The 57,671-nt window shown below is 38.6% G+C and carries 44 protein-coding genes, 8 tRNA genes, 1 pseudogene and 1 CRISPR repeat array (1 of these 54 running past the window's edge); of the genes and pseudogenes, 10 read left to right on the top strand and 43 right to left on the bottom strand.

Features of this window, described 5'->3' with window-relative positions; genetic code table 11:
* The 14 genes from rplT to HU830_RS06940 all read right to left on the bottom strand — a co-directional run.
* Positions 1-284, bottom strand: the 5' portion of a protein-coding gene (rplT, locus tag HU830_RS07005; protein WP_176943060.1) for a 50S ribosomal protein L20. It extends 73 nt beyond the left edge of the window; only the first 284 of its 357 coding nucleotides appear in the window; its start codon is at positions 282-284; its stop codon lies beyond the left edge, outside the window.
* A gap of 28 nt (positions 285-312) precedes the next feature.
* The gene (rpmI, locus tag HU830_RS07000) at positions 313-513 is read right to left on the bottom strand and encodes a 50S ribosomal protein L35 (protein WP_176943059.1); all 201 of its coding nucleotides are present in this window, start codon (positions 511-513) and stop codon (positions 313-315) included.
* A 16-nt stretch (positions 514-529) separates the two neighbouring features.
* Entirely contained in the window at positions 530-1,042 is a 513-nt protein-coding gene (gene infC, locus HU830_RS06995; protein ID WP_176943058.1) for a translation initiation factor IF-3, read from the bottom strand.
* A gap of 756 nt (positions 1,043-1,798) precedes the next feature.
* Complete coding sequence (locus tag HU830_RS06990) at positions 1,799-2,263, bottom strand: AraC family ligand binding domain-containing protein (RefSeq protein WP_324196346.1); 465 nt, start codon at positions 2,261-2,263, stop codon at positions 1,799-1,801.
* A gap of 331 nt (positions 2,264-2,594) precedes the next feature.
* Entirely contained in the window at positions 2,595-4,538 is a 1,944-nt protein-coding gene (gene thrS / locus HU830_RS06985) for a threonine--tRNA ligase (RefSeq protein WP_176943056.1), read from the bottom strand.
* 426 nt (positions 4,539-4,964) lie between these two features.
* Positions 4,965-5,876, bottom strand: a complete 912-nt coding sequence (gene dnaI / locus HU830_RS06980; protein ID WP_176943055.1) for a primosomal protein DnaI — start codon at positions 5,874-5,876, stop codon at positions 4,965-4,967.
* Positions 5,877-5,885: 9 nt separating this feature from the next.
* Positions 5,886-7,205, bottom strand: coding sequence for a DnaD domain protein (locus tag HU830_RS09100; RefSeq protein ID WP_176943054.1), 1,320 nt, complete (start codon positions 7,203-7,205; stop codon positions 5,886-5,888).
* A gap of 2 nt (positions 7,206-7,207) precedes the next feature.
* On the bottom strand, positions 7,208-7,699 hold the full coding sequence (gene nrdR / locus HU830_RS06970) for a transcriptional regulator NrdR (RefSeq protein ID WP_176943053.1): 492 nt from the start codon (positions 7,697-7,699) through the stop codon (positions 7,208-7,210).
* A gap of 8 nt (positions 7,700-7,707) precedes the next feature.
* Positions 7,708-8,307: a dephospho-CoA kinase gene (gene coaE / locus HU830_RS06965; protein WP_176943052.1), complete on the bottom strand. Its 600-nt coding sequence runs from the start codon at positions 8,305-8,307 to the stop codon at positions 7,708-7,710.
* Complete coding sequence (gene mutM, locus HU830_RS06960; protein WP_176943051.1) at positions 8,307-9,137, bottom strand: bifunctional DNA-formamidopyrimidine glycosylase/DNA-(apurinic or apyrimidinic site) lyase; 831 nt, start codon at positions 9,135-9,137, stop codon at positions 8,307-8,309. The genes coaE and mutM overlap by 1 nt, the downstream gene beginning before the upstream one ends.
* A gap of 6 nt (positions 9,138-9,143) precedes the next feature.
* A complete protein-coding gene (gene polA, locus HU830_RS06955) occupies positions 9,144-11,795 on the bottom strand; it encodes a DNA polymerase I (protein ID WP_176943050.1) in 2,652 nt (883 codons plus the stop codon).
* A 94-nt stretch (positions 11,796-11,889) separates the two neighbouring features.
* Positions 11,890-13,209 carry a UDP-N-acetylmuramate--L-alanine ligase gene (gene murC / locus HU830_RS06950; protein ID WP_176943049.1) on the bottom strand — a complete coding sequence of 440 codons (1,320 nt, stop codon included), beginning with the start codon at positions 13,207-13,209 and terminating at the stop codon, positions 11,890-11,892.
* Between the two features lie 11 nt (positions 13,210-13,220).
* A complete protein-coding gene (gene ytpR, locus HU830_RS06945) occupies positions 13,221-13,859 on the bottom strand; it encodes a YtpR family tRNA-binding protein (protein WP_176943048.1) in 639 nt (212 codons plus the stop codon).
* A gap of 39 nt (positions 13,860-13,898) precedes the next feature.
* Complete coding sequence (locus tag HU830_RS06940) at positions 13,899-14,219, bottom strand: thioredoxin family protein (protein WP_176943047.1); 321 nt, start codon at positions 14,217-14,219, stop codon at positions 13,899-13,901.
* A gap of 259 nt (positions 14,220-14,478) precedes the next feature.
* Here HU830_RS06940 and HU830_RS06935 point away from each other — a divergent pair, with 259 nt between their 5' ends.
* Positions 14,479-14,793: a hypothetical protein gene (locus HU830_RS06935; protein WP_176943046.1), complete on the top strand. Its 315-nt coding sequence runs from the start codon at positions 14,479-14,481 to the stop codon at positions 14,791-14,793.
* Positions 14,794-14,858: 65 nt separating this feature from the next.
* Here the strand turns inward: HU830_RS06935 and trmB are convergent, their stop codons facing one another.
* From trmB to HU830_RS06920, 3 genes are read right to left on the bottom strand one after another with little or no spacing between them, the layout of a single operon-like run.
* Entirely contained in the window at positions 14,859-15,506 is a 648-nt protein-coding gene (gene trmB / locus HU830_RS06930) for a tRNA (guanosine(46)-N7)-methyltransferase TrmB (protein ID WP_176943045.1), read from the bottom strand.
* A gap of 11 nt (positions 15,507-15,517) precedes the next feature.
* The gene (locus HU830_RS06925; protein WP_176943044.1) at positions 15,518-16,729 is read right to left on the bottom strand and encodes an ABC transporter permease; all 1,212 of its coding nucleotides are present in this window, start codon (positions 16,727-16,729) and stop codon (positions 15,518-15,520) included.
* Positions 16,726-17,460 carry an ABC transporter ATP-binding protein gene (locus HU830_RS06920; RefSeq protein WP_176943156.1) on the bottom strand — a complete coding sequence of 245 codons (735 nt, stop codon included), beginning with the start codon at positions 17,458-17,460 and terminating at the stop codon, positions 16,726-16,728. The genes HU830_RS06925 and HU830_RS06920 overlap by 4 nt, the downstream gene beginning before the upstream one ends.
* A 91-nt stretch (positions 17,461-17,551) precedes the next feature.
* Between HU830_RS06920 and HU830_RS06915 the strand changes: the two genes are divergently transcribed.
* The 4 genes and pseudogenes from HU830_RS06915 to HU830_RS08935 form a co-directional block, all read left to right on the top strand.
* Positions 17,552-17,992 (top strand): HIT family protein, encoded by a 441-nt coding sequence (locus tag HU830_RS06915; RefSeq protein WP_176943043.1) that lies wholly within the window; start codon positions 17,552-17,554, stop codon positions 17,990-17,992.
* A gap of 2 nt (positions 17,993-17,994) precedes the next feature.
* Positions 17,995-18,267 carry a hypothetical protein gene (locus HU830_RS06910; protein WP_176943042.1) on the top strand — a complete coding sequence of 91 codons (273 nt, stop codon included), beginning with the start codon at positions 17,995-17,997 and terminating at the stop codon, positions 18,265-18,267.
* A 111-nt stretch (positions 18,268-18,378) separates the two neighbouring features.
* Positions 18,379-19,293 carry a peptidylprolyl isomerase gene (locus HU830_RS06905; RefSeq protein ID WP_176943041.1) on the top strand — a complete coding sequence of 305 codons (915 nt, stop codon included), beginning with the start codon at positions 18,379-18,381 and terminating at the stop codon, positions 19,291-19,293.
* A gap of 169 nt (positions 19,294-19,462) precedes the next feature.
* Positions 19,463-20,993, top strand: a pseudogene (locus HU830_RS08935) (transposase); the annotation flags it as partial.
* Here the strand turns inward: HU830_RS08935 and HU830_RS06895 are convergent.
* The 5 genes from HU830_RS06895 to HU830_RS06875 all read right to left on the bottom strand — a co-directional run bounded on the left by HU830_RS06895 (position 20,990) and on the right by HU830_RS06875 (position 28,228).
* On the bottom strand, positions 20,990-21,937 hold the full coding sequence (locus tag HU830_RS06895) for a 3'-5' exoribonuclease YhaM family protein (RefSeq protein WP_176943039.1): 948 nt from the start codon (positions 21,935-21,937) through the stop codon (positions 20,990-20,992). The pseudogene HU830_RS08935 and the gene HU830_RS06895 overlap by 4 nt on opposite strands.
* A complete protein-coding gene (locus HU830_RS06890; protein ID WP_176943038.1) occupies positions 21,934-24,390 on the bottom strand; it encodes an ATP-binding protein in 2,457 nt (818 codons plus the stop codon). The genes HU830_RS06895 and HU830_RS06890 overlap by 4 nt, the downstream gene beginning before the upstream one ends.
* A 1-nt stretch (position 24,391) precedes the next feature.
* Positions 24,392-25,570, bottom strand: coding sequence for a metallophosphoesterase family protein (locus tag HU830_RS06885; RefSeq protein WP_176943037.1), 1,179 nt, complete (start codon positions 25,568-25,570; stop codon positions 24,392-24,394).
* 228 nt (positions 25,571-25,798) lie between these two features.
* Entirely contained in the window at positions 25,799-26,140 is a 342-nt protein-coding gene (locus HU830_RS06880) for a YlbF family regulator (protein WP_194946743.1), read from the bottom strand.
* 15 nt (positions 26,141-26,155) lie between these two features.
* Positions 26,156-28,228, bottom strand: coding sequence for a transglycosylase domain-containing protein (locus HU830_RS06875; RefSeq protein ID WP_228765871.1), 2,073 nt, complete (start codon positions 28,226-28,228; stop codon positions 26,156-26,158).
* Between the two features lie 37 nt (positions 28,229-28,265).
* Between HU830_RS06875 and HU830_RS06870 the strand changes: the two genes are divergently transcribed.
* Positions 28,266-29,138: an RluA family pseudouridine synthase gene (locus HU830_RS06870; RefSeq protein ID WP_176943036.1), complete on the top strand. Its 873-nt coding sequence runs from the start codon at positions 28,266-28,268 to the stop codon at positions 29,136-29,138.
* A gap of 51 nt (positions 29,139-29,189) precedes the next feature.
* On the opposite strand, the gene argS is transcribed toward HU830_RS06870, so the two are convergent.
* The 8 genes from argS to HU830_RS06835 form a co-directional block, all read right to left on the bottom strand.
* Positions 29,190-30,899, bottom strand: coding sequence for an arginine--tRNA ligase (gene argS / locus HU830_RS06865; protein ID WP_176943035.1), 1,710 nt, complete (start codon positions 30,897-30,899; stop codon positions 29,190-29,192).
* Between the two features lie 272 nt (positions 30,900-31,171).
* Positions 31,172-31,300, bottom strand: a complete 129-nt coding sequence (locus tag HU830_RS09055; protein WP_267463553.1) for a hypothetical protein — start codon at positions 31,298-31,300, stop codon at positions 31,172-31,174.
* 238 nt (positions 31,301-31,538) lie between these two features.
* Positions 31,539-34,928: a type II CRISPR RNA-guided endonuclease Cas9 gene (gene cas9, locus HU830_RS06860; protein WP_176943034.1), complete on the bottom strand. Its 3,390-nt coding sequence runs from the start codon at positions 34,926-34,928 to the stop codon at positions 31,539-31,541.
* 671 nt (positions 34,929-35,599) lie between these two features.
* Positions 35,600-36,493: direct repeats of the CRISPR family, unit length 36 nt; unit sequence GTTTTACCATTACTAAATCTTTAAGAGTACAAAAAC.
* A 19-nt stretch (positions 36,494-36,512) separates the two neighbouring features.
* On the bottom strand, positions 36,513-37,538 hold the full coding sequence (csn2-St, locus tag HU830_RS06855; protein ID WP_176943033.1) for a CRISPR-associated protein Csn2-St: 1,026 nt from the start codon (positions 37,536-37,538) through the stop codon (positions 36,513-36,515).
* Positions 37,535-37,858, bottom strand: a complete 324-nt coding sequence (gene cas2, locus HU830_RS06850) for a CRISPR-associated endonuclease Cas2 (RefSeq protein WP_324196342.1) — start codon at positions 37,856-37,858, stop codon at positions 37,535-37,537. The genes csn2-St and cas2 overlap by 4 nt, the downstream gene beginning before the upstream one ends.
* 1 nt (position 37,859) lies before the next feature.
* Positions 37,860-38,771, bottom strand: coding sequence for a type II CRISPR-associated endonuclease Cas1 (gene cas1 / locus HU830_RS06845; RefSeq protein ID WP_324196341.1), 912 nt, complete (start codon positions 38,769-38,771; stop codon positions 37,860-37,862).
* Between the two features lie 632 nt (positions 38,772-39,403).
* Entirely contained in the window at positions 39,404-40,867 is a 1,464-nt protein-coding gene (locus HU830_RS06840; RefSeq protein WP_176943031.1) for a hypothetical protein, read from the bottom strand.
* A 254-nt stretch (positions 40,868-41,121) separates the two neighbouring features.
* Positions 41,122-41,192 (bottom strand) — tRNA-Gly (locus tag HU830_RS06835).
* Between the two features lie 85 nt (positions 41,193-41,277).
* Here HU830_RS06835 and HU830_RS06830 point away from each other — a divergent pair.
* On the top strand, positions 41,278-42,114 hold the full coding sequence (locus HU830_RS06830; RefSeq protein ID WP_176943030.1) for a YitT family protein: 837 nt from the start codon (positions 41,278-41,280) through the stop codon (positions 42,112-42,114).
* 335 nt (positions 42,115-42,449) lie between these two features.
* Positions 42,450-43,652, top strand: coding sequence for a glycosyltransferase family 2 protein (locus HU830_RS06825; protein ID WP_228765869.1), 1,203 nt, complete (start codon positions 42,450-42,452; stop codon positions 43,650-43,652).
* A gap of 281 nt (positions 43,653-43,933) precedes the next feature.
* Here HU830_RS06825 and HU830_RS06820 read toward each other — a convergent pair whose 3' ends face one another.
* The gene (locus HU830_RS06820) at positions 43,934-44,785 is read right to left on the bottom strand and encodes an NAD(P)H-hydrate dehydratase (protein WP_176943029.1); all 852 of its coding nucleotides are present in this window, start codon (positions 44,783-44,785) and stop codon (positions 43,934-43,936) included.
* Positions 44,786-44,845: 60 nt separating this feature from the next.
* On the opposite strand from HU830_RS06820, the gene HU830_RS06815 reads away from it, so the two are divergent.
* Positions 44,846-44,929 (top strand) — tRNA-Leu (locus HU830_RS06815).
* A gap of 1,226 nt (positions 44,930-46,155) precedes the next feature.
* On the opposite strand, the gene HU830_RS06810 is transcribed toward HU830_RS06815, so the two are convergent.
* From HU830_RS06810 to HU830_RS06785, 6 genes are all read right to left on the bottom strand, one after another.
* The gene (locus HU830_RS06810) at positions 46,156-47,817 is read right to left on the bottom strand and encodes a putative polysaccharide biosynthesis protein (RefSeq protein WP_176943028.1); all 1,662 of its coding nucleotides are present in this window, start codon (positions 47,815-47,817) and stop codon (positions 46,156-46,158) included.
* Positions 47,818-47,849: 32 nt separating this feature from the next.
* Positions 47,850-50,270 carry a leucine--tRNA ligase gene (gene leuS, locus HU830_RS06805; RefSeq protein ID WP_176943027.1) on the bottom strand — a complete coding sequence of 807 codons (2,421 nt, stop codon included), beginning with the start codon at positions 50,268-50,270 and terminating at the stop codon, positions 47,850-47,852.
* A 299-nt stretch (positions 50,271-50,569) separates the two neighbouring features.
* On the bottom strand, positions 50,570-51,835 hold the full coding sequence (locus HU830_RS06800; protein ID WP_176943026.1) for a glycoside hydrolase family 73 protein: 1,266 nt from the start codon (positions 51,833-51,835) through the stop codon (positions 50,570-50,572).
* A 441-nt stretch (positions 51,836-52,276) separates the two neighbouring features.
* A complete protein-coding gene (locus HU830_RS06795; protein ID WP_176943025.1) occupies positions 52,277-53,764 on the bottom strand; it encodes an MDR family MFS transporter in 1,488 nt (495 codons plus the stop codon).
* 9 nt (positions 53,765-53,773) lie between these two features.
* Complete coding sequence (gene metK / locus HU830_RS06790; RefSeq protein WP_176943024.1) at positions 53,774-54,970, bottom strand: methionine adenosyltransferase; 1,197 nt, start codon at positions 54,968-54,970, stop codon at positions 53,774-53,776.
* Between the two features lie 126 nt (positions 54,971-55,096).
* Positions 55,097-56,266, bottom strand: a complete 1,170-nt coding sequence (locus tag HU830_RS06785; protein ID WP_176943023.1) for an SAM-dependent methyltransferase — start codon at positions 56,264-56,266, stop codon at positions 55,097-55,099.
* 105 nt (positions 56,267-56,371) lie between these two features.
* Between HU830_RS06785 and HU830_RS06780 the strand changes: the two genes are divergently transcribed.
* Positions 56,372-57,031 (top strand): hypothetical protein, encoded by a 660-nt coding sequence (locus tag HU830_RS06780; RefSeq protein ID WP_176943022.1) that lies wholly within the window; start codon positions 56,372-56,374, stop codon positions 57,029-57,031.
* A gap of 67 nt (positions 57,032-57,098) precedes the next feature.
* Here the strand turns inward: HU830_RS06780 and HU830_RS06775 are convergent.
* The 6 genes from HU830_RS06775 to HU830_RS06750 all read right to left on the bottom strand — a co-directional run bounded on the left by HU830_RS06775 (position 57,099) and on the right by HU830_RS06750 (position 57,621).
* Positions 57,099-57,171, bottom strand: a tRNA-Val gene (locus tag HU830_RS06775).
* 6 nt (positions 57,172-57,177) lie between these two features.
* Positions 57,178-57,249 (bottom strand) — tRNA-Glu (locus tag HU830_RS06770).
* Between the two features lie 39 nt (positions 57,250-57,288).
* Positions 57,289-57,361: transfer RNA gene (locus HU830_RS06765), tRNA-Val, on the bottom strand.
* A 6-nt stretch (positions 57,362-57,367) separates the two neighbouring features.
* Positions 57,368-57,439, bottom strand: a tRNA-Glu gene (locus tag HU830_RS06760).
* Between the two features lie 10 nt (positions 57,440-57,449).
* Positions 57,450-57,539 (bottom strand) — tRNA-Ser (locus HU830_RS06755).
* Positions 57,540-57,548: 9 nt separating this feature from the next.
* Positions 57,549-57,621: transfer RNA gene (locus tag HU830_RS06750), tRNA-Asn, on the bottom strand.
* Between the last annotated feature and the right edge of the window lie 50 nt (positions 57,622-57,671).

The following is a 57,671-nucleotide window of genomic DNA, read 5'->3' as shown; positions in this document are numbered from 1 at the left end:
AACATCTTTCGATTAATATCGATTTGCGCTAACTTCAAGCCATGCATCAATTTGCTATAGCTCATATCATACATCCGAGCTCCCGCATTAATCCGAGCAATCCATAATTTCCGAAATTCGCGTTTTACTTGACGCCGATCACGGAAAGCATAGTTATAAGAATTAAATAATTGAGTCGATGCAGCTTTAAATTGAATATGCTTGGAACCGCGGTAACCCTTGGCTAATTTTAAAACTTTCTTGCGGCGCTTGCGAGTTACTGTTCCACCTTTAACACGTGGCATAAGAATTCCTCCTAAAGATTATGAAAATTTATTTGTATGTGGTTAACATCTGCTTGATACGTTTCATATCACTAGCACTAACCATCGTAGCTTTTGATAATTGCCGACGTTGCTTTTTAGTTTTTCCGTGGAAACGGTGACTGGTGTAAGCATGATCCCGTTTCAAACCACCTTTGGCGGTAAATTTAAAACGTTTTACAGAACCACGGTGTGTCTTTTGCTTAGGCATGAAAATTCCTCCTACACTAATTCTTCTTTTTATCGTTAATTGGAGCAAGCATCAAAAACATACTTCGACCATCCATTTTTGGACGTTGAATTACTGTTGCCACTTCTTGAGTTGCTTTGGCCATTTTCTCCAAAACATCCCGACCGATTTCTTTGTGAGTAATAGCCCGACCGCGGAAGCGAATGGAGACTTTAACTTTTGAACCCTTATCTAAAAATTTCAAAGCATTCTTCAACTTCGTATCAAAGTCATTTTGTTCAATCGTCGGACTCAGACGAACTTCCTTGATACTAATCGTCTTTTGCTTCTTTCGAGCTTCACGATCTTTCTTTTGCAGCTCAAAACGATACTTACCATAATCCATAATCCGGGCAACTGGTGGCTTAGCATTCGGTGAAACTAAGACCAAATCCAAATTAGCTTGATCAGCAAGCCGTAAAGCTTCAATCTTGGACTTCACTCCCAATTGTTCACCACCAACTGAGATCAAACGAACCTCGCGGGCCCGAATCTTCTCGTTTACGATCATGTTATTATTGCTACTCTTCCTAGCTATGGGTATCCACCTCCGAAAAATTAACTCACAAAAAATGCGGGCGCAGTAGCACCCGCAATATCTAATCGATCATTATCAAACCTAGGGACGTTACAGTATAGGTGAGAAGCGGGAGCCTCTGCTTGTTCAATTCACTCTTATCAGTGTACGTTCTTTAACGACAATTGTCAAGAAATATCTAAAAAACAAAAAAAATCAAGGGACAATAAAACCAGTAATTCTCTCATTTCAATAAGACTTTTCTTACTGAAACAAAAGACGAGCGTTCTTTTAAAAAACGCTCGCTAGTCCACTCGATACCCGAGTCCCTGGTATGAAATTAAAGATATCGAGTTAACTTCGTTAAAACTTATAACGGATACGCTGAAAAACATGTGCCATAAGCTGATTACCTTATGATACGCGTTCACATTAACACTTTTATCCCCAAGAAGCAACTGCTCTTTAAAAAAATTCCGGCGACTAACCAAGATAGCTAATAAAAAATCGGCATAACCCGGACTTTCTTTTTAAAAAGACTACTTCTGATCCACCAGAAAGTAATTATTTCTATAATAATCCATTTCAAAGCTTAATCAAGAACTAATTTCTCTTCCCTCTAAAACCCCACTGACATCTACTTGATCAATCTTTACTTTATGTAATAGCCGCTAAATATCTTGTACTACTTGGATAATAATCTAATTAAGGAGAGTCCATCTTGGTATTCAAACATTACTGCTCAATCAATTAAAGTAATATTTTCTCTAAAAGTGGTTTAACTCCGTATCTTAAATTGTTAAACGCCAAAAGAAATGTCAAACAGAACAGTTCTTTTAAGTAGTTTCTACCTATTTTGCGTTTTTCTTGTAGTAATTGATAAGTAGCCTTAAATAACTCACCCAGAACTGCTGCCAATGCTTTAGTATGAATTCTGAGACAGACCTGATCAGAAATTAAAGCATTCTTCCTCAATCCCGGCTCTTTAATATTTCTAATCCCTATACAATACAAGAAAGATGGATGGACACAAAAATATTCATCATGAACAAATTTACTATTAAAGATAATAAGATCGCCTTGTCTTCCAGGAAATTCCTTTTCACCAATGAAAATCCTACTTTGGCCTTCAGTAATTAAAATCAGCTCAACGCTATCATCATAAGCATGCATGGTTCTAGGATATTCACTGTCATTTAAGTCAACTTTACTGATATAAACAACTTCAGGCTTGGCGCTTAGAGATTTTTTTTAATAATAATTAGGCATAAAAAATTATTTCATCGCGATGATTTCCTTTATACAGAAGTCATGGTCAAAAAATAACTCCATAGATAAATTTTTTTACAATTTTGTACACTAATAACTTCCAATCATTTAAATAGTTAAACAGTAACGAATCAAGATTAACGAATCAAGATTAAGGTTACTAGTTTTTTGCTGAAATGAATCTTATCCTTCTCTATGTAAGAAAAACCACCATAAATTTTTTTCTTATGGCAGTTTTCTCAAATAACTAAGCGAGTTTATTGTTCACTGGCTAAGTTTAATCACTGGTCCGAGAGTAATTATTCACATCAGCTACAACACTATCGATGAACATATTACTGTCTTCTGAATTACTTTGATCTTCTCCGTATTTCCGAACAGAAACCGTAGCATTATTGATTTCCTGATCGCCAATTACGACTGTATAAGAGATCTTTTGCGTCTGCGATTCCCGAATCTTATAATTCATTTTTTCATTACGATTATCAATTTGAACCCGTAAACCTAATTTACGCATTTGTTCCTGTAATTTTTGAGCATAGTCTAAATGAAGCTCACTCTTTACGGGAATTATGTTGACTTGCACTGGAGCTAACCAAGTTGGGAAAGCACCCTTGTACATTTCAATCAGGTAGGCAATAAAACGTTCCATCGTCGAAATAATTCCCCGGTGAATCATAACTGGACGATGTTCTTGACCATCTTCACCCACATAAGTCAATTCAAAACGTTCCGGCTGCATAAAGTCTAACTGAATCGTGGATAAGGTTTCTTCATTTCCTAAAGCCGTCTTGGTTTGAACATCCAATTTAGGACCATAGAAAGCAGCTTCTCCCTCGGCTTCATAATAATCTAAGCCTAATTCATCCATCGCTGCCTTTAACATCCCTTGCGAGCGATCCCACATTTCATCATCATCAAAATACTTTTCAGTATTGGCCGGATCCCGATAGCTTAACCGGAAACTATAATCATTAATATTAAAGTCATGATAAACATCTAACATTAATTGCAAAACTTTCTTAAATTCATCTTGAATTTGATCCAAGGCGACAAAAGTATGACCATCATTGAGAGTCATTTCCCGAACTCGTTGCAGTCCAGAAAGAGCGCCTGATTTTTCATAACGGTGCATCATTCCTAATTCGGCAATTCGGATTGGTAATTCTCGATAGGAACGGATATGGTGCTTATAAATTTGAATATGGGACGGACAGTTCATAGGTCGCAGCTCTAACATTTCACCTTCGCCCATATCCATTGGTGGGAACATATCTTCGCGATAATGATCCCAGTGACCTGAAGTCTTATAAGCATTGACGTTCATCAAAATTGGTGTATAGACATGTTCATAACCGGCAGCAACTTCTTTATCAATAATATAACGTTCCAAAGTCCGTCGAATAGTAGCACCCTTGGGCATCCAGTAAGCCAGACCGGCTCCCATCTTGGGATCGACAAAGAATAAATCTAAATCCCGACCAATGGTTCGATGATCCCGTTCTTTAATTTCCGCCCGACGCTTCAAATCAGCAGCTAAGTCTGCTTCTTGTAAGAAAGCAGTTCCGTAAATCCGCTGTAACATCGGGTTACTGGATTTACCTTGCCAGTAAGCTCCAGCAACAGATAGTAAGTGGTAATGTTTCAAATCACTAGCTTTAGGAAACATTGCTGCAATGCCCCAGTCCATATAATCACCTAATTGATATACCGGAATTTGAACACTATCAACTGCTTTAATCAACGAAGACTTATAAGGATCATTCTCAAAATGAGCCAATAAATCATCTTTAGCCATCATTTTCCGTTCAATCGGAGCATTAGCCTTAATCAAACGTCCCATGATTGCTTGTAAATCTTCCAATTCAGCGGCACTAACTTGCGGAGCCTCTTTATCGGTATCTAAATAAAAACCATCATTGTTACTCTGAGCTTCCCCAAAATTAATTTTCGGGTATTTTTGCTTTAAAGCTGCCCCTAATAAAAAGATTGCGGTATTCCGAGCAACTTGCACGGCTTCATCATTTTTTTTAGTGATAATCTCTACTTTTGCATCTTGAACAATCGGTCGTTTCAAATCGACCAAAATTCCGTTCACCTTTGCGGCAACCGCCGACTTCTTCAAACTGTTACTGATCCCTGCAGCGACTGCTTCTGGAGTTACGGATTCGGAAAATTCACGTTTAGAACCGTCAGGAAAAGATAATGTAATTGCTGCCATTGCTATGACCTCCTCAAAATAAAAACGCCCCTCGGAAAAATTCCGAGGGACGTGTAATTAACTAAATTAAACGTGGTTCCACCCAAACTTAAGTTTCTCAGAAAAGAAACTTATCTCTAACGTCGATAACGGGACGAACCTCTCTTATTCAACTCGTAGGATGGTATACCAGTCTCTAATGGACAACTTACAGTCGATGATTGTCACTCCCTAATTGCGAAACTGATATTATAATTACATTAAACCACGTTAATTCTGGATTTGCAAATTTATTTAAACTGCTACTCATAAAAATCATTTTTTGGTTCTAAACCGACAATTTTGCAACTTACCGCAAAATCACTCTTGAATCCACATTCGAAGACCAACAGTCTTGGTCGCCTAAACATTATAATTTTAAATTATCGAATTTCGGAGCTGGCTATCTTAATTAAACCGCCGATCAGGGCCACTAACCACTACTTCTCGCGCCAAAAAACGAATTCGTTCCATGATTCGCGCTGCCTTAATTGGTTCTTGATCACCCCGCTGATTGACGGTTAAGTGAGCTTCAAGATCTTTCATTGAAAAATTCGATGAGAAAAAGGTTGGTAGCTTTTCTTGGAGCCGATACTGCAAAATAACCCCTAAGACCTCATCACGAACCCAAGAACTCAAGGCATCTGCTCCGATATCATCAAGCATTAAAATGGGGACAGCCTTAATCTGATCAATCTTTGTCAAAACTGAATTATCATTAATCGCATTTTTCATTTGCACCGCTAAGGTCGGAAAGTGAACTAATAGGACTTCCACTTGTTGTTGAACCAATTCTTTAGCAATTGCGCTCAATAAATAAGTCTTTCCCACTCCAAAAGGCCCTGAAAGATATAAGCCCGGTAAAAAAGTCTTCGGTGCTTTAGCATAATCTATGACAAAACGAACGGCCGCCATGTACGAAGCCTGGCGTTCGTTAACTCCGCGAGCATAATCATCCAAATCTGCCTGACGGACATCACTAGCCATGGCCAAAGTCTTAAATTTTTGCTGAAAAACAACTTTTTGTTGCCGTCTCAATTCGGCGGCATCAGGTTCATAACTAACATGAATCGCCTGATTAACCCACAGAAGCCGGGGTTGATAACCCGTTGCCAGAGTTAAAGTCTTCTTTGCTTGCACGAACTCATAAATAGCCGCACTTCCCGCTAAAACCGCGTTTTGATTATTCTGCAGTTGATGGTCTTGCAAAAATTGTTGCACTTCAGGATCTTTGAGAGCCTGCGTCAACAACTTCTGATAACGTTCATTCCAATGACGTTGCTTCATTGTCGTTGCTAATTGCGCCGCTAAATCTTTCATAATAATCACCTAAGAGCTTTGATTTTTTAATTTAGCCCACTTCCGTTGTAAAGCCGCTAATTCCTGTTGATCGACGGTGGGCGCTTGTTGTTGTTGCCAGTCAGTGGCCACTTCTTTTTTCCCCGAAAACGGTCGGGAACGATTTTGCTTTTTCTTAGTTCGGGGTTGCTGCAAATATTTTACTGCGGCCACGGCTGTCGTGATTTTCTGCTCTAACCAATCATTGGCAATGGCCTCAACCAAAGCCTGGGTTAAAGTAGCCGCTTGCTGCAAAACACAGGCAACTAAGATATTAATTACGGGCAGAGGAAATACCGCCCGAGCTTGGAGATCTCGTAAAACTCGGGTTTCTGATTTACCTACGAAACCACCCTTTTTTTGTTTCTCTTGGGCTAAAAACTCTGCCGGGCTTAACTTTTCCGCACGCCGAACTAACTGTTGCTCGGTTGCCTTTAGCCCCTGTAATTTTTCTGCGGGAACATCCTGAATTGGGGTCTCTTGCAAGGCATTATTTTTCAAATTTACCCGATCTTCATAGCGCTGCTGCGCCAAGCGTTGCAAACGGGGTAAATCAATCTGGTTAGTCTGCACATTAAGGGTATTCGTTAATAATTCCGCTAACTCAAATTCCGTCAGTCCATAAAAAGCATGTAAGTTAAACAACTCAGCTTGACATTGTTGAAGTTGCTGAGTGTCAATCTGATACTTGGCCATCAATTGGGCTAATAATTCCCAATCAAAGGTTTGTAATTGCGCAGCTGTATATTGCGGCTGCGCTTTAGTCAAGCTGGCTTTCGAAGGTGAACTTGCAGGTGCTTGAACTAAAGCTTTAGTTGATAAGTGAAAGACTTCCAGAAAACTTTTGGTGATTTCCACAGCTTGAGCGGGAATTGGCCTTGTCGAACAATACTTCTGTTCCAATTCTGTAAAATCGGCTTGACCTATTTTTTCTAATAAGAAAGTTCGTAAAATATTATCCTGAAAAAAGGTCTGGGGAGCCAAAGGTCGTTGTAATTCATACAACAAGTAATTGCCCAGAATATCCTTATGCGCGTAAGTTCGCAACAAAGCTACCGCTTCCAAACGAATTCGTGCTTTATAAAAGGCTTGAGCATCCAAATCCAAGAGATTCAAAAGTTGCGCATGAGTAGCCCTTTCTGAAACCAGGGTTCTTTGTTGCTGCCATAAAAGCTGATATAAACTTGTCGCCGCACTGCCAACTAGGGGTTGATATAAATCAACCAAGGTTGTCCAATCAACGTCACTAAAACGATCGTTGGTTAAAACAAAATATCCCCAGAGGGGATCAATTGCTGTTCTGGCTGTCACAACTAATCATCCTTTATCTGTGAATCCGAATCAGTCTTCTTTTCATTTTCCATCAGACCTTGAACTTCTTTCATCAGTCCATTAATGTCTTTAAATTGACGGTACACACTAGCAAAACGTATATAAGCAATATCATCTAGCTTGATCAATTCCTGCATAACATACTCACCGATTTGCCGGGAATTAATTTCACTTTCCCCTTGAGCTCGAACCTGAGCTTCAACACGATTAGCAACCTGATTCATACTTTCTAAAGTTACAGGACGTTTTTCCGCTGCGCGGACAACGCCCCTTAAAACTTTCTCGCGATTGAATTCTTCGCGATTACCATTTTTCTTAATAACGAGAATTGGAGTTTGTTCGATTCGTTCAAAAGTCGTGAATCGATAACCACAATTTTCGCAAACTCGCCGTCGCCGAATGACACGACCATCATCGCTGGGACGACTATCAATTACTCGGGAAGCATTTTTACTACACTGGGGACACATCATCTGACTTACTACTCCTCATCATTCAATTGATTCAAGATTTGAATAACTTGCTTAGACAGCATAGCATAGTTACCATTATTTGTAATTATATAGCTCGCCTGGGCGCGTCGTTGCGCATTTGACCACTGAGCAGCGATCTTGGCTTGTGCTGCGGTAGAAGAAAGCCGGTCACGTTGACGTAAGCGTTGTATTTGTACTGCTGGAGTTACTTCTACCACAATGATTTGATCTAAGAGTCCTTGATAAGATTGTTCAAACAAGAGTGGAATTTCTAAAAATAAAGGTTGTAAACCGCTCCGAGCTTGAACAATTATCTCCTGAATTCGCTGCCTAATTAGGGGCTGAGTAATTTCATTTAATTTCTTTAAGGCCTGCGAATTCTCAAAGACGTAAGTTCCCAGCTCAGATCGCAATAAGTTCCCCTGTGAATCAAAAAATTGCTGGCCAAAAGTTGTCCGCAATCGTTGCCAACCGACGGTCTGGGGAGCTACAACTTCCCGCGCAATCTGATCGGCACTTAAAACGGAAAATCCTTCTTGAGCAATGATTTGTGCAACCGTTGACTTGCCGCTGGCAATTCCCCCAGTAATTCCAACTGCGATTCCCATCAGCTATTCAGGGGCTGACAAACTGGACAATAATGAGTCCCCCGGCCCGCGACCTTAATTTTAGCAATCGAATTTCCACAACGGGGGCAAGCCTCACCAGTATGTTGATAAACCTGCAATTGACCTTGAAAAGTGCCTTTTTGACCGTCAGCATTTACATAACTATGGACTGTTGTCCCGCCAGCATCGATAGCCCGTTTAATTTCGGTATTAATTGCCTGGTATAAAGTCGTTAATTGCGTTGCGCTTAGATTATTAGCCGGTTCTTGGGGGTTAATCCGGCTTTGCCATAAAACTTCGTCGGCATAAATATTGCCTAGGCCAGAGACCACATGTTGATCCAGTAAGGTCGCTTTAATGCTTTTTCGACGTTCACTTAAACCTGCTCGCAGAGCTTCCGAAGTATATTCTGGGGTTAAAGGTTCAGGTCCCAAGGCAGCAATCGATTTAAGATTTAGCTCCGAACCACGGGGAACGAGCTGCATCTTACCAAATTTTCGCACATCCCGATAGGCCAAATACTGGCCATTACTTAAACTAAAAATTACATGAACATGCTTATCAAATTCACTTTTTTCAGCTCGCAGCTGATATCGGCCTTCCATTCGTAAATGACTAACCATTGTCCAGCCATTATCAAAATGAAAAAGTAAATACTTGGCTCGTCGACCAATATCCGTGATTGTTGCTCCTAGTAATCTATCTCGAAATTCCTGAACATTGCCCACGATTATTTTGAAATAGCGAATTTCGATTTCGGTGATCGTTTGACCGACAACTGACTTAGTCAAGCCTCGACGAACGGTTTCAACTTCTGGTAATTCTGGCATTTTATTCTATCCTTTAGCATCGTACCATGTAAGGCCATAGGCTGATTCAACCTTTAACGGAATATCTAGTTGAACGGCAGAGTCCATAACTTGCGGTACCAATTTTTCTAAAATTGCAATTTCAGCGGTAGGAGCTTCAAAAATCAATTCATCATGTACTTGTAATAACATTCTAGTTTTTAATTGATGTTCTTGCAATTTTTCTTGCATATTAATCATCGCAATTTTGATCACATCAGCGGCACTTCCCTGAATCGGAGTATTCATCGCCGTCCGCTCGGCAAAAGAACGAACATTATAATTATGAGCGTGAATATCTGGTAAATAACGCCGACGGTGCATAATTGTTTCTACATAACCTTGCTCACGAGCCTGCTGAACCATTTGATCCAAGTAAAGCTTAACTTTGGGATATTGGTCAAAATATGACTTAATAAATTCCGCAGCTTCGGTTCGGGAAATGCCAATATTTTGCGCTAAACCATAATCACTAATTCCGTAAACAATCCCAAAATTAGTCGCTTTGGCTTTTCGCCGCATATCGGGAGTTACCGCCTTAATGTCTTGGAGACCAAAAATCCGCATTGCTGTATGGGCATGGATATCATAGTTTTCCCGGAAAGCCTGTTGCATATTTTCGTCACCCGATAAGTGGGCCAAAATTCGCAATTCGATTTGCGAGTAATCACTGGAAAACAACTGCCAATCGGGTTCACTAGCGACAAACGATTTACGAATTTCTCGGCCTTCGGAACGAACCGGAATATTCTGGAGATTCGGATCAACCGATGACAAGCGCCCCGTTTGGGTTAAAGTTTGCTGATAACGGGTATGCACCTTGCCATCTTGAGCTAGAGAATGGAGGAGTCCCACTACATAAGTGGATTGAATCTTTGCTACTTGCCGGTAATTCAAAATGTCGGTAATAATGGGGGCTTTATTTTTTAACTTTTCCAAAACAGCCACCGAAGTTGAATAACCTCGTTTGGTCTTTTTCAAAGGTTGTAGTTTCATTTCTTCAAATAAAACCTGACTTAATTGTTGCGGAGAATTAAGGTTGAATTCATGGCCTGCCTGGCGATAGATATCTTGTTCCAACTCCGCTAAACGAACTCCCAATTTTTGTTGCATTTCTTGCAAAGTTCCCTGTTCAACCTTAATTCCAGCAATTTCCATCTGGGCCAACACCAAAGCCAAAGGCAACTCGATTTCTTCAAATAACTGATCTTGATCATGCTCTTGGAGTTGCGGTGGCAATTCTTGTGCTAAAAATTGTAAGGCAGCGACCTTATTAGCTAAATGCTGTTTCAATTCAGAAGCCGCGGGAACTTTTTTCTTAGCTCCTTGTCCATAAAACTTTCTATCTGGCTCCAGTTGGTAGTAATTATAAGACTGAGCTAATTCTCCGAGATCATTAGAATTATCATTAACATCTAAAAGATACGAAGCCAACAGAGCATCAAATTTTACTCCCTGTAATTGAATTTGGTGACGATACAAGGCAACATAAGTTCTTTTATAATCAAATACAATCTTTGGAGTTTTCGGATTTTCTAAACAAGCCTTTAATTGAGGATTAGCCAAAAGTTCGACTTGATCACTTACCCAAATTTCTTTTTCATTTCCTACAGCTAAGCCAATAATTGGCTCAGTATGATAATCATCATTTAACATCTCAATAACGACTGTTTGTTCCGTCGGAGTGGCAACCCAATCTTCCAGTTGCTCCGTAGTTAATTCGTGGTACTTAACCGGGGGAGCAGAGGTCAACTGCTCTTGGGAGATATCCAATTTGTTCAATTTTGATTGGAAATTCATTTCTTTATAAAATTCGACTAGCTCTTCAGTTTGATCACCCTGATAAGTCAAATCCGCTAGTTCAACCTTGATAGGTGCCTGACATTGAATGGTTGCTAATTGTTGTGACAAGCGAGCTTGATCTTCGTCTTCCAGCAAGTGTTCTTTTAATTTGCTAGTCTTCATCCCGTCGATTTCTGCGTAGAGATTTTCCAAACTTCCATATTGGTGCAATAACTTCAAGCCGGTCTTTTCTCCAACCTTGGTTACGCCGGGATAATTGTCCGAATTATCCCCCATTAGAGCTTTTAAATCAATTAATTGCTGCGGTTTAATACCTAGCTTTTCTTGGAAATGTTCCGGGGTGTAGTACTCTAATTCAGAGACACCTTTAATGGTCACGACCACCGTAACTTGGTCGGTGACTAACTGAGTCAAATCACGATCGCCAGTAACAACTGTTACCTGACAACCGGCAGCTTCTCCTTGGCGAGCCAAAGTCCCAATAATATCGTCGGCTTCGTAATTGGCTAATTCATAGTTTTGAATTCCTCGAGCTGCTAACAGTTGCTTAATATAAGGCAATTGTTCCTGAAATTCACCCGGAGTATGGGGACGATTTCCCTTGTAATCCCTATACATTTTTGTACGAAAGGTCACCTTACCAGCATCAAAAGCAACTAACATCTTGCTGGGCTGACTTTTTTTCAAAATTGAATCCAGCATATTATCAAAGGCAAAAATCGCATTCGTATGTAGCCCTTGGGGATTTTTGAATTTTTCTAAAACATTATGCATCGCAAAAAACGCCCGAAAAGCAATACTACTTCCATCCACTAATACTAGTTTTTCCTTTTCCATGAACCTACCTCAACCTTCTAACTGCTTCCATTCTAACAAACAAAGAAAAGGAATGGCAATTAACCATTCCTTAAAGCTTCGAAGATTAAAGTTCTTAAGCTCGCGTCACTAATTGGCGATAAGCAACTTCGTATTTCTGGATATCTCCTGCTCCCATAAAAATAATAACCGCTTTGGGATCAGCCTGAAGTGGGGTTAAGTCAGATAGTGTTAAAACCTGCCCCCCATGTTTTAGCTTAGCTCCTAAATCAGTACTGCTAATTTGACCAGCTTGTTCACGAATTGAACCAAAAATTTCAGTTAAGAAGACTTCGTCAGCTTGATCTAGACTAGATACAAAGCCATCAAACAAAGCCTTCGTTCGACTATAAGTGTGCGGTTGGAAAACAGCAACTAACTTCCGATCAGGATATTGCTGACGAGCAGCATCTAAAGTAGCCTTAATTTCAGAAGGATGGTGAGCATAGTCATCAATGATGATTTGCTGACCCAACTTTTGCTCACTATAACGCCGTTTAACTCCCGTAAAAGTTGCTAATTCGCGTTGAATCAAACTATGGTCTAATTGTTCCAAATGACTAACTCCAATAACTGCCAGAGTATTTAAAACATTATGTTCCCCAAAGAGTGGGATTTCAAAGCGTCCTAAATTCTGATCCTGATACCAAACCTCAAAACTAGATCCTTTGGTTGTCCGCTGAATCTTCGCAGCTCGTAAATCATCATCATCTTGGAGACCATAATAGTAAATTTTTACTCCAGCAGGCACCTGCAACTGCCGTAAATGCGGATCATCTCCCCAAGCGAAGATAGCCTTTTGGACTTGGTTAGCAGCCGTTTGAAAAGCCGCCTGAACATCTTGGAGATCTTTGAAATAATCAGGATGATCAAAATCAATATTGGTCATGATTAAGTAATCGGGATGATAAGCCAAGAAGTGGCGCCGATATTCATCTGCTTCAAAAACGAAAAATTGACCATCCTTAACCCCTCGACCAGTTCCATCACCAATTAAATAACTTGTGGGCGCAATCCCTTGTAAAACATGAGCCAAAAGACCGGTTGTACTGGTTTTCCCATGAGCACCGGCAACCCCAATAGAGGTATACTTTTGGACTAATTTTTCAACCATTTCCGGATACTTAACAATCGGTAGTCCTAATTTTTGCGCTTCTTGTAACTCGACATTATGCTCATCAAAGGCATTTCCCGCGATAACTGTTTGACCAGCTTGAATATTTGCCGCGACAAATTCTTGGATGGTAATTCCCGCCTGTTCGAGACCCTGTTGTGTAAAAGTAGTTTTAGCGATATCCGAACCAGTAATTGAATAGCCCAAATCATGCAATACCAAGGCTAAAGCACTCATTCCAGTTCCTTTAATCCCCACAAAATGGTAATTTGTTTTTTCCATTATTAGTCCCTTCAGAACTTAATTTTTTGAGCCAAATCAGTCAAATCTAAGGCCTGGCCGGCTTGATAATCAGAATCTAAAACTAAAATCCCTCGTTTCTGAGGTGCATTAGGTAATTGCAGTTCCCGAGCAGCACAAATCATTCCCGTGCTGGCGACTTTCCGTAATTCTCCCGGGAAAATCAACTGACCATTTGGCATCATAGCTCCAGCTTTAGCCACCACCACTTTTTGTCCACTGGCAATATTGGGAGCTCCACAGACAATTTGGACAGTTTGACCGCCATCTATCAAGACTTGGCAGACTTGAAGGTGATCAGAATTTGGGTGAGCCTTCATCTCTTGGACTTCACCGACAACAAAATTGGGTCCAGTATCTACTTCCAGCTGGGCTTCAAAGCCGACTTTTTGTAAGTGCTCATTTAAAACTGCCACTTGTTGTGCAGTCAACTGGACTTGGCCTTTAACATCAGTATTTAATTGTAATTCAGCAGCTAAACCAAAGAAATTATAGCCAATTACTTGATTTTGATCCCCTTTAATTTGAACAATCGATCCCTTTTGCTCAATGCTTTGTTGCGGAGTATCGGCTCCGACAACTACTAATAAAACATCCCCCAAAACGGTAGGATTATATGAACTAATTAACACTCTCTTTTCACCATAACTTTCTCAATCTATCGGAATATTTTAAGCCAAAGAATCTAAGAAACTTTCTACTTCGGCCTTAGTCTTTCGATCTTTGTTAACCAAACGGCCAATTTCTTGTCCATGATCATAGACAACGAAACTAGGAATACCCATAATTTTCAATTCTTTTGCTAAATCAATAAACTTATCCCGGTCAACATCAACAAACTGATATTCACCATACTCTTGCTCAATCGCCGGCATCTCCGGTTTAATAAATGTACAATCCGGGCACCATCCAGCCTGAAAGAAAAGTACATATTTTCCATCTTTAGTTAATTCAGCCACATCTGTCGTTGAATATTCGCTTAATTTTTTCATCAAATCACCTTTTCCTTTCATTTTCCGAGCTTTTTCATTACTTAATTTCCAAGTGAATTTCTCAGCCAAGAAGATTTAAGATCGCAGAGCCAGTCCTCTTTTTAGCCTTCACAGCAGCATTATATCACATTTTTTCAGACCTTCACGGTGGCTTAACTAAGTTCAACTATTGGCTAATCTCTAAAAAATATGGTTATTTAGCGCCCAGCAAGAAGTTATAATGATAATATATAAGTATCAATCAAAGGAGGTTGAATTTATGGGTTTAAAAAGTCTAATTAAATCGACTTTAATAGCTTCAACTGCCCTCGTTACCGCAGGTGCCGGAGCTTTATATTTATTACATCAAATCAGCAGTAAGCAGGTCATTGAACGAATTAAAAATAATTTAGGTTCTGATGCGGTTATCATCACTACTTGGGTTGAGCCCCTCTTTCAGAAAGTCATTATCGACGAACAACCAACTTGGGCTTTAGTCGGTGGTGTAACAACCGTCGAAGATGATGCCGAAGCTCAGTATCATTTTGTTGCTTCGGCAACCACGGGGCAGCTGTTAGACATTCAAAAAATTTAAAAATCAGTGATCATAAAGAAACTCGCCGCAAACTACAAAAGTTTGGGCGAGTTTTTTCTAGCTCTTTAAATTTCGGGGAAACTAGCTTGGAGAAAATAAATTGGCTGACCTTTTTGTGAAAACTTATCTTCATACTCAGTTGGAATATTTTCTGCAGCTAGTTCACTAGCATGTAAATCCAAAGATACCTGTTCTAAATGTAACGGAAAATTATTTAAACTACAGAGAGCATACTCAAATAATCCGCGATTATCAGTCTTAAATTCCAATTGTCCTTGAGGAACTAACAACTGCTGATACAACTTCAAAAAATTAGGGGCGACTAAGCGCCTTTTTTCATGCCGCGTTTTCGGCCAAGGATCAGAAAAGTTTAAATATAGCTTGGTCACTGATTGCGGAGCGAATAATTCTGTTAAATTTTGTGCATTAGCCTGCAACAGTTGGAGATTAGGCAATTGCGCAACAACTTGTTTTTTCAAAATCATCGCCAGTGCCGCGGTCTGTAATTCTAACGCCAAAAAATTATGTTGCGGATTTTGGCGAGCTTTTTCCATAATGAACTGACCCTTCCCCGAGCCAATTTCTAATTCTAAAGGTTGTTTACTGGGAAAACATTCCTGCCATGTACTTGGCGTGGAATTTGCAGCTATCGTAATTAATTCTGGGTGGGCAGCAATTAACTCTTGGGCCCAAGGTTTATTTCGTAATCGCATTCTTCAATTCCTTAACTATGCTTTAATTTTTGCAATTGACGGGGTAAAACCCACATCACTAGGATTATACCGACAATTCCACTAATTACCAAGGGGAGACCGATGGCACTGAGAGAATTTTGAAAAATGACCACTACTATTCCCCCTAAAAGCCACTGAACTGTCAGTAAATTCGTCAAAAGTTTCTGAAAATTAACCTTCTTTTGTCCTGAGGTCAAAGGATAGATTTGGAGGAGCGGATGATGATCGTAGTGCCGGTAAAGTGGAACCAACTGGAACTCAACTAAATACAAGAAGAGACTCATAATTAAACTTAAAAAGAGAGCATTGTGCATTGCCGCCGCTAAACAAAGCTCAATTACTAGCAGGCGAGCGTACAGATTACTATATTCGCTATTTCGCAAGAAACCGCGAGCCAGTAAATAGAGATAGGTATTTTCCGACTTCAACTTAATCGGTTTGAGACACCAGTCCAACCAAGAGCGTCGGACAACCTTACTATTTAAATCAGGAACATCAGTAAATAAGTTATAGAAACGCTTAACCCGATAACTCCGTTGATTTTCTTGGTTTAATAAGTATTGCCATTGAAGTACCTGTTGACTAGCCCGGCGCCGCCTTTTTTCACTTCCAATCAGCCACAAGATAGTGCCAACTAAGCCCAAAATTACCGAACAATAAGCACTGACCCCCAGGAAAATAACTAATCCTAACCACTTTTCAATAATTAAACCCCATGCTTGGGAACCATAACAGGCACTGATCGCATTCGTCAAAATAGCAGCTTCACAGACTAAAAGTCCGAGAGCTAAACAGACAACCTTACCAGGGGTAAACTGGCCACCTAAGGCTAAAAGAGGTGTCACAAAAAAGCAACTCAAAATTAAAGCACCGGTGGGCAAAATTAAACTATAATTACGCGCTTGCTTTAGATAAGAACGAAATTGCTTTTCTTGAGCTAATAAGAAAGTCAAATCAGCGGCTTCAATTAAAGTCACTAAACTAAAACATCCCACTACGAGGGCTAAAATCAATAAAGCTAAAGGTAAACACCACCAAGTATGGGGTTTAATTTGTTGCAGTCCTTGAGCATACCAGTAACCAATGGCGCCGATTAAAAAAATTAAAGCTAGTAAAAAGTATTCATTAAAGACTAGACGTAGATACTTACTCTGGGTACGCAAATGAGTAGTCAGTCGCTTTTGCCAAAGTTGTTTAATCACCGCGGAGCCTCCTCAGACATTTGGACATACAGATCTTCCAAGCTAGTGGCTTCTAAATTAAATTCGGCTTTTAACTGTTCCAAAGTTCCTTGCGCCCGCACTCGGCCGTGATTCAAAAGCACAAAACGATCGGCACTTTGTTCAGCATTCGCTAAAATATGTGTCGACATTAAAATTGCTGCCCCTGCTTTTTTCTTAGCCTGCACAATAGCTAATAGATCATGAACCGCCAAAGGATCTAAGCCGGTAAAGGGTTCATCAATGATGTATAGTTTGGCGCTGGTCATAAAGGCACAAACAATCATCACCTTTTGCTTCATCCCTTTAGAAAAATTAATCGGAAACCAGTCTAACTTTTTATCTAGCCGAAATAATTCCAATAATTCCTGAGCCTTAGGCCACGTTGTCTGGGGATCAAGATCGTAAGCTAACATTGTCAGAGTTAGATGTTCTTTAAGACTTAATTCGGGGTATAATACAGGTAATTCAGGGACATAGGCAATTTGTTGGCGATAAGCCGTCAAATCTTGGGCTAAAGTTAGACCATTAACTGTAATTTTTCCAGTTTGGGGCTGAAGTAAGCCCATGATATGTTTAATTGTGGTGGACTTTCCGGCACCATTCAGGCCGATTAAGCCTACGATTTCACCAGCTTGAACTGCAAAAGTAGTGTCCTTTAAAACTGGGATGGCTCCATAGCCCCCAGTTACATGCTCAACCTTTAAAGTCATGAATTTTGTCAACTCTCTCCCAATAGATTGTAATTATGATAGCATTAAAGCTGAATTTATTGGAATGTTTTTAATTAAGGAGGTCTTACTGATGGTTGAAGTTAACCATGATTGTGTTTTTTGTAAAATTGTTGCGGGGGAAATTCCTAGCTATACCGTCTATGAAGATGATCAGGTTAAAGCTTTTCTCGATATTTCACAGGTTACCCCGGGCCACGTTCTAGTCGTTCCTAAGCATCATGTGCGCGATATCTTTGTTTACGATGAAGAATTAGCGGCCACAGTTTTTGCTCGAATTCCCAAGATCGCTCGAGCCATTAAAGCTAGTGATCCCCAAATTGCGGGTCTCAATATTTGTATTAATAATGGTGAAATTGCCTACCAAACTGTCCTTCATTCCCATATTCATTTAGTTCCCCGTTATCACGAAGATGACGGTTTCCAAATGAAGTGGGCCGACAATACTGCCAACTATACTAGTGATCAATTAGCTGATTTGGCGACTAAGATTGAACACGAGGTGGCTGATTAGTTATGAAAAGTTTTGCGACCGGTTATTTTTGGGGCAGTTTAGCAATGGTTGGCGGCTGGAAATTGCGCCAAATTTTAAAAAATCCGCGTTATCAAGCTTTACGTCAACTTCCTCACGATCTTAAAGAATTGCATAAACAATGGAAAACCCAAGTTCTGCCGACTTTGCAAGAATTACAAGCGGAATTAGCCGAACATAGTCCTGAATTGCAAGCGGCTTTTTTAGAACTCCAAAAGGTCTTAGAAGAGCTTCAAGCACAAATGGCAGAAGAATAGTTTAGTTTTTGCCAATTTAAAACATTGTTATTTTAATAATAACTGAAATATGGTATCTTGGTAAGTGTTATCTTAACTAGGATCAAACAAGATTGGATGTGTAAAATAGTTATGACAAAGAAGTTTAGTAAAGTGGCTTTAGCTGTGGCTGCTGTTTTGTCTGTCACCGCTGTGACCGGATGTTCCAATAACAAAGCCGTTGTGACCATGAAAGGCGGGAAAATTACCGAAGAACAACTTTATCAAAAGATGAAGAAGTCCCAAGCTGGTCAACAAACTTTACAACAAATGGTTATTTCTCAGGCTTTGAAGTCTCAATATGGCAAAGATGTCAGCGACAAACAAGTTGACAAGGAATTCAAGAGCTATAAATCCAAATATGGTGCTCAATTTAGTTCTCTCCTCCAACAAAATGGAATGGACGAAGCTAGTTTCAAAGATACCATTCGGACCAATGCTTTAACCAAGGTTGCCGTTCGAAAAGAAACTAGTATTTCTCAAGCGGACTTGAAAAAGCAATGGAAGAAATATACACCAAAAGTTACCGTCCAACATATTTTAGTCAAAGATGAATCCAAGGCTAAAGATATTATCGATAAGCTGAACAAAGGTGAAGATTTCAGTAAATTAGCTAAGAAAGAATCAACTGATACAGGAACTAAGAACGATGGTGGTAAATTACCAGCATTTAATAATAGTGATACTTCCCTTGATTCGAATTTCAAGAAGGCCGCTTTAAAACTAAAGCAAGGCGAATATACCAAGGAACCAGTTAAATCTTCTTATGGCTATCATGTTATCAAGATGATGAAGCGCCCTGGTAAAGGTTCAATGAAGGCCCATGAAAGCACTTTGAAGAACCAAATTTACAATAATCGGATGCAAGATTCCGCTACCTTACAAAAAGTAATGTCTAAAGTCTTGAAACGTTCTGATATTTCAATTAAGGACAATGATATGAAGAATATCCTTTCAGGTTATTTAGACAATAACAAGAGTAAGTCAAGTACTTCTAGCTCCAAGTAAATCTTTTAAAATTTAAAAGCGAGCGAGATTTAATCTCCCCAAAAAGAGGCTGTGACATAAGTCTCTAAGAAAAAAAGGACCTCTAGAAGATTTTTCATTTTCTAGAGGTCCCTTTTGTTTTAAAATAAACTAAAAAACAACCGTGGGGCCAACACCCGTTCGACTGATAACCTTCGAATTGAAATACCAATACCAGTTTGGTCGGTCACGAGAGTATGACCTCGGTGCACTACTCAAATTGGTCTTATTAGCCTGTACTTACAGAATTTCTAGCAGTCAAAAAATTGAACAATTGGCTCAAGAAACAAGGTAGCGGCTTGGCTTACGCAAAGCCAAGAGCCGGCCTATCGAACTATTTGTCGCTTTCGGGTATCAGAAGAACTAACCGCTTTAACTAAGGAAAGCCTGCCGAACCTAACCCACTTTCTTCGTCAACAGGACCTGATTAAGGACCAATCTTTTATTGATGGAACCAAAATTTTAGCTGATGCCAATAAGTATAGCTTCATCTGGCGGAAGAACACGATTCGGTTTGATCGGTTGAATCAGGAAAAATTAATTCAGCTTTTAGGTGAACTGCCAGCTGCACAAGTGATTGGTGAAATTCCCCAAGGCTCTGATTTAACTTCGGAGGCTTTAGATCTCGTAATTAATCAAGTTGCAGATCGTTTAGTAGTTTTAGAAGAAGAGATTCAAAAAACTGCCCAAGTATCACCTAACCGAGCCAAACAGGAACGTTGTCACTTAAAGTCCCAGAAACATCAGTTACAATACCGACAAGAAAAAATGCGCCAATACCGATCTCAAACCGAAATCTATGGTACCCGAAATAGTTATTTGAAGACTGATCATGATGCCACTTTTATGCGCGTCAAAGAAGATCCAATGGGCAATAGCCAGCTAAAGCCGGCCTATAATCTTTAAATCGCTACTAGTCAACAATTCATTAGGAGTTATGTTTTATTTCAAAATCCCAACGATACACGAACTATACCACCTTTTTTGAAATAATTAACAGCACAGAAAGCTTTAGGCTCGACCATCGTCGCTGATGCCGGTTATGGATCGGAATGGAATTACCGTTTTTGCGAAGATGAATTAAGTTCTAAAACCGTAATTATTCCTTATAGTACGATACGAGGCTCAAAGAAAACAGGCGCAAGTGGCGCAGTGATGATCGAAAAGTAATGAATTGAGAATACCACGCCCCAGATGATTATTATAAGGAGTCCGGTTTAACTTTTATGCTTACCGTCGCCGGCATGATCAAACTGGCTTTCAAAGAGGTTTTAAAGAATACCGAGCTGAGTTGCATGATCTTAATCAAAACCCAATTCCTGGGGCTCTAACGGTTAGAGCCCGTCAAAAGAAAATTTTAATTAACGAAGATTGGGAATACTATAAAGCCCAACAGCGTCAACTACAAACCGCTGGACCGACCAAGTCAAGTTACGCACAACGCAAGATTGATTTTGAAGTTCCGTCATTTCTTGGTTCGAGGTTTAGATAAGGTAACTAAGGAAGCTGGATTGTTAGTATCAGTCTTAAACATCTTAAACTTAAGGTCCCGTTTAGAACCACTTTTAAAAACAGGAATAAAAATAAGAGTTGCCAAACTAAAAAATCATTTGGTAACTCTTATTTTTATTTTTGACTGGACTTATGTCACAGCCTCTTTTTCTGTTTTCTCTAATCTTTAATCAATATTTTGAGGGACATAAAAGCGGCGATTATCTAAGCCAAAAACTGGGGCACTGAACTCACCCAGTAAAGTTTTGGCAGTCGCCTTTGTAATCATATTGATTGCAGCATCTAATTCATCTAAATCGTGTAAAATCTCAGCCTCTAAAATTTGCGGCCGCTTAGGAGAACCATATTCATTCAAACCATGATGGGCAATAATCATATGCCGTAATAAGAGAATTTTTTCATCATTAGGATCAAACTGTAACTGTTGACAAGCAGTAATAATCTCTTCGTCGATTAAGACAATATGTCCCAGCAAGTTTCCAGCAACCGTGTATTGCGTTCCCACGGAACCAGATAATTCGGTTGTCTTTCCCAAATCATGTAAAAAAGTTCCGGCCAATAAAAGTGAGGCATTAACTTGCGGATAATGACGGCAAACATCTTGCGCTAACCGGGCAATACTTAAAGTATGAAAAGCTAATCCTCCTCGATAATCATGATGGTTTGACTTCGCCGCTGGATATTCGTAAAAGCTATCTTGATGCCGTTTTAAAAGAGCGCGGACAATCCGATTCCAATGAGGCTCAACAATTTCCAATAACAAAGATTGAACTGCTTCTTGAAGTTCAACCTTTGTTAAGGGTGCTTGGGGTGTTAATTCAGCTACCAGATGCTTAGCTTGCGGATCAAGCGTCAAACTATTAATTTTAACCTGCAAAGAACCATTGTATAACTCACATTTTCCTTTTAAGATGACCACCGTTCCCACTACAAATTTGTGAGTATCTTCTATCGTGGCATTCCAATACTTACCCGGTAACTTTCCCGAGCGATCCGAAAAAACTAAATCCAAGAAGTGACTCCCATTTTTAGCTGTTCGCCAAGTCATTTGGTCGATAAGTACCGGCATTTCAAAGCTTGAACCAGCTTTTAAAGTCGCCAATTTAGATTTCATAAAGTCTTCCCCCCTTTTAACTGTAAAACGTGTGTTGCTGGAAAATCGGCTCCACTGGTACTAGCATAAATCACTTGCGTAGTTGAGGCAATCTGCGGCAATAAACGACTAATAATCTGTCGCCGGGATTCATCAAAATCAACTAAGACATCATCTAACAATAACGGTAAAGTAGTTAAATCGGCCACTTCTAGCACAAAGGCCAGATTCAAGGCCAAGAATAATTGCACCATTGTTCCTCGGGAAAGCTCAGCTACCGCAAACCAAATCCCATCGGTGGTTAAAACCGTTAGCTGTCCCTTTCTAAATTGTAATTTTTGATAATGACCTGCTGTTAATTCTTCAAAAAAAACTTGGGCCCGAGTCAATAGATGCGGTAGCCGGTTCGAACTGGCCTGATTTAAGGTTTCCTGAATCCAATCGGCAGCTAACTGAAAACTAAGCCAATTACCAAAATCAATTTCGATCTCTGTCTTATTATTTTCAATTTTTTGTTGTAAGTCTTGATACTGGCGGTCATTAGCCAAACGTTGTTGTTGGGCAAGTAAATTGGTTTCTTGTTGACGCAATTTTTCCTGTTGCTTCCGGGAGGATTTTAATTGTTGCTGCTGCAATCGCAATTGGTCTTGAATGGTCCTAACTTGGCTAACAGCCTGCAATGATTTTAAATCGGGTTGTAGGGTTGCTGTCAAAACAGCTAAGCGTTGCTTGTACTCCTGTTGCTGTTGATTCTTGTCGCGTAGTTGTCGTAAATCAGCAGCAGTCAGAACCCCATAACGTTGTAAAAGTTCTTTTAACGCTGTTTCTTGCCGCAACAACTCTCTTTGTTGTTGGGCCAATTGTTGAGACAGCTGCTGTTGTTGGGCTTGTTCTTGTTGCCAAGCTAGTAATTTTTGTTGACAAGTTTGATAATAATTTTTAAATTGCGAGGGAGCGATTGTTTTTGGTAACAAGACTTGCACTTGCTCCTGCCAATTTTGTAATTGTTGTTGATAATTTTCTTTTTCCTGTTCAACTTTTGCGATCTCTCTCGCTAACTCGGTCCACTGCTGAGCCGCCAGTTGCCAGGAATTAACTCGGTCAGTAGCTAAGCCCGTTAATTGATAACGCTGTTGAAATTTCTCCTCACTGTCTGCTGGTAATTGGAGGGCAGCAGATTTAGCCCCCTTAGTCAAAGACCAAGAATAAGCTCCGAGACCAATTCCCAGAAAGGCAATAATTAGTAACCACCAATTTTGTGTCATAAAACTAGCTCCGAGACCGAGCACTAACAAACCTAATCCTCCCCAAAGCCAACCGGAAGCGGGGGGTGCTTGCTCTTGACTCCGATTGCGGGGGTGATTTTGTAATTGCTGCCACTCTTGAAAAGCGGCTTTTGTTAGAGGTTGTTGCCGTTGACGTAAATATGGTTCTTGCTCAACTAGGACTCGTTGTTGTTCCTGGAGCTGATGGAGCTGCTGTTGCCCTTGAATTTGCTGAGTCTGCTGGTAATTTAACTTTTCCCAGTCTTGTAGTAATTCTTGCCAGCGGTCTTGCCGTTCTTGAAACTTCAAGAGCTCCTCGGGCAATTCCTTAGCCGACGCCAGTTTAACTTGTAGATTTTGCTCTTGCTGATGTAAAGTTCGAATTCGTTCTTGCAGGCGGTTAAACTGATCCCAATCGGTATCTAAAACAACCTTTTCCGAGTTTTGCGACTGTAATTGCCGCCATTCTTGATAATCGGGCCATTTCTGCAAAAGTTTTTGCTGCTGCCGTTCATTAGTTTCTTGTTGAGATGTTTTTTTAGCTAAAGCTGTTCTTTGAACGTCAAGCTCAGTTAGCTGCTGGGCCAATTGTTGAAACTGCTGTTTTTGATCCTGAACTATTTGAAATTGCTTTTTTAAATTGATACTTTCCTTGAGGAGCAGATTGAGAGGCGGTTTCCGACCCTGAGGGCGATAAATTTCTTGCGCCCGGTGACGAAACTGTTTTGCTAACGGAAGCCAATCTTGCGCCCCGACAGCACCAATCGCCATAATCCGCTCCATTAACTGTTCATCGGTCAATTTCAGAACCTGATCGACAGTATTTCGATCAAGATAATTAGTAAGCATAAATAGCTTGGCAGTCATCGGTGATAGCAAGGCTTGATATTGTTCCAAACTGACTTCTTGTTGATTCTTTAAGACTGTGAGCTCTTGTTTAGTCCCGGTCTTTGTCCGCCGGACCAACCATTGATCAGAGTCCGCAACTAAACAAACTTCCCCGCCATACTTACTACTTTTCCGAGGCAAATACTGGCGATACTTTTGATGGCCGTCTGCAAAGCCAAATAGGACTGAATATATAAAAGCTAAAAGGGTCGTTTTTCCAGACTCATTATCCCCTACAATCACCTGATAATCGGTTTGAAAACTAAATTCTTGATCTACCCAGCAGCCAAAACCATAAATTCGAACTCCCGTAATTCGCATTTTAAACCTCCGTTTCAGGTTGATTAATAAAATTTTGTGCCCGTTCTTGGACGCTCTTTAAAAACTGCGGATCCTGAATTAAACTACGAATCAAAGGATTATTCTGGAGTTTTCCTTGATTCAATAAGTCGGCCAACTGCTCGGAAGTAAACACTTTCTGGGCTGCTTGCTGCCAAAATTTAAGATCAAGTTGTGTGACCGCCTGTAAAGCGGAAGCTGCTAACTGTAAACGATAGACATAATTATTAGTCGTCTGTAAATTTTCTAGTAAGGCCGGATCACTCAAACGTTGTTGAAGCTCTACTGTCAGCTGGGAGCTATCTTCTAAGGTTAATTCCACTAAAGTCTGCTCTGGGCTAATAATAGCCGCGCGCAACTTCTGTAACAAACCATCTAGATCCTGGACCCCGGCTACTGAACAAGTCTGATTTTGCCAAATTACTGGTGCACAGGCTTGAAAATCCAACCGGGTTTGGCCGCGCTGAACAGTTACCAAATAAAATCCTTTAGCTCCAGCCTCATTTCGATGCCGTCCTTGCAAGTTTCCCGGATAAACAATCCACGGATCTTGACTCAAGATTTCACGCTTATGAATATGTCCTAAAGCCCAATAATCGTATCCCTTCGAACGTAATTCCGCCAAAGTAAAAGGGGCATAGTCGCCTTGGTGTTCCTTACCCAGTTGACCATGCAAGAGACCGATTTGATAGTCGACTTCCGCCAAACGATTGGGGTATTCTCCTAGCCGATCTGCTCGAATATGATTTTGGTCATAGCTAAAACCAGTTAACGCTACCCGGGTCTGATCAGCAGCAGTAAAAACTTTGGTCGTGACCTGCGGCCCAAAAACATGGACATTATCGGGCCAAGAAATCATCGCTGAACTGCTAGTTAAATAGTCATGGTTGCCATAGATCATAAAGACGACAATTTTTTGTTGCCCTAATTCCTGAAATTTCTGGCGTAAATACAACTGCGAATGCAAATCGCGATCCACTTGATCAAATTCATCACCAGCCAAGATAATAAAATCTACTTCTTCTTGAATAGCAAACTTTACTAGCCGGTCAAAAGCCGTTGTCAAAGCTTCTTGAACTTTTTCTTGCCAAGAAGCAGATAATTGAGTCAGTCCTTTAAAAGGACTTCCCAAATGAAGATCCGCGGCATGAATAAATTTCATTACGTCTCCCCCTCGTATAGTCAAAAATATTTAAAATTCAAGTTACTAGTTCAACTTGGATCCTAGTTGAGATTCTCTAGCTAATACTTGGATCTTGCTCCAATTTTTTATTAAAAATAGCTTTAACAATTAATAAATAGGCGAATGAAAACTAAAATTTTCATTCGCCTATTTGCCTATCGGACAAAATTATCTGATTTCAAAATCTTTTTACTTATTGAAAAACTTTTAGCCGTTATAGATATCAGCAATTGGCTTAGAAATAATTTGGTTCAATTGTTCCATCATGCCATTAACTTTACGTTCAGCTTCCATCAACTTTTGAACTACATCATACTTAGATAATTGCTGAGACAAAGTTTGCAACTGTTGAATTGTATCATTGTCCAACTCTTCATTATTAGCTTGTTGCGTTTGCAATTTATCCTGCAACTGTTGCAATTGTTGGAATAAACCGAAAGCCATCGGGTCAGCTTTTAATTGGGCAAAAGCAGCCTGCAAGCCCAATACTTCTTCGGTTTGGCGTAAGTCCTGCTCTAATTGATTCGCGGTGTCGTAAACGTTGATCATGTAATTTCTCCTCTATTAATGTGGGAAAATCCCTTTAATTTGATTATACCATTGCGTCACATTTTTGCGAGCATCGTCTAGCTGATCCTGTAAGTTTCCTAAGAAACCAGAAGCATGATGTTTCGCTGAATTTTGGGACATGATCTGATTAGCATCCTTAACCCCAAAACTAGAATCCTTCGTATATTGCAAAATATTAGTCATTTCGGTCTTAAAAACTGGTGTGATAGCTTGCTCAGTTCGTCCTTGAAGAAAATGACCGGCATCAGTTTTATCATAGCCTAACCAAGTTGAGACCACGATATCAGGAGTATAAGCCACCATCCACTGATCTTTGGTCCCAATCCCATAACTTCGAGGAACTTCAGTACTTCCGGTCTTGCCCGCAATTTGATAATTAGCCGGTTGAGCAGCCTGTCCGGTACCTTGAGTATAAACCCCGAGCATCATGCTAGTCATGGTTTCAGCCGTTTTCTTACTCATAATTGGCTTCGGTGATTTCTTGCGATTAGCGGCGATTAAAACACCCTGAGCGTCGACAATTTTTCTAATAAAATGAGTCTGAACAATCTTCCCTTCATTAGCAAAAGCAGTATAAGCTCGAGCAATTTGATAAGGGGTCACGCCCCTTTCCAGACCTCCTAAAGCCAAAGCTAAGTTTTGATCACCGGGAGCAACTTTAATTCCGAAGTTCTCTAATGAAGAAACTCCCTTATTAATCCCAATTTTATCCAAAACCGAAACAGCCGGAATATTTTCACTATTAGCTAACGCCTTATACATCGGAATCTTATCACTATATGTGTCGTCAGCGTTTTTAGGAGTATAGTTATCTTTCCCAAAACTAGTAATTTTGTTAGGTAATTCGGTATCTAATTTATAACCGGCCTCAACCGCAGGGGTATAAACGGCTAACGGTTTAATAGTTGACCCCGGCTGCCGTCGCATTTGCGTAGCTCGGTTAAAGGAACGAAAGGCATTTTGATCCCGGCCTCCCATCACGGCCATCACTCCACCATCGGTCGGATTAATCGCAATTGAAGCCACTTGAGCTTTAGTTCCGTCGGCATTGCTAGCCGGAAACAGCTCATCCTGTTGTAAAGCTCCTTGCATTTGTTGTTGAATCTGGGTATCCAAAGAAGTATAAATTTTGTAGCCTTTATTCAGTAATTCCGACTCACTTAAATGATAGCGACTTTCAGCCTCTGAAATCACTGCATCAAAATACGACGGGTAACGATAACTATCCAAGTAGTTATAACCGTTAGTAATCTCTACTGGTTGACTCTTAGCTAGCTGCCCTGATTCGGAAGAAATTTTTTGATTTTGCACCATTAGCTGCACAATTAAGTTTCTCCGGGCCTTGGAATGGTCCGGGTGGTGAATAGGATCATAGTAGCTCGGGTTCCGTAACATCGCTGCCAAAGTTGCGGCCTGTGCTGCATCCAATTGACTAGCATTAACGTCAAAATAACGTTTAGCAGCATCTTGAACTCCCCAAATTCCATTTCCAAAATAGGAATTATTCAAATACATGGATAAAATATCCGATTTGGAATAGATTCTGTTAATTTCAACTGCTAAAAAGAATTCTTCAACCTTTCGCTGAAGCTTTTGTTTTTGATTCAATAGGGAATTTTTCACCAATTGTTGAGTTAACGTACTCCCTCCACCTACAATTTGTCGGTGTAATAAAATCCCCAGAAAAGCTCGACCATAACCCTTGATACTAAAACCATAATTGGTCCAAAAGGTGCGGTCTTCCGTCACAATTACGGCATTTTGCATGTCCTTGGAAATATGATCAAGTTTGACGAAAGTTCCCTTCTGCGAATACAAGGATCCGGCTTTAGAACCATTGGCGTCAATAATATCCGTTGTCGTTTGTAAGCTTGATTTTAAATTGTAAACATTAGCTGTTTTAGCTTTGAAAGTTCCCCAAACACTAATGATTAAAAATACGCTCAAACCGACCAAAATGAACAATCGAATTAAGTGATATTGTTTAGTTACTGCGTGCAGCCAGCGACCAAAGTTTCGAAACATGGCTTGCAGCTTGGTTAAATTTAGTTTATTATCAAATTTCATGATTCTATTTTACCATATTATATATTTGAGGTGTCTTTTGATCTTAGAACGTCATTTTACTGTCCAAAACTTACCCCGCCCCTTAAGTGTGCGGGCAGCCCTTAACTATTGGCAACTGCCCCGAAAATGGCAGCATCAATTACGCATTAATCGTAGTATTTTGATCAACCACCACTACCAATCCTTCAATCAATTGCTTTTTAACGGCAACCGGATTGATCTAGCTCTATCAGCTGATCTCAAAAGGCAACGCTACTTGCCGGCTCCTCGGATTACTTGCCAAATTCTCTATGAAGATACCGATCTCCTAATCGTCAATAAGCCCGCGGGAATCAAAACGCACCCCAACCAACCAGAAGAAAAAACGACTCTCTTTAATGAATTAACGACTTACTTATCCCAGCCTCCCCTCATGTTACATCGCCTAGATATGTTAACTAGTGGTGCCATCATGGTGGCTAAAAATCCCTTGATTGTTCCGATCATTGAAGCCCAATTAGCCAATAAGACTCTGCAACGAACCTACCTTGCAGTTGTCCCTTATCACCCGCAAATGGCTCTCCAAGCTAGGATCACTGCTCCAATCGGATTGGATCCCAAAGATCGCCGGAAACGGCGGATCGATGGCTCGGGTTTAGCAGCCCGGACAGATTACCGAATTTTACAGCATAATCAACAATATGCCTTGTTACAACTCCAACTTTTTACCGGTCGAACTCATCAGATTCGGGTTCATTTACAAAGTATCGGTTGTCCGATTTTAGGTGATCCCCTCTATAGCTCTCAGCCAGCAGGACGCCTGTATTTACACGCCCAACATTTAAGTTATCAACTTCCCTTTCAAAAACAAGTCCGAACCGTCTTTGCGGCGACTCCAGCCTCATTTTATCAACTCACACAAGCTTACTAAAAAAATTCCGTGCCCTCGATTGAGATCACGGAATTTTTGAATAATATTATTTTACATTTCATCAGGTGCTTGAACACCCAAAAGGTTTAAGGCTTCTTTCAAAACAATTGTAGTTGCTTTTAAAAGATTTAAACGATAATCCAATTGTTCATCAGCCACTAGAATCTTACTGTGAGCGTAGTAGTGATTAAAGGATTTTGCTAGCCGTAAGGCATATTTAGCAATCACTGATGGTTCCCGCTGAGCTCCAGCTTGCGTTATAACTTCGGGGAAGTTAGCCAGTTGTTTAACAATATTCCAATCACTCTCGCCCACAGTTATAATTGTCGACTGCTCTTGAACTTGAGTCGCAGCCTTGCGCAGAACACTTTGAGCTCGGGCATGGGTATATTGAACATAGGGGCCGGTTTCTCCTTCAAATCGAACTACTTCTTCTAATTGGAAATCAAAGTTATCGGTTCGATTATTTTTCAAATCATGGAAGATCACTGCACCTACTCCTACTGCGTGGGCAACGGTTTCCTTATCCGGCAAAGTCGGATTTTTGGCATCAATTTGAGCTTGGGCCAATTGGACCGAATCATGTAAAACATCTTCTAATAAGATCACTCGACCAGCTCGAGTTGATAGCTTCTTCCCTCCAGAAGTAATTAAGCCGAAGCGAATATGCTCAATATCTTGGGCCCAATCGTAACCCATTTTTTGTAAGACCGCTTTTAATTGCTCAAAGTGAACACTTTGTTCACTCCCCACGACATAAAGTGCTTTGGCAAAATGGTAGGTTCGCTGCCGATACAAAGCGGCGGCTAAATCCCGGGTGATATATAAAGTTGCCCCATCTGATTTTTTGATTAAAGCTGGTGGTAAATCCGGACCCAAATCAACAATTTCCGCGCCTTTACTGGTTTGGAGGAGTCCTTTTTCTTCTAATAAGTCTGTGATCTCCGACATTTTATCATTATAGAAAGCTTCTCCCTTGAAGGAGTCAAAAGTTACACCCAGTTGATCATAAACTTTAGTAAAGGCCTTCAGGGATTCTTTGCGGAACCACCTCCATAAATAGGTTGCCTCTTGGTCTCCATTTTCCAATTTTTTGAACCATTCTCGCGCTTCATCATCTAACTCGGGATGTTCTTGGTCTAGTTGGTGAAATTTCACATAATACTTTTGCAGGCTATTAATCGGATCTCGCTTGACATCTTCTTCAGAGCCCCATTTTTTATAAGCCACCATCAATTTTCCAAATTGAGTTCCCCAATCACCCAAGTGATTAATTTTCACCGGTTGATAGTCTAACTTAGTTAAAATCTTGGCGATTGAATTTCCGATAACGGTTGAACGTAAATGCCCCATCGACATGGGTTTGGCAATATTCGGGGAAGACATATCAATAACGACTTGCTTTTGTTGACCTTGAGCACTACTTCCAAAATCTGCTCCTGCGGCAATTACTTCCGCCAGAGTCGTTGCGGCAACTTCTTCACGGTGTAAGAAAAAATTCAAATATGGGCCTTGCACTTGAACCTTTGCAAAAGCCGTTTGATCCAGCTGATCTAAAATTTGCTGAGCAATTTGTTGCGGAGCTTGGTGCAAATTCTTGGCGAGCTGAAACGCTGGAAAAGCAAAGTCTCCCATTCGATCGTTTTTTGGCACTTCCAATAAATTCATAACTTTTTGGGCGGTTAAAACTTGTGGTGCAATCTCCGTCAAAGCTGTACTAATAGCTTCTTGGACCGTCCGTTTAGCTTCTTCTAATTTCATAATTTCCTCCATAAAAAAAGTCTCATCCCCTTAAAAATTAAGAGACGAGACAACCCGCGGTACCACTCTATTTGATTAGTAATCCACTTTTTAAATTTATTTAAATTTGCACAAAGTCGCGACGGTATCAATTTAATGCTAGGTCGCACTCTCCTAGCCTCACTGTCATCTAACTAGCTGATACTTTATTTCTTTGCTTCTTCATCTTAGACTAAAGGTTCCATAATTTCAAGAATTAAAAAGACTGGCTTCTAATGAAGTCAGTCTAAAAATTATCGTTGCAAATGAGAAATTGCTTCTTGAATTGTTTTGCCTTGTCCACTTTCATTTCTGTTTGGATCCAAGGCAATGAACGTCTGTGAAGCTGTGTCGAGCTGGATTCGAAGTTTGTTCATATTCATGTTCATTACCTCCCTTTCATAGATTAAAGGTCATTCTACTGGCTAATAGGAAAGCTGTCAAGTATTAGATCTTCGAAAAATAAAAAAACTAGTGCTCGTTAAGGAGCACTAGTAAATTCGGTATAAAACCTTATTTTTGTAGATTCTTAAAGATTTAGTAATGGTAAAACTAAGTCGCTTGAATATTCAAACATATAAGGCGTCCCCTACAATTAGTAAGATACCACATTCGCCTAATTTAGTCAATAATATCTTTAGGTGCTGGGCCTTCTTGTATCGAGCAGAACGGTTTGCCCAATATGTCCGTACTAATTTTCCAGATCTTACATCCCTTGGGGACTAAGGGTTTTTGAATTTGCTTTTCTTTTTTAACTTTTCCGTATACTGGAATCTCATCTTTTTGATTCACATATGCATCTAAAGGCTTGAGTTCTGTATATCCTTTTTGGCTAGGCTTAGTTCGTGACCAAAAACGCATTTCAATCATTTCTCCCGTATCTGGATTTGCAACCTTAATTCGATCATTGCGAAAGAGAGAAAACTTAAACTCTGAATTATCACTGACACCTTCTTGTTTTTTAATTTGCTGGTAATTTTTCCTAGTAATGCCACAGTGTTGAGTATCTTTAATAAACTCTAGATCAGAATATTTAAGTCCCATGATTTCATAATTCCGGGTATCTGGATTCCAATAGACATCGGTTCGCCAAGGATTTAAAGATAACAAGACGACCTTCTTATTACGGGCACTTGTGGGCGTAATATCAATATTACTTCCTAGTTTCTTATAGTAATACTTAAGATTTCGAATCAACGGTCCATTGTTATGCTTGGCATATTTACGAACACAACCATGCTCACGCCGATACAATTCAAAGGGGCTGATCTTCTTTTGCTTAACCTGATTCGCATTATCCACTACTTCTTGTGAGTCCGGATAATTTTCAACTATTTCAACTAATCTTTGAAAACTTCGGGGATCTATTTGGGCCAAAAGAAATTGCTGGGGATCCTTCTTATAAACCTTCTGGAAATCTTCATAGCCTTTGACTGTATACAAATCATCAGTTTTTCTCAATAAATAATCTGTAGGATGCTTATCTTTCCCCAGTTGAGTTGATCGCACTGAATAAATCGTATCCTTGCTGACTCTTCGATTCATCTTTTTATCAACTTGATGAGAAAATTTGATTTTGGGCTCAATCTTCTGTAATTGAGTGACAAAATTGTTATATGGTTCTGCTAGTAAATCATGAGCAAAATCCTGATCATCGAGCAGTTCTCCTGTTTCAATATCAATCGTGCGCTCACCCACTTTAACCGGAAAGATAGTTCGCCCTTTCTTCCAGACACGTAAAAATGGCGTCACAGCGATAATTGAAGCATCAACCGCATGATGATGAAAAGTCTCACGACTTTTATTCAAGTGCCAATGTTTACGCATATTGGAGGTAAACTTACCCCGAATTACCGTGACCTTAGTTGGTTTCTCTCGCCCGCGAAAGAAATCCTGTAAGCTATTTAAAACTACTCGAGAAGCATAACGCGTATCAACCAAATTACGAGAAATAAAACGTTTCCTCACCTCAATATCCTGGACATTTTCATCGAACAATAAATTTTTCTTCTGGATCTTGGACAACCTGTTACTCCGATTAACTTGGGCCTTAAATTCTGCCCAGCCTTGGCCACCGCCATCGGTCATAAATTCATAAGGCGTCTTTTGGCCTTTTTGGTCATTCATGGCTTTAAAGCAGAGAGTTTTATTATTAAGACTATCATCATAAGAAATCGACTGTGGGATGATATGATCAATATCAAAGTTGCCTGAGTTAGAGAGAATATCTTCGGGCAACATGTTTTGGCCGCTGTATAGACATTTTCCGTCTTGAAGATACCAAAGCCGAATTTGGGTCATTAATTTCCCATTTAGACGATTTTTCACAGCCTGCCGATCACCAAGAGCATTAATAAAGGCTTCTAGAGCCTTATCTTTAGTTTTAGCATTATCTGCTTGAAATTTTTTAATTTGTTTCTTCTCATCTTCAGCATTATCATCCCGCGGCATCTCAATTACTATATCTTCAATTTCTCCATACTTTTTCAATACTGCATTCACAATCTTTAAGGCCTCACGAACTGCTTTTGAAGCGACTGGATTAAATATATCTGCCGCAATTTGTTTATAAGGCAAATATTTATAATCTTGGTAATGCTTATGTTCCGGATGAACTAATCCCATTTCTGTTAATAAGGTCATTTGTTCCTTTGGCTGTTGCAACATCTCGGGAATTAGTCGCCGCATCGTTTTTAAAGAAAAACGATGCCATTTGTTATTGCTAGTAATATCAAAACTATGCTTCTGATCAATTAGGATTTGAATAGTCTCATCGGTTAAAAAAGCGTACTTGGGCTGTAAATCAGTCACCAAGCGCCGTCGGATTTCTCCATCTTCCGTATTTAGGGTCATAATAAAACTTAGCTGATCATAAAAATCATTTGGCCAACCATTAATATCAACCCCCAAGGGGACTAAGGTTCGATGAACTTTTCGGTAATTATCCATCGAGCTAAATTCTGGCTTATCTGTTTTCGGATTGAGACGATAACCGCGAATATCTTCTGTCTGACAATGGGCGACCTTTTTAATTAAAGTCATCATGGAAGTAGCTTTCGTAGAACTCCGCAAACTATCAATTATCTTTTGTTTGTCTGCCGGAGGCATCTTACCATCTTCATAAGTAGCGATAGTTAAGTTATTAAGATCATTGAGGACATTAAATAACTGGGCCGTATAGGAAACGGCTGCCGCCCGCAATTGATCTTTATAGATTGAATCATGCCCAATCAATTCTTCAAATAAGTTATTTAAAGTCTGGCCGCTTGTCTTATAAATCCCGTAATCAGTCCGAGATTTCTCTGATCCAGGGCCGACGAAGTAATTTCTTTTTCGACGCAAGATATCCAAATACTGTTTCTCAAATTCAGTTGTTAAAACGGTGGGATAATATTGTCGTTGACACTGAATAATCATTTGTGCTTCACGAATATAAGCACCATTAGGGAAAACATTTAGTAAAGGAATTTCAGAACCACCACGATCAATTCGTCCCCGAACTTGACCATATTTTTGTAAACGGGCCAATTGAATTTGCGCTGGAGTTTGGTCTTGAAGAGCCTTTTGATTTACCTGTAAACTAGCAGAATAATCATTATCGTTATCTTCATCATCGGCATCAGCTAAGGCATAACTAATTCCGCGACGTTTTACGAGATGGTACAGGGCATTAGCCAATTGTTCCATAGTTAATTTTTGCGTTAGTCCTTGGACTCTCAGTTGATATGGATCCCAATTATTACGAAATGTTTTTGCAAAATCCTCTTCGGAAAAGTCTTTGATAAGTCCAACTTGATAAAGTAATCTAGCGGCATCTATTCGCCGCTGACGCTGCCGACGTAGTAATCGACGACTTCCTCGACGGTCACGCCGAGTTTGGTTTTCTTCCGCAACAGTGGCATTAAACAATCTCGAGCCTAATTCTAGAATCTTTCCATTTTCAATATTCAAAACACTGAAACCTACTGATGCTACCCCAATATCCAGTCCCAAACTAATTCGTTCATTCATGATGATCCCCCCTATAATATTTAATTTAGATATCATAATTTTACCACGAATAGTAAATTCAAAAAGTTCTGTACATAGCAGAATGGCTATCTACACTGAATGATCGTAATTTTTAATAAAATAGCAAAAATATTCTAGCAGTATAATATACAAATACAACCAAAGGATTCAAATATCTACACTTATTTGCAGCCAATTCTAGTGCTTTTTTCAATATCATCGCTTCTTCTTTTTCCTTCTTTTTCCTTCTTTTTCCTTCTTTTTCCTTCTTTTAAATATCACTTTTTTAAAGAATGGTATCATAAACTCAGAACATCGTCAAAAAAATGAGTTACTTCTTGTATACAATGAAACACTAAGCTAGAATTATAGAGAAAGAGTGATATTTGTTTCTGTACTCTTAAAGATTTAGCAATGGTAGAAGAAAAGACTTAATAAAAGAGGTGGGTTGCGATTTCGTCAAATCGTAATCCACCTCTTTTATTATTAAACTTAAACCGAATCATATTGATAATGATAAACTCTATAAGAATACAGAACTCATTTTTTATTTTTATCATGGTAAATTACAAATTTAATCTGAACAAGTTCCAAAGATCTCAATGCGGTTTGATATTGGTGAATCTTTAAAAGTACAAAAGTTCCCATCTAAAGACAATCTTACCCAAGGAGTTTTACCATTACTAAATCTTTAAGAGTACAAAAACTTTCGGGCTAAATAGCAACTAGCACTACTTGTTTTACCATTACTAAATCTTTAAGAGTACAAAAACTAGTCACCCTAGTGGGACGGACAATAATGTGTTTTACCATTACTAAATCTTTAAGAGTACAAAAACTTTCGGGCTAAATAGCAACTAGCACTACTTGTTTTACCATTACTAAATCTTTAAGAGTACAAAAACTATCCAGCTCAACTATCCCAACAATATTGAGTTTTACCATTACTAAATCTTTAAGAGTACAAAAACGTAATTTCTCTCTTCAGCAAAGCATAATCAGTTTTACCATTACTAAATCTTTAAGAGTACAAAAACAAAATTAATTGTTGATAGTCGAGAACAAAAGTTTTACCATTACTAAATCTTTAAGAGTACAAAAACTTAAGACATTCCATTGGATTATTAGAATAAGTTTTACCATTACTAAATCTTTAAGAGTACAAAAACCTCGGGCACGGATATTAATGAGGATAGTATGTTTTACCATTACTAAATCTTTAAGAGTACAAAAACTTTCGTCCATTCACAACAAAAGTATTGGCAGTTTTACCATTACTAAATCTTTAAGAGTACAAAAACTGTTCTAGTGAGACTTATCAATTGGCTTCAGTTTTACCATTACTAAATCTTTAAGAGTACAAAAACTGTTCTAGTGAGACTTATCAATTGGCTTCAGTTTTACCATTACTAAATCTTTAAGAGTACAAAAACTGGAAAATCGCGCGTGTATATGTAAATCAAGTTTTACCATTACTAAATCTTTAAGAGTACAAAAACGTAACTACTACCCTCAAAGTCTATACTCATGTTTTACCATTACTAAATCTTTAAGAGTACAAAAACCTCAAATTTCCCAAATAGATTACTGGGAGTGTAAAAATTGGGTTTCTGCACTGGTTAATGAATCATCTTGAAGGTCAATTGACGTCTCAACTCCCAACAAGTCACTCATTAACTTTAATAATACCAGATCCCGATTCCGCAAGTAAACGGAATTCTTCGTTCCAACTAATGGCAAAACTCGCTGCAATGAAGAATTTAACTCGGCTAAACTCCAAGTACAGCCACTAGGGTAGTGTAGCTCTAACGACTGTCGTAAAACAGAGGCTGGTGGCAATTGGGTAAAAAGTTTATTTACCAAAACTACTTTTTCCCAATCATCCGGCTCAAAAGATAAATTATTTAAATTTGCCGCTAAATATAAAACTTTCAAATTACTTACTTGGGTTAAACGCTGTAATTTTTCCAATAATAGTCGCTGTTGCTGGGGAGCCAAGTAACTTTCCAAATTATAAAGTACCAACCAAGTTGGCTGCGCCCTATTTTGGATTTGGACCTGTAATAATTTTAAATATTCGTCCAACAATTCTTCGGTACTCATAAATTCAAGTGGTAATTCTTGTTTTTGCTCCCAATACTTAAGCAACAAATTATTCTTTAACAGATCAAGATAATTTAAATCTTTGAAATCTAGTTGAAGATTATTTGACATTCGATTCAAATCTTGCTGCAAATATAAACTTAAACGATCCAGTTCTGTATTTAAACGTTCAATTTGTTCCACAACCTGCGCATCATTCTGCAGAGAATTCAGCCAATTAAATAATAAAGCTGGCTTATGATAGATCATCTGTTGGTAAATATCATTTCGACTGTGGATAAAATAAAACAGTTGTTGTTTGGGCTTAATTGCTTCTCCCTCTAGCCGTAATTCAATCCCATTTTCACCGTAACTGTCAGTTACAGGAGCAGTCACCTTGGCATTGTAATAATATAAACTCCGATATAATTGCCAAATTCGCGTCGTATTCGGTCCAATAATATATAAAATATCTTCTAAATCAACATCTAAAAATTGGCTATTCTCATATTCAATTTCTAGTCTCATATCGTCACCAAAGTTTTGCTGCCAACCAAAACTTCCTGATAACTTCGATGACCGACCAATACTTGCATATCCGCAAATTGTTTCTCACTCACAGCCAGCAGACGTACTTCCCCTCCTTGAGGTAAGAAAGATTGCAAGGCATGTTGATAGCGCTTTCCTGCCGAACGATTCGGTAACGTTCGATAATAGATCGAATACTGTAACATGGTAAAGCCATTTTTAATCAATTCTTTTCGAAAAATTCGGTATTGTCGCTTATCCGAACTAGTTTCCATAGGTAGATCAAACATACATAATAAACGCATACTTTGATATTTCACCTTACTCCTCCACAAAATTAGCCAACGTTATCGGCAAAATCAAGCTTGGGTCACCAACTTCACTGGCTTCGACAAAAGATTGGACATAAGTTTCGATTGCATGAGCTACGGTTTGTTTTTTCCCCACTAAACGCAACTTTTGATTCATAAAATCAATAATCTTCAGGCGAGCTTCATAGCTAAGATAATCCGTTTGTGATAAAATTTCTTGATCAATCCAACAATCAATTAGTGGACGAAAAGGTTCCATCAAATCATCCGCCAAGTTAAAGCTATTAAACTCATTATGATGAAAAATTCCTAGCATTGTGATCAGCCCGTTCCCAACTAAAACCCGAGCTAGATGTGACCGAATAATTGCATAACCAAAATTCATCGCCGAATTAGCCAAATTTTCTTGATCTCGCGTAAAATCCAGACCATATAAAGAATCAAAATAAACTTTAGCTACCAAACCTTCCCGATTAGTCCGATCACCAATCGTCATTCCAGCGGCCAAATCCTGCATCAACTCAATTCGCTCTGGTTCTACTCCTTTCCATTGCGCAAAACTAATTTGATTTTGAATTTTTTGCGATACCACATTTTGCCATAAAAGACCTTTAATTTCTTTTGACCATTGAGCCTGAGCCATGACTCTTTTAGCCGAATGATGATATTGTCCATAAGGAAGATACATTCCCGTAGGCAAATACTTCTCATCACAAATCACCAAGGCAATATTATTTTTACTCAGGGCTGTCAATAAACGCGTGGTTAAGCGCGTGCGATTTCCCTCTAAAACAATCATCGTAATATCAGACAATGGAATATAAACTTTCCGTTCTAATTTAATAATCTCTAAATTATCTAACTTGAGACGCAGAAGATCGCCCTCTTTAACATGGACCAAACGCCAACTCAAATCAATCACCCTCCCGAGAAAACGCTTTTAGTATAATAAAACGATTTCAATTATGCAAATCTCCCCATAAAAAAACGAGCTTTGTCTAGTCACAAAACTCGCTATTAAAATCAAATAGAAATTGAAGCCATCGTAATCGCGCTGCTTATCTCCACCTGATTTTAAATTAATATATTGATATGCAAAGAAACTGCCTGTGAACAGGATTTAAATCGAGAATCTCCAGTTTTGTAATGATACTTTTATTTTCACCTCCTAATTAGCACTAGCTTCAAAGACATAGCTCCAGCGAAAAACCAGCATGCTACTTTTGACTACCAAACCTGAAGTCGATAAATTATTTAATCTATATTACTGGCAGTAACGAATTCTTTTCCGGGGGGTATTTCCCCCTGTACCTGTATTCTATGCCATAGCTATTGAAGTCGACTTTTACTAAGAAGTCCCTATTATCACGCAAAATACAAATTATTTTTTAATATTATCGACTTATAATTGACGCCTAAGTTCAACCATCCCGTATTTTAATAATTACCCATATTACTAATCTTAGGTGCCTTTAGAGACAACAAAAGACTATCTTTTTAAAATTACGTATTAAAAAGGTAGTCTTTACTTAAATAAAGTTCAATTATTTATAGTTATAGTCGTTTAGCCTGCATTGCTTCTAAAAACGCCATTTGCAGAACCTTCTCTCCTTGAACTGATAATTGTTGATTCGCCGGACAATAAATAATTCTTTGTTGTAAATTATATGACCAATCCTGATAGTAACCACTTAAAATTAAAATTAAATCCGGCTCTTGGCTAGCAAAATTTAATTTATAGAAACGCGAAAATTGTTCCTGGAGTCGTTGTTGAAAACCTAATTCATCGAGAAGTGATTCCGTACCTTGAATTTTTAAGCACAAAACCTCCTTCACCAATGGACGAATTTGAATTAAGTTCAATAATTTAGAATAGGTGCCTACAAGATTTCTGGTTTGTGCTCCAACTAAATCGGGAAATTTCTCTTGGATATCTTGGACTAGGTCAACCGCTAATTGTTGATTTCTCTCTGAGAACACCAGCTGGCGAGAATCAGTTCTCTTTTCTTTTGCCTTTGCCGAAAGTAAAAAACTAAAGTAAGTACTAATTACTAAAATCTGGATCTTAGTTTCTGAGAATGGTCGAATTGCAACCTCCTGCAGACGATTTTGGACAAAGTTTAAGAACGATTGTAAAGGATTAGGGAAACCCTGAATCACATAGAGAGCCTGTCGACCAATACAAGTTTGGAACAAATAATCTGTAGCTAGTAAAATTACAATAAAATAGTTTTCTTCGGTAAAGGGTAAGTCTAGTTCAGAAAAATTAAAAACTCTTTCCTTCAATAACTCGATTAAGGGAAAGTTAGCTTGAATTTGGGAGCTAAGCTTAACCAGATATCCTCGATCAATTCTTAAGAACTGTACCGCTAAGGCCAACTTAGTTTTATAAAATTTATTTTGTTGGAACTCTAAACCGAATCCCCGAAAACAAGCAGTTAACAAAGATTCAACCTTAGCCTGAGGAATAGTTAATTCTTCGGGCCATTTTTGATAGGAATAAGCCTCAGCCAAATAGTTAGTCGCTAAAATTCTAGTTAGCGATTCATCGCCATAAACTTGAATATAATTATTATGCGAGACAACTTGAAGCTGATAGTGCATAAAGAAACGTTTTAAAAGTGCAAATTTCCGCTTAAAAGTATTATCTGTTAAAAAATTAGCGGCGATAAATTGACGCCGATTAACCTTTTCTCCTAAGAGAATCCGTTTTCCTAAATTAACCATTAAACATTGATTGATAAAAGAACTTTTTAAATAACAGTACTGTGGTGAAGATCCCAATTGCCAGCTAATTTCATGATAAGAATTAAGCTTTAATTGAACTTTCTCTAAATGTAAATTTTGAATTCGCTGCTGAATACTACGCAAATAATTGAGCGTACTAGGAATTGAATAGGCAACTTGATTGGAAAAGTCGATCAAATTGGTTCGTTTTTTTAAACCTTGAAGCTGATTTAAGACTCGGATGATTCTCTTAATCTCTGGATCATATAAACTGAATAGCAATTCATCCATAAATTCTCATAACTTTCTGCTAGTTCCATAATTTGAAATAAATATTTTTTCAATAACTATTTATGAGCACCCAGTTTAGATGAGTCTGAACAACTTGAAAAGATAAATTATTTTTAGTATTTATCAAAAAAATGTTCCTTGACTTTTTTAAAATTACGTAGTGTATCAAAAGGATTTACTGATTTCTTACTAATAGCTAAAAATAAAAAAGGTCTAGTACTCGTTAAAGAGTACTAGACGCAATTTAGACTTTAAGCGGATGACGAGAATCGAACTCGCGACGCCAGCTTGGGAAGCTGAAGTTTTACCACTAAACTACATCCGCAATACTTGATACATTATACACCTTTCTCCAGATAAATGTCGATTTTTTTTGAAATTTCTGTCATAATTAAACTATGCAGAAAATAATGAACACCTCATCCTTTAAGAATCTCACTCGACTCATCGAAATTTTAATCGGTTTGGAACTGATTGCTTTAAGTGTTTCCATGTTTTTTGAACCGCACGCGATTGCCGCAGGTGGTGCTACTGGGATTGCTATTTTAGTGCAAGAACTATTTAAGCTTCCTCTAGCTGTCACCCTCTTAATTTTTAATATCTTCATGTTAATCCTAGCTTTAATCTTTCTTGACCGCGTGGCAACTGCAAAAATTACCTTTGGCAGTTTTGTTCTTCCTATTTTTTTGGCTCTTACTCCCAATACAATGATTATTAAAAATCCTCTTTTATCGGATATTATTGGTAGTATCTTATTTGGCCTAGGACTTTCCATGCTTTATCGCGTTGGTTCTTCATCTGGTGGAACCACCGTCCCACCGATGATTTTAAATAAACTATTTCATATTCGAAATGCCAATAGTTTATTCGCTATTGATGGGATTGTTTGCCTAGGGAATATCTTCGTTTCCGGATTCGAACAATTCTTTTTAGCTCTTTTATCAGTCGGAATTTCTACTATTGTCCTAAATTATATTCAAACAGGGCTCGACAAGAAACTTGTTGTTTATATTATGAGTGAAACTCAGATGGAAGCCATTAAAAAAGCTCTGGATAAACAGATTGATACTGGAAGCACGGTTTTCGATGTTCGTGGCGGTCATTCTAATCGTCCTAAAGAAATGCTTATGCTAGTTACAGAAACCCAAGAATACCGTAACATTTTAAATATTATTTATAAGATTGACCAAAATGCTTTTATTCTTACCGATAGTGTTGCTGAAGTTCATAATGGCAGTTTTTATTAATAGATAATTAAAAAAACGATAACTTAATTATTTTAACATTAATTAACCGAAGCAACAAAAAATGCCGGTCTTAAATGTGAATTTACTTTACTTTCCAATACTTTCGCCTCTAACTTGTTTATTTTATGTAAATAGAAGGAGGTGAAGGTATTTTTTTCTTCTCCGAAATTCAAGATTACTTTAGTCGGAGATCAAGACCGATTAATATCAGTATCCATTGAATCTAATTCTTAAATTGACTTTCCAACTCTAATTTCTACAGCTAACATCAAAATTTTTTTAATTTATGGCTATTTCAAAGCCAATTAATTCTCTGAAATAAGGAGTTGGAATAAATGTTACAACAGTTTATTGTCTTCTATCCGGTAGGTATGTCTCTCCTTTGGTTATTTGGGGCCATTTATAGTAATCATCAATTACAAAATACCTCTCAAGCCGATGCAAATTCGGTCCAGCCATCCGTGGAAATATTTATGTCTTGCTTTAATGAAGCAAAAATTCTGGAACGAAGTGTCGATTATCTAGAGAAATTAAACTACAATAATTATAAATTAATTTTAATTAACGATAAAAGTACTGATAATACTTTAGAGATCATGCAGCAATTAGCACAAACATATAGCAATATTATTATTCTAGCTTTAAAAACAAACCACGGTAAAGCTAATGCTATGAACGTAGCCTTAAAACATTGCCAGTCCGACTATATTCTCTGCGTTGATGCTGATTCCTTAATTGATCCGGATGCATTACTCTATTTAACCCAAACCATTACCGCTGACCCTAAGATAGCGGCAGTCACAGGACGGCCTTTGGTTCATAATGTTTCAAGTATTATCGGTAAATTACAATATATGGAATACGCTCTTAACATTGACTTTATCAAACGTTCCCAATCTTTTTTTGTTAATAAAATTAATACCGTTTCTGGTGTCCTAACTATCTATGATGTTCTAGCTTTACGGGAATTAGGGGGTTGGAGTTCAGAGGCAATGACCGAAGATATTGATGCAACTTGGCAATTTTACGATCATCATCGTAGCTGCGGTTATGATCCTCGAGCACTCTGCCATATTTATGTCCCCGAAAGTATTCGTGGCTTTATTAAACAACGAATTCGTTGGGCTCGAGGGAGTGCTGAAGTTTTGAAAAAACACTTTTCCTTGATTCCCCGTATGCGTGGTGGTCAACGTTTCTTAGCTCTAGATATGATTGTCAGCGACTTATGGATTGTTAGTGTTTTATATTCTTTCGTTTCAATTTCTTTCATGGCTGTGAGTCTGAAAAATCTATTTTTCAATATTAATATTATTATCATTTACTTTATCTTAACCCTGATCTTTTACATCACTTCTAAAGTTATTAATCGTAATAATCCCAAAATTAAGTTTCCACCTTACTGTGCTTTGTATATTGTTATTTTCTTCTATGCCTATTGGCTCAATAATATTGTCATTACTATTTCCGCACTTTATCACATTAACGATACCGTTAAGTTTGCTGCTTGGGGCAGTTCAGACAGGGGGAAAATCAATTGATAAAACTCAAACAAGCTTTCAAAATAGCAAGCTTAATTTTTCTAAATATTCTCCAAATTGGACTCTTATTTGTCTTTTTCACTTTTATCAGTAAAAATCAAAATGAAGCTTTGAATAATATTGCCTATACTCTCGGATGTAATCTAGAAGATTTGGGTAAACAAATTAAATCCATCATTGTAACAATCATCCTAATTAATTTTTGGGCATTATTCCGGATTCTTATTCAACGATTTCAAAATCTTCACCGACAGCATCAGCTAAAATTCAAATCATAAACGTTAATCCCGTTGGGCGAATTTTTGCATTCCCCACGGGATTTTTTGAATTACTTGGGTCGGTAAAACTACGTAGCTTGTTAACGCTAATTGTTCAGCTAACCAACTATGCAAATAAACGGCAGCAGCAGCTGTTGCCCAGTGATGCTCAAACTGAGCTGTAAAGCCGGCTAAAATCCCAGTTAACGTGTCTCCCATTCCTCCGGTTGCCATTGCTGGAGTTCCTAGGGTATTAATGTAAATTGCTGCTCGTTGGCTAAGATATAGATGGGTTGGCGCTCCCTTCAAAACTAAAATCGTCTGATCATTGCTAAAAGAATCTAGCGCTCGCTGGTTTGCAGACGCTGTTTGTTGATTAATCTTTAAGCCCGTCAATCGCTGCCATTCAACAGGATGAGGCGTTAACACCACCGAAGCAGCGCATTGGCTCAATACTTGTGGCTTCTCGGCCAATAAGGTAAAGGCGGTAGCATCAATAATCAGCTGCTGCTGTGGCTGAGCCTGGAGGATCAGTTTCTGGATCAAATTACGACTCGCGGCTGTTGCTGCTAACCCCGGTCCCACGGCAAGAACATCCACTTGAGTGGCCATTTTCAATACTTGCTGGGGTTGATCCAAATCTAAAACCATGGCTTCTGGGATTCGCGTATGAACTGCATTAAAGTTTACCCTCGCTGTTGCTAAAGTTACCAATCCGGCTCCTGTATAAACACAGGCCATCGTACTTAAAATTGCTGCTCCCGTCAATTCTGCACTTCCAGCTACCAATAATACCTTTCCAAAAGTTCCCTTGTGCGATTTTAAAGGTCGCCGGGTAATCACCCGAGTCAAAATATTTTCGGTTAATTTTTCCATAATTTTCCACTTCTTTAGTTACTTTTTTTAGTGATCTTTGATATAATGTTAATCTGTAAAGCCGTTGTGGCGGAATTGGCAGACGCGCAGCGTTCAGGTCGCTGTATGGGTTTCCATGTGCAGGTTCGACTCCTGTCAACGGCATTATAACCCCGTTTTAACCAAGATTCAACCAATTGGTCTATTCAAAGGAATACTGTTAAATCAGTATTCCTTTTCTTTTAGCCTATACCAAAGCTAGTGAAATTATACCACACAAGGACCACACATTTTTGTTCTACCACACAGAAACCACACAGAAAATTTTACAATCTATACCTGTTTATTACTCTTTTACCTATGTATTTTATATAATAAGATATGTAAGCTGTTGTACTTAATTAGAAAGCAGAATGGCTTAAACAGGAGTTTCAAGTCAATGAATAAAAATAACATTAAGACACCCATTATTCTTTCACTAATAGCAACTATTATACTTGTTTTTATACTAATTATATTATCGAGGTTTGGCATTATAAAATTTAAAAATGAAATTAGAATATCTGATACTATAAGCATTTTAAGCGTAATTATAGTCTTTTCAGGTTTTTATATAACCTATCGAATAACTAATATAAATCAGCAAACTTTAGAAAGCCAACAAGCATCTAAGATTTCTTGTTAGTTAGGAAATAGGATTTATAAGCAAAAGAAAGAACTTAATCGTTATGATAATATGCCAATGGTAGCAGTTCTTCAAAATATATCTGACTCACCAGTTTATAAAATATATATTTTTTCTGTTAGTAATAGGTCTAGTGATAACTTATTAAATATGAACTTAATATCAAATTATACTGTGTATATAGATATTCTACCTCTAGGGAAATCAAGATACCTCTTTACGCAGGAGGTTCAGCTGCTGGTGGAGAGAGAGCTAGTATAGCGATGGTCTTTGTAGATTCCAATTCTAATTACTGGTTTAAAAGTCCACATGATCTTTTAAAAAAATAACAGAAAAAAAATTAATGGATAGCTTATATAAATTGGGTGTATCTCTTCCAATTTTTCCAATTGAACCAGAATATGATAATTAATCTATGTAGTCCTCCCTATTTGGGAGGATTTTTTCCCTAAAAAATAAAACTTCCTACCCAGAAATCAATCTGGACTAAACAATTTTCAAATTTAATTTTTTCCACCTGCAATAGGATCAATAATAGGATCAATTCTTTAGATCGTCTGATCAAATTACTTCACTTCTAACAGATATATCGATCTGATTCTCCTAACCGTACTAAAAAACAGCAAACTGAAAATTTTGATTCTTTCAGTTTGCTGTTTTTTTATTATCTATAATCATGAAACTTAATACTATTGCGGTTTTACTGCTATTTAATTTTGAGTTTCTGGCGGAGACCAGCCATCCGCCCCCCGATAATTTTTTCAGCCAAGCGAGTCTTAAGAATCAGATAACCGTAAATCATAATTCCCAAAACCACTTCGATAATTAGCCACAGGACAGATAAATAGCGATTCTCTGGATTAATCCAAAGATAACCTAGCCAATTAACCAAGCTGATGCCAATTAACATAACTAAGGATAGACAAAAGATTCCGCAGCTCCGATTAATTGTTGAATCAGCTTGAAAACCAAAGTTATGACAGAGTAAGCGAATCATCAACCAACAAGCAACTCCCATCCCAATGGCAGTTGCCATCAATGGTCCGTAAACATTTAAAAGACCCACTAAAGGATACTGGAGAATCATTTTCACAATTAAACCAATAAAGAAATACTTAATCGCCGCTTTATTCTCATAAAGTCCTTGTAAGACCGCAGCTAAGACTGTAAACAATCCCAGCAAAATTGCAACGATCGAACTAAACTGCAAAATATAGATACCCAATTTATCATAACGATAAAACAAAATATAGAGAGGTTTAGCGACCGCATACATCCCCAAAGAAGCAGGGATCATCACAAGTAAAAATAACTGAATGGTATTGGCAATCTGGGAGCGAATTTCATCACGATCATTTTGCGAAAAGGCTGCCGATAGTAAAGGAACCGCCGTAACCGCCATCGCTGCTGCTAAGGAAATAGTGATCATGATTAATTTATTGGCATTAAAAGCGAACAAGGCATACAAGGAATCCAAGACATTTTTACTCAAAGGCCAAAAAGTATGCATCATTCCATTAAACGTCGCTTGATCAAAAATTTGGAAAGTTACAATTCCCGAATCTAGGATGATAAATGGTAAAGCTTGGGCCCAAATTTCTTTTAGAAAATTTTGCTCTTCACGGTTTTCTACGACTTTGCTCTGCCGCGACAGCTTTCGTAAACGCGGTAATTGACGTAAAAAGTACCACATCAAGACTCCCAAACTAAAGAGTGCGCCGATGAAAGCGGCAAAAGTTGACTGGACCACGGCGCTAACATAACTTCCGTGTTGCACCTGCATGATTAAATACGTTGCTCCCAACATATAGACAACCCGAGCTACCTGCTCCACAAATTGCGAAATAGCCGATGGAGCCATCTGAGAGTAACCTTGAAAATAGCCGCGAATAATACTAATTAGGGGAATAACTAGTAAGGCCCAGGCTAAAGCCTTAAGGACCGGAACAACCTGTTGATCACCACCAACAAAAATATTTGCAATAATTGGGGCCCCAAAATACATAATTGCTGCTGAACCTAAACCGGTCCAGAACATAATTTTTAGCCCTTGGCGAAATAAACGATTCCCGGTCGAATACTCATTTAAAGAATTATAATGAGCAATCTGCTTGGAAATAGCCCCGGGAATCCCCGCCGTAGAAACAACTAAAAACCAACTATATAAATTATAGCCTTTCATATAAAGAGAATTAGCTAGACTAGCGGTGACAATGGTTCCCAACCACATATTCCAAGGGATAATATAGATGGCTCCCAAGATCCGGGAAAAAATACTCCCTGCTGTCATCCAAACTGAACCCTTAATCAACGACGTTTTACTCGTTGGCCGTTTCAAATCAGAAGTTCCGTCCTCGTTACCTTGCATTGCTTGGTTCCTTTCTAACGATTTCACAGCCCCTATTTGACAACAAAGTTCACGATTTTATCAGGAACTACAATTGTCTTCACGATTTCCTTATCTTTCAAGAATAGCTGGACTCGTTCTTGTTTGAGAGCTATTTGAGCAAGCTCATCTTGACTAGTACCTACTGGGACTTTTACTTTATCGCGTAATTTACCATTTACTTGCAAAATGATCTCTGCTTCATCAGCTACTAAATCGGCAGCATCATAAGTCGGCCAACTAGCGTAGGTAATTGACTCAGAGTGACCTAACTTCTGCCACAACTCTTCCATCATGTGCGGCACAATTGGGGCCAACATTTTTACTAAACCTTCCGCATATTGGTGCGGGAAATAATCAGCCTTATTGACCGCATTAGAGAAAATCATCATTTGCGAAATGGCCGTATTAAACTGTAATTTTTGGAAATGATCAGTAACTTTCTTGACCGTTTCACCATAGACTTGCTTCAATTCTGGATTGTCTCGATCAACGATAAAATCACTTCGAAGAGTATTGTCATCATCATTATTGATATAGAGCCGCCAAATTCTTTCTAAGAAACGATAGGAACCAGCTAAGCCCTCTTCACTCCAAGAGATCGAAGCATCTAATGGTCCCATGAACATTTCATACAGTCGTAAGGTATCAGCCCCATACTCTTCAACAACATCATCTGGATTAACGACATTTCCTTTTGATTTCGACATTTTTTCATGGTTCCCGCCGAGAATCATCCCCTGATTAAAGAGCTTTTGGAATGGTTCAGGAGTAGGCACAACACCTAGATCGTACAAGAATTTATGCCAGAACCGGGCATACAGTAAATGCAAAACCGCGTGTTCTGCTCCCCCAATATACAAATCAACTGGCGACCATTTTTTTAACTTCTCAAAGTCAGCCAGAGCTTGGTCATTATGCGGATCGACAAAGCGTAAGAAATACCAAGAGCTCCCAGCCCATTGCGGCATAGTATTGGTTTCACGACGGCCCTTGCGGCCGTTTTCATCCACGACATTAACCCAATCAGTTAGATTAGCTAAGGGACTTTCTACTGTTCCAGAAGGCTTAATATCAGTTTCTGCCGGTAATTGTAGAGGTAATTCTGATTCGGGAACTAGACTAGTTGTCCCGTCTTCCCAATGAATAACCGGAATCGGTTCGCCCCAATAACGTTGGCGAGAAAACACCCAGTCCCGTAAACGATAATTAGTTTGTTTCTTGCCGATTTGACGTTCAGCAATTACTGCAAAAGCTTTTTCGATAGCCGCTTTATTGTCCAAGCCATCTAAAAATTCTGAATTAATATGTTTTCCATTTGCGACAAAAGGTAATTCTTCATTTGTTGAACTTTTGATGACAGGTTTAATTTTTAAGCCAAATTTCTTCGCGAAAGCATAATCCCGTTCATCGTGAGCCGGAACCGCCATAATTGCTCCAGTTCCATAACTAGCCAAAACATAATCCGAAATCCAGATAGGAACTTTTTCACCGTTGAAGGGATTAATTGCGTAAGCACCCGTGAAAACGCCGGTCTTATCCTTATTTAAATCTGTCCGAGCTAAGTCACTCTTGTGGGCAGCTTCTTCTTGATAAGCCACAACTGCAGCTTTTTGTTCTGGGGTTACGATTTGGTTAACCAATTCTTTTTCGGGAGCCATAACCATATAGGTAATTCCAAAAACTGTATCTGGACGAGTGGTAAAAATTTCAAAACTGGCATCCTGATCGGCAACTTGAAATTTAATCTTAGCCCCATAAGAACGACCAATCCAATTTCGTTGCATTTCTTTAATACTTTCGGGCCAATCAACCAAATCCAAATCATCAATTAAGCGGTCTGCATAAGCGGTAATTTTAAGCATCCACTGACGCATTGGTTTTCGGTAAACCGGGAATCCTCCCCGTTCTGTAACCCCATTAATAATCTCTTCATTAGCAACGACTGTTCCTAAGTCAGGGCTCCAGTTAACCGGGATTTTAGCTTCATACGCCAAGCCCTTTTTATAAAGTTGCTCAAAAATCCATTGCGTCCATTTGTAATAATTCGGATCAGTAGTATTAATTTCCCGATCCCAATCATAGGAAAAGCCCAAAGAATTAATTTGACGTTTAAAAGTATTGATGTTTGTTTGGGTAAAATCACGTGGATTATTTCCGGTTTTAATCGCATATTGTTCTGCCGGTAATCCAAAAGCATCCCAGCCCATTGGATGTAAAACATTATAACCTTGCATCCGCTTCATCCGCGCAATGATATCCGTAGCCGTATAACCTTCAGGATGGCCGACATGCAGTCCTTTCCCAGAAGGATAAGGAAACATATCCAAAGCATAGTAATTCTTTTTCTGGGGATCATTGGTTGTCTTAAAAGTCTTATGTTCTGCCCAATAAGCCTGCCACTTTTTCTCGATTACATTATGGTTATAGCTCATAAAATTCCTCCTAAATAAAAAGTCCCATTGCTTTAACTTGCAATAGGACGAAATTACCGCGGTACCACCTAGGTTCACCATTAAATTAATGGCGCACTTACGTAGTTAACGATACCCCGGAAAAGTGATTATTCTATAATATGTTGAAGAAAATAAGTTCATTGTCGTCCCTTATGGATTTTCAGCCATGATCCACTCTCTAAAAAGGGGTAAACAACTACTACTTTATCTTCACCTAACTAATAGTTATGACGATATTATAATTTAAGATCCAAGTCGGTGCAAGTTTTGATTTTTAATTAGTTACCACTGATCTTATATAAGGAATTAACAGCCGCCTTTTTTCCAGTCGCTGAGGAGCTATTAAGGGAATCCGTAACTTTATAGAGTGGAGAAATGGATTCTAGCTCGGTTTGAGGCTGAAGTGGTCCATCTTCAGTTACCGGCTTATTTTCAGCTTCTGCTTGAGGTTTAGTTTCCACCTTTGAGGAGTTGGAGTTATCCTGTCCACTAGGCTTATTGACAGATTGCCCGTTTTGTTGGGGTTCTGTCGGCTGTTGAGTCTGCGGTTTATCAGGAGTTGGTTTTACAACTGGCTGCTGTGGTTGTGGCGTCGGTTGAGGATTTGCCACTTGTTGTTTAGCGGAAGAATTTGCATCTTCACCTTTCCTATCTGAATTGTTAACTGAAGCTGAGATCGTCTTCTGATATTGTTCATCTTCATGAACTAACTTAGCCGTCGTCTCATCCACTACCGGACTAGTTGTCACCTTCGTATCTGGATCAGCTGTTGCACTATCGTGACGACTGAAGTCATTTTGAACAATAATTGGTGCCTGAAGATTTTGATAAGCATCCTGCGACTTACTATTCTTAGCTTCTACCTTATAAAGTGCTGGCTGGGCCTTAGTCTGATCATTAGCTTGAACATTAACAACCACTGGATCAACATCACTCGGAGCTTGATCAAAACGAGTTAAATTAAAACGTTCAATAATACTATTTAATTTTTGATTATAGGTCGTATCGGTCGCATAGCGACCGGTTAAAAATTGGGTTGCAACTTTATAACTATCGGCATTATGTCGCCAAACACCAGAATAAGTACGACCATTACTTCTAATTAAACGAACATAGTCTTCTAGAGACTCCTTATATGAAGGATACTTTCTAAAATTAGACTTAATTGTGTATAAACTACCAGAACCATTATCTTCTTGAGTACTGAAATTCACGGCTGATCCTTGATATGAGCCCTTGATCCCAAAAAGATTATAATTAGGAGCTTGTGCTAAAGAACTAGTTCCCCAGCCACTTTCCAATAAAGCCTGCGCTACCATCACCGAAGCATATAAACCATTGTTATTAGCTAGTTTTTGGGCAGACAAACCTAAATAATTTAAGAAAGCCGCATCCCCATAACCATTAGAAGTTACAATACTGTTAGGATCATTAGTTTTATCCACAGTAATTGCCGGCTGATGATCTACGTCATCAGCTTTCACAGTTGTTGACATATTAAATAAGACACAACTTGCGAATAAACCGGCACCAATTGTCCCCATTAGCTTTAAATTTTCTATTCTTCGGCTTGATTTACTCAAAAATTTCTTTTCGACGCTTAAAAATAAAGGATCCGACACATGTACCAAAAATATTCATCCCCCAAACTATAGTTATATAGATTATTCTCACAATTAAAAATATACTCACTTTTCAGAACAAATCAAGTAAATAACTGAATTTAAATCACTTTATACGAACAACAAACTTTTCCTGCTCTTTTTCAATTTCAATTCAATCTATACAATATATTCTATCCCAATATTCTATCTCAAATTACCCCTAATCTTCAATTATTATCGCTAGAAACATTGCAAATAATTCTTTGCGCTTAAATAATTAAGAGAAATCAGCATCTACAACTTAAACTTAGGAACATAAATACCCCAGCAAGATTAAAAATTTAACCTTTTCTGGGGTATAAAAGACTTTTCAAAAATGAATTAGTCCCGTTGGTATTCCGCTAATAATCTTTGACTATGCCGATCCAACAGATTGATCACAAAAGTCGCCACCAAGACTATAAATCCAACTAAGAAAATTGCATGAAGTCCTTGATAAACAATCCCGCGAGCAATTCGCAAATAATCTTGCGGTAACTGGCCTGCCGTTGCTGGATTAATCATTTGATTCAACATAGCCATCGTTAAATGAGGATGACTTTGAACTCCCTGACTCAAATTCACATTCATCACAATTCCCAAAATAGAAATCATTAAGGTCTGACCTAAATTACGTGCCAAAGTATTAAAACTCGTGGCCGTTCCAATTGCCGTTTTATCAACAACACTTTGCGCAGTGACTGTTGAAGTCGTAATTGAAACCCCAAAACCAAAACCATAAATAGCAGAGATGCATAAGAAAACTAAAAATGGAGTATTCAATGGTAAGAATAAGTAGACTAAGCAGGCTGTTAACAAGAACATTAAAGCAATACTAGTAATCTTATGTGGTGGGTATTTAGCCACCCATTTTCCTGAAATGAAAGAACCAATTAGCCAAACCACGGAACTAGGAGTAATCGCAAATCCTCCCATGGCTGGATTCAGACCCAAAACACTTTGCATCCAAATTGGCAAATAAGTTTCCAGACCAATCAAGAAACCAGAAATCAACAAAATATCGAGATTCTGAATTACGAAAGTCCGATTTGAAAATAAGTGTAGCGGTAAAATTGGATCAGACTGCTTTTTTTCAACTCGTAGTAAGAACCAAAGTGCGATCCCTGCAATTGCTAATAAAAATACACTTTGTGGCCAATTGCGCAGATTGCTGAGATTTTGCAGACCAAGCATCAAACAAACTAACATTGCCGTTAAGAGACTAATTCCGCCATAATCAATTGAAGTCTGACGAACCGTTAATCGTTCCTGTAAGAAGACCTGAATCAGTAAAATTGTAATAATCCCGATGGGAATATTAATCACAAAGATCCAATGCCAACTTAATTGTTCAACAATGAATCCTCCCAATAAGGGAGCCACAATTGAAGCAATTCCCCAAGCAGATCCGTTTAAGCCAATCATTCCCGCTCTTTTTTCCAGCGGATAAATATCAGCTAGCACCGTATAAGTTAAGGGTTGAATTGCTCCGGCCCCTAAACCTTGAATAAAGCGGGCGCCAATTAGCTGTCCCATTGATTGAGAAATTCCACAAAGGAAAGATCCGATTACAAAGATCAACAAACCTAGATTTAACAAACGCTTGCGACCATAACGATCAGACAGCTTTCCATAAATAGGGGTCGTCACTGCTCCCATCAATAAATAAATGGAAAAAACCCAGTTCATAATCTTTAGTCCGTGCAAATCACCAACAATTGTTGGCATTGCTGTCGAAACAATCGTTCCTTCTACGGCAGTCATAAAAGTAGCAATAAAAACCGCAATAGTGACTAATTTAACGTTAGTTTGTTTCCGTGCCCGGTTCATTTATCAAACCTACTTTGCTATGGTTTCTTTTAATTGTTCTGCTTTATCAGTCTTTTCCCACGGTAAGTCAATATCTACGCGGCCAAAATGACCGTAAGCAGCTGTCTGTTGATAGATTGGTCGCTTCAAGTCTAGCATCTTAATAATTCCCGCTGGACGTAAGTCAAAGTTAGCTCGAATAGCAGCAATGATTTGATCATCGCGATAGTTACTGCTGCCAAAGGTATTAACGGCAATTGAAACTGGTTCTGCAACTCCAATTGCATAAGCTAATTGAATCTCAATTTGCTGGGCAATTCCTGCTGCAACTACATTCTTAGCTACATAACGAGCGGCATAACTAGCAGAGCGATCAACCTTTGTGGCATCTTTTCCGGAAAAAGCACCTCCACCATGATGAGCAAACCCACCATAGGTATCAACAATAATCTTGCGTCCAGTTAATCCAGTATCGCTGCTAGGTCCTCCCAGCACAAATCTGCCCGTTGGGTTAATTAAAAATTTAGTATCTGCATCTAATAACTGTTCTGGAATAACTTGCTTAATTACATGTTCAATAATATCTTGTTTTAAATCTTCTAAATCAACATCAGGATCATGTTGGCTACTCAAAACCACAGTATCTACTCTCAATGGTTTCCAGTTATCGTCATACTCCACCGTAACTTGAGCCTTAGAATCTGGACGTAAATAAGTTAATTCCCGATTCTTACGCACTTTAGTTACTTTATAAGTTAATTTATGAGCCAGTAAAATTGGCAAGGGCATCATTTCAGGATTTTCATTAGTCGCATAACCAAACATTAATCCTTGATCACCAGCACCAATTTGCGCTGCAGGATCATCACTAGCTCCTGTTTTTTGTTCAAGTGCTTCATCAACACCCAAAGCGATATCCGGTGACTGTTGGTCCAATGCCACAATAACGGCACAAGTATCCGCATCAAAACCATAAGCTGAATCAGTATAGCCTATTTGGCGAATTTTATTGCGCACAATCTGTTGAATATCCACATATGCTGTGGTGCTAATTTCACCAGCGACCAACACTAAACCTGTGGTCACGGTTGTCTCACAAGCTACGCGAGCTTGTGGATCCTTCTCCAAAATGGCATCCAAAATGGCATCACTAATTTGGTCTGCCATTTTATCCGGATGACCTTCAGAAACCGATTCTGAAGTAAAAAAATGTCTTTCTTGATTCATATTTATTTCCCCCTACATATTATATTCGGTTACAGGTAACATTAAATGCCCATCAGGAATTATTTAACTTATCTATCCTATCATAAAAAGCAACAAATCGATATCCTAATTTTTAACTTCTACTAATTAGTACATATAGTCACGTGTTAAAGGTAAACCTTGCCCTGAAGGGCCCTTGGTTAAAAGATATTGCACAACATCAATATTTCCCGAAGCAAAAGAAGCAGCACAACCCTGCAAATATAAATCCCACATTCGGGTAAAACGTTCATCCATCATAGCTGTCACTTCTGGAAGATGTTTTTGGAAGTTTTGCTCCCAGATCTCCAAGGTCTTTTGATAATGGCGGCGTAACATTTCTAGATCACCGATTTGTAAGTTAGCGTGTAAAACATTATCAATATTTTCACTTAATCCGGGAATATAGCCACCTGGGAAAATCCATTTATCAATCCAAGCGTTTAAGGCCCCAACACCTTGGCGAGTAATTCCATGAATCAAAGCTACTCCATTGGGCTTCATGAAGTTAGCAATATCTTGGAAATATCCTGGAAGGTTTTCTTGTCCTACATGCTCAAACATACCTACAGAAACCACATAGTCCCACTGGCGCCCCTCTAATTCACGATAGTCAGTCAAGATAACTTCTGCAACATCAGTTAAACCCAGATCCTGAATTTTTTGAGTTACATATTTATACTGTTCCGAGCTTAAAGTAATCCCTGTTACTTTTAAGCCGTATTCCTTGGCAGCAGTTAACATCAAAGTTCCCCAACCACAACCAATATCAACTAAAGTTTGTCCTGGTTGAGAATTCAATTTTTGTAAAATATGGTGGACTTTATCAATCTGAGCTTGTTTTAAATCTTCATTACCTTTAGTGAAATAAGCACAGGAATAAGTCATCGTCTCATCTAACCATAACTTATAAAAATCATTTCCTAAATCATAATGGTCCTGAATATATTCTTGATTTTTACTTTCGGTATGCTTTCTTGTCGGCATAATCCGTTTAAGTTTCTTATTGTAGAGAAAACTATCTTTGTTACGATAAGCTGCTAAAATTAACTGTTCAATACTACCCTCAATTTCAATTTTTTTATCCATGTAAGCTTCCCCAAGGGCTAAAGAAGCATTATTCATGATTTTCTTAATCGGAATTGCTTCATGAAAAGTAATATGAATTTCTGGATCTCCCTGACCGTACTGCTCTGTTTTTTGATCCCAATAAGTTACTGCAATTGGGATATCGAAAGAATTTTTTAACAGTTCTTTATAGAATGTTTTTTCTAACATAACTTAGCCTCTTTTAAAAATTTACGATCTCTTATAGAAATACTTCAATCACTCGGCCTTCTAGGATACAATATAAGCATTAAACTAAAAAGGCTGCGATATTTAATGAAATTAGGACAACCCCTGTTTAAATTGGGAATTTTTTGTAGTAGTATTGCCATCTATCCTTGGCTATTAAGTTTAAAATATCCTGCTATTTGGGATCGCAATGTCACTTTAACACTAATCATGATTTTTTTGCTTGGTTTTTATAACGAAATAATCGCCCCCTTGCATCCTAATAAATACTTCAATTTAATCTATACTCTCTTAGCCATGCTGGTTTTAATTTTTCTAAAGACTAAGATGATTAATTACCATTTAGTAATCCTTTTAATTTGCCAACTAGGATTAATCTTTCTAGCTAAAAATCGACCCTTTACTCCGATCATTCAGCAGTTGATCATTCCCGTTTTCACTACGTTACCCTTAATTTACACAATTTTTCACTTTCTATCTTACAAATTCGTCATGATGATCTTAGCTATCAATACTGTTATTCTCAGTCTAATCCTCGTCAAAAGAATCATTTTAGGAGTATTCTGTCCAACCTTAATTTTAGGAGCTCTATTCCTATTAGAATATGTTTCTTTTAATAACCTTTTGATTAGTATCTTCTTGATTATGATTATTCGAATTACTCAACATTATAAACCTAATATTTTTCAACAATCTGCTTGGTTCAATTTCATCAGAATTCTTCTTTCCCTAGCCCTACTACTCTAAAGTAAGGCTAGTTATTTTAATTTCAAATAAAAAAAGCCCCTAAGGGCTTAAAAAGTGATGATACATATGGAAGTTACAGGGCTCGAACCTGTGACCCTCTGCTTGTAAGGCAGACGCTCTCCCAACTGAGCTAAACTTCCAAAATATGACCCGTACGGGATTTGAACCCATGTTACCGCCGTGAAAGGGCGGTGTCTTAACCACTTGACCAACGGGTCAGTCTCATAAAAAATAAAGATTAGAACTAGGTGAAACAATGGAAGTTACAGGGCTCGAACCTGTGACCCTCTGCTTGTAAGGCAGACGCTCTCCCAACTGAGCTAAACTTCCAAAATATGACCCGTACGGGATTTGAACCCATGTTACCGCCGTGAAAGGGCGGTGTCTTAACCACTTGACCAACGGGTCAGTCAAATAACGGAGAGTAAGGGATTTGAACCCTTGATACAGAAATAATCCGTATACATGATTTCCAATCATGCTCCTTCAGCCACTCGGACAACTCTCCAAAACAAAACTCCGGTTGTCAGACTCGAACTGACGACACCCTGATTAACAGTCAGATGCTCTACCAACTGAGCTAAACCGGAATTACAACAGCGTGGCAACGACCAATCCTCGCAGGTAGTTTCCCACCAAC

Origin of the sequence: Bombilactobacillus apium, from assembly GCF_013385145.1 — a bacterium.
Classification (GTDB): domain Bacteria; phylum Bacillota; class Bacilli; order Lactobacillales; family Lactobacillaceae; genus Bombilactobacillus; species Bombilactobacillus apium.
Note: the sequence above shows the minus strand (reverse complement) of the source record. Positions and strands in the feature narration are given on the sequence as shown.

Coding starts and splice junctions, on each gene's coding strand:
- rpmI (WP_176943059.1), bottom strand. CDS start 513: ATGCCTAAGCAAAAGACACACCGTGGTTCTGTAAAACGTTTTAAATTT.
- infC (WP_176943058.1), bottom strand. CDS start 1,042: ATGATCGTAAACGAGAAGATTCGGGCCCGCGAGGTTCGTTTGATCTCA.
- thrS (WP_176943056.1), bottom strand. CDS start 4,538: ATGGCAGCAATTACATTATCTTTTCCTGACGGTTCTAAACGTGAATTT.
- dnaI (WP_176943055.1), bottom strand. CDS start 5,876: ATGAAAGATTTAGCGGCGCAATTAGCAACGACAATGAAGCAACGTCAT.
- nrdR (WP_176943053.1), bottom strand. CDS start 7,699: ATGATGTGTCCCCAGTGTAGTAAAAATGCTTCCCGAGTAATTGATAGT.
- coaE (WP_176943052.1), bottom strand. CDS start 8,307: ATGGGAATCGCAGTTGGAATTACTGGGGGAATTGCCAGCGGCAAGTCA.
- mutM (WP_176943051.1), bottom strand. CDS start 9,137: ATGCCAGAATTACCAGAAGTTGAAACCGTTCGTCGAGGCTTGACTAAG.
- polA (WP_176943050.1), bottom strand. CDS start 11,795: ATGGAAAAGGAAAAACTAGTATTAGTGGATGGAAGTAGTATTGCTTTT.
- murC (WP_176943049.1), bottom strand. CDS start 13,209: ATGGAAAAAACAAATTACCATTTTGTGGGGATTAAAGGAACTGGAATG.
- HU830_RS06940 (WP_176943047.1), bottom strand. CDS start 14,219: ATGAAAAAATTAAGCGAATATTCAACGACAGATGTGGCTGAATTAACT.
- HU830_RS06935 (WP_176943046.1), top strand. CDS start 14,479: ATGGGTTTAAAAAGTCTAATTAAATCGACTTTAATAGCTTCAACTGCC.
- trmB (WP_176943045.1), bottom strand. CDS start 15,506: ATGCGATTACGAAATAAACCTTGGGCCCAAGAGTTAATTGCTGCCCAC.
- HU830_RS06920 (WP_176943156.1), bottom strand. CDS start 17,460: ATGACTTTAAAGGTTGAGCATGTAACTGGGGGCTATGGAGCCATCCCA.
- HU830_RS06915 (WP_176943043.1), top strand. CDS start 17,552: ATGGTTGAAGTTAACCATGATTGTGTTTTTTGTAAAATTGTTGCGGGG.
- HU830_RS06910 (WP_176943042.1), top strand. CDS start 17,995: ATGAAAAGTTTTGCGACCGGTTATTTTTGGGGCAGTTTAGCAATGGTT.
- HU830_RS06905 (WP_176943041.1), top strand. CDS start 18,379: ATGACAAAGAAGTTTAGTAAAGTGGCTTTAGCTGTGGCTGCTGTTTTG.
- HU830_RS06895 (WP_176943039.1), bottom strand. CDS start 21,937: ATGAAATCTAAATTGGCGACTTTAAAAGCTGGTTCAAGCTTTGAAATG.
- HU830_RS06890 (WP_176943038.1), bottom strand. CDS start 24,390: ATGCGAATTACGGGAGTTCGAATTTATGGTTTTGGCTGCTGGGTAGAT.
- HU830_RS06885 (WP_176943037.1), bottom strand. CDS start 25,570: ATGAAATTTATTCATGCCGCGGATCTTCATTTGGGAAGTCCTTTTAAA.
- HU830_RS06880 (WP_194946743.1), bottom strand. CDS start 26,140: ATGATCAACGTTTACGACACCGCGAATCAATTAGAGCAGGACTTACGC.
- HU830_RS06875 (WP_228765871.1), bottom strand. CDS start 28,228: ATGAAATTTGATAATAAACTAAATTTAACCAAGCTGCAAGCCATGTTT.
- argS (WP_176943035.1), bottom strand. CDS start 30,899: ATGAAATTAGAAGAAGCTAAACGGACGGTCCAAGAAGCTATTAGTACA.
- HU830_RS09055 (WP_267463553.1), bottom strand. CDS start 31,300: ATGAATATGAACAAACTTCGAATCCAGCTCGACACAGCTTCACAGACG.
- cas9 (WP_176943034.1), bottom strand. CDS start 34,928: ATGAATGAACGAATTAGTTTGGGACTGGATATTGGGGTAGCATCAGTA.
- csn2-St (WP_176943033.1), bottom strand. CDS start 37,538: ATGAGACTAGAAATTGAATATGAGAATAGCCAATTTTTAGATGTTGAT.
- HU830_RS06840 (WP_176943031.1), bottom strand. CDS start 40,867: ATGGATGAATTGCTATTCAGTTTATATGATCCAGAGATTAAGAGAATC.
- HU830_RS06830 (WP_176943030.1), top strand. CDS start 41,278: ATGAACACCTCATCCTTTAAGAATCTCACTCGACTCATCGAAATTTTA.
- HU830_RS06825 (WP_228765869.1), top strand. CDS start 42,450: ATGTTACAACAGTTTATTGTCTTCTATCCGGTAGGTATGTCTCTCCTT.
- HU830_RS06820 (WP_176943029.1), bottom strand. CDS start 44,785: ATGGAAAAATTAACCGAAAATATTTTGACTCGGGTGATTACCCGGCGA.
- HU830_RS06810 (WP_176943028.1), bottom strand. CDS start 47,817: ATGCAAGGTAACGAGGACGGAACTTCTGATTTGAAACGGCCAACGAGT.
- leuS (WP_176943027.1), bottom strand. CDS start 50,270: ATGAGCTATAACCATAATGTAATCGAGAAAAAGTGGCAGGCTTATTGG.
- HU830_RS06800 (WP_176943026.1), bottom strand. CDS start 51,835: ATGGGGACAATTGGTGCCGGTTTATTCGCAAGTTGTGTCTTATTTAAT.
- HU830_RS06795 (WP_176943025.1), bottom strand. CDS start 53,764: ATGAACCGGGCACGGAAACAAACTAACGTTAAATTAGTCACTATTGCG.
- metK (WP_176943024.1), bottom strand. CDS start 54,970: ATGAATCAAGAAAGACATTTTTTTACTTCAGAATCGGTTTCTGAAGGT.
- HU830_RS06785 (WP_176943023.1), bottom strand. CDS start 56,266: ATGTTAGAAAAAACATTCTATAAAGAACTGTTAAAAAATTCTTTCGAT.
- HU830_RS06780 (WP_176943022.1), top strand. CDS start 56,372: ATGAAATTAGGACAACCCCTGTTTAAATTGGGAATTTTTTGTAGTAGT.